The 57671-nt window shown below is 67.6% G+C and carries 44 protein-coding genes and 1 tRNA gene (2 of these 45 cut by a window edge); 26 read left to right on the top strand and 19 right to left on the bottom strand.

The window, feature by feature from the left end; translation table 11 throughout:
- A protein-coding gene (locus ACRY_RS13140; protein WP_081432887.1) for an EscU/YscU/HrcU family type III secretion system export apparatus switch protein crosses the window boundary here: on the top strand, positions 1-406 show its final stretch. 665 nt of this gene lie to the left of the window's left edge; 406 of the gene's 1071 nt are visible here — the last part of the coding sequence; the start codon falls outside the window, past its left edge; it ends in the stop codon at positions 404-406.
- A gap of 7 nt (positions 407-413) precedes the next feature.
- On the opposite strand, the gene ACRY_RS13135 is transcribed toward ACRY_RS13140, so the two are convergent.
- The 5 genes from ACRY_RS13135 to ACRY_RS13115 form a co-directional block, all read right to left on the bottom strand.
- Positions 414-1067 (bottom strand): LON peptidase substrate-binding domain-containing protein, encoded by a 654-nt coding sequence (locus ACRY_RS13135; protein ID WP_012039832.1) that lies wholly within the window; start codon positions 1065-1067, stop codon positions 414-416.
- A gap of 14 nt (positions 1068-1081) precedes the next feature.
- Positions 1082-2017, bottom strand: coding sequence for a tetratricopeptide repeat protein (locus ACRY_RS13130; protein ID WP_007423347.1), 936 nt, complete (start codon positions 2015-2017; stop codon positions 1082-1084).
- Between the two features lie 147 nt (positions 2018-2164).
- Positions 2165-2527 (bottom strand): gamma-butyrobetaine hydroxylase-like domain-containing protein, encoded by a 363-nt coding sequence (locus tag ACRY_RS13125; RefSeq protein ID WP_012039831.1) that lies wholly within the window; start codon positions 2525-2527, stop codon positions 2165-2167.
- Positions 2524-2709, bottom strand: coding sequence for a Trm112 family protein (locus ACRY_RS13120; RefSeq protein WP_007423349.1), 186 nt, complete (start codon positions 2707-2709; stop codon positions 2524-2526). The genes ACRY_RS13125 and ACRY_RS13120 overlap by 4 nt, the downstream gene beginning before the upstream one ends.
- A gap of 26 nt (positions 2710-2735) precedes the next feature.
- Positions 2736-2812: transfer RNA gene (locus tag ACRY_RS13115), tRNA-Arg, on the bottom strand.
- 149 nt (positions 2813-2961) lie between these two features.
- On the opposite strand from ACRY_RS13115, the gene rpiB reads away from it, so the two are divergent.
- Genes rpiB through thiL form a run of 9 tightly spaced genes read left to right on the top strand, consistent with a single transcriptional unit; the run spans position 2962 to position 9923 of the window.
- On the top strand, positions 2962-3414 hold the full coding sequence (gene rpiB, locus ACRY_RS13110) for a ribose 5-phosphate isomerase B (RefSeq protein ID WP_012039830.1): 453 nt from the start codon (positions 2962-2964) through the stop codon (positions 3412-3414).
- A complete protein-coding gene (gene glyA / locus ACRY_RS13105) occupies positions 3411-4709 on the top strand; it encodes a serine hydroxymethyltransferase (RefSeq protein ID WP_012039829.1) in 1299 nt (432 codons plus the stop codon). The genes rpiB and glyA overlap by 4 nt, the downstream gene beginning before the upstream one ends.
- 6 nt (positions 4710-4715) lie before the next feature.
- A complete protein-coding gene (gene nrdR / locus ACRY_RS13100) occupies positions 4716-5171 on the top strand; it encodes a transcriptional regulator NrdR (protein WP_007423352.1) in 456 nt (151 codons plus the stop codon).
- 2 nt (positions 5172-5173) lie between these two features.
- Entirely contained in the window at positions 5174-6265 is a 1092-nt protein-coding gene (gene ribD, locus ACRY_RS13095; protein ID WP_012039828.1) for a bifunctional diaminohydroxyphosphoribosylaminopyrimidine deaminase/5-amino-6-(5-phosphoribosylamino)uracil reductase RibD, read from the top strand.
- Positions 6266-6268: 3 nt separating this feature from the next.
- Complete coding sequence (locus ACRY_RS13090; protein ID WP_012039827.1) at positions 6269-6883, top strand: riboflavin synthase; 615 nt, start codon at positions 6269-6271, stop codon at positions 6881-6883.
- Entirely contained in the window at positions 6883-8010 is a 1128-nt protein-coding gene (gene ribB, locus ACRY_RS13085; RefSeq protein WP_012039826.1) for a 3,4-dihydroxy-2-butanone-4-phosphate synthase, read from the top strand. Before ACRY_RS13090 ends, ribB begins: the two co-directional genes overlap by 1 nt.
- A complete protein-coding gene (gene ribH, locus ACRY_RS13080; RefSeq protein WP_007423604.1) occupies positions 8007-8489 on the top strand; it encodes a 6,7-dimethyl-8-ribityllumazine synthase in 483 nt (160 codons plus the stop codon). The genes ribB and ribH overlap by 4 nt, the downstream gene beginning before the upstream one ends.
- On the top strand, positions 8486-8983 hold the full coding sequence (gene nusB, locus ACRY_RS13075) for a transcription antitermination factor NusB (protein ID WP_007423605.1): 498 nt from the start codon (positions 8486-8488) through the stop codon (positions 8981-8983). Before ribH ends, nusB begins: the two co-directional genes overlap by 4 nt.
- Before the next feature lies 1 nt (position 8984).
- Entirely contained in the window at positions 8985-9923 is a 939-nt protein-coding gene (thiL, locus tag ACRY_RS13070; protein ID WP_012039825.1) for a thiamine-phosphate kinase, read from the top strand.
- Positions 9924-9930: 7 nt separating this feature from the next.
- Here the strand turns inward: thiL and ACRY_RS13065 are convergent, their stop codons facing one another.
- Genes ACRY_RS13065 through ACRY_RS13055 form a run of 3 tightly spaced genes read right to left on the bottom strand, consistent with a single transcriptional unit; the run spans position 9931 to position 13060 of the window.
- The gene (locus ACRY_RS13065; RefSeq protein ID WP_012039824.1) at positions 9931-10809 is read right to left on the bottom strand and encodes an SDR family oxidoreductase; all 879 of its coding nucleotides are present in this window, start codon (positions 10807-10809) and stop codon (positions 9931-9933) included.
- Entirely contained in the window at positions 10806-11780 is a 975-nt protein-coding gene (locus tag ACRY_RS13060; RefSeq protein ID WP_012039823.1) for an NADPH:quinone oxidoreductase family protein, read from the bottom strand. Before ACRY_RS13060 ends, ACRY_RS13065 begins: the two co-directional genes overlap by 4 nt.
- Positions 11780-13060 (bottom strand): acyl-CoA dehydrogenase family protein, encoded by a 1281-nt coding sequence (locus ACRY_RS13055; RefSeq protein WP_007424433.1) that lies wholly within the window; start codon positions 13058-13060, stop codon positions 11780-11782. The genes ACRY_RS13060 and ACRY_RS13055 overlap by 1 nt, the downstream gene beginning before the upstream one ends.
- 178 nt (positions 13061-13238) lie before the next feature.
- Here ACRY_RS13055 and ACRY_RS13050 point away from each other — a divergent pair, with 178 nt between their 5' ends.
- Together ACRY_RS13050 and ACRY_RS13045 are read left to right on the top strand one after the other, a co-directional pair.
- Entirely contained in the window at positions 13239-14300 is a 1062-nt protein-coding gene (locus ACRY_RS13050; RefSeq protein WP_012039822.1) for a phosphotransferase, read from the top strand.
- A 120-nt stretch (positions 14301-14420) separates the two neighbouring features.
- Positions 14421-15020 carry a glutathione S-transferase N-terminal domain-containing protein gene (locus tag ACRY_RS13045; RefSeq protein WP_012039821.1) on the top strand — a complete coding sequence of 200 codons (600 nt, stop codon included), beginning with the start codon at positions 14421-14423 and terminating at the stop codon, positions 15018-15020.
- 9 nt (positions 15021-15029) lie between these two features.
- Here the strand turns inward: ACRY_RS13045 and ACRY_RS13040 are convergent, their stop codons facing one another.
- Both ACRY_RS13040 and ACRY_RS13035 read right to left on the bottom strand, forming a co-directional pair.
- Positions 15030-15647 (bottom strand): pyridoxamine 5'-phosphate oxidase family protein, encoded by a 618-nt coding sequence (locus ACRY_RS13040; RefSeq protein WP_012039820.1) that lies wholly within the window; start codon positions 15645-15647, stop codon positions 15030-15032.
- Between the two features lie 90 nt (positions 15648-15737).
- Positions 15738-17351: an APC family permease gene (locus ACRY_RS13035; protein WP_012039819.1), complete on the bottom strand. Its 1614-nt coding sequence runs from the start codon at positions 17349-17351 to the stop codon at positions 15738-15740.
- Between the two features lie 226 nt (positions 17352-17577).
- On the opposite strand from ACRY_RS13035, the gene ACRY_RS13030 reads away from it, so the two are divergent.
- A complete protein-coding gene (locus ACRY_RS13030; RefSeq protein WP_011930832.1) occupies positions 17578-18786 on the top strand; it encodes an IS256 family transposase in 1209 nt (402 codons plus the stop codon).
- A 211-nt stretch (positions 18787-18997) separates the two neighbouring features.
- A complete protein-coding gene (locus tag ACRY_RS13025; RefSeq protein WP_012039818.1) occupies positions 18998-19378 on the top strand; it encodes a CsbD family protein in 381 nt (126 codons plus the stop codon).
- On the opposite strand, the gene ACRY_RS13020 is transcribed toward ACRY_RS13025, so the two are convergent.
- On the bottom strand, positions 19339-20205 hold the full coding sequence (locus ACRY_RS13020; protein ID WP_012039817.1) for a DMT family transporter: 867 nt from the start codon (positions 20203-20205) through the stop codon (positions 19339-19341). The genes ACRY_RS13025 and ACRY_RS13020 overlap by 40 nt on opposite strands.
- The gene (locus ACRY_RS13015; protein ID WP_043509352.1) at positions 20202-21350 is read right to left on the bottom strand and encodes a GNAT family N-acetyltransferase; all 1149 of its coding nucleotides are present in this window, start codon (positions 21348-21350) and stop codon (positions 20202-20204) included. Before ACRY_RS13015 ends, ACRY_RS13020 begins: the two co-directional genes overlap by 4 nt.
- A gap of 193 nt (positions 21351-21543) precedes the next feature.
- Between ACRY_RS13015 and pepN the strand changes: the two genes are divergently transcribed.
- Positions 21544-24207, top strand: coding sequence for an aminopeptidase N (gene pepN / locus ACRY_RS13010; protein ID WP_012039815.1), 2664 nt, complete (start codon positions 21544-21546; stop codon positions 24205-24207).
- Between the two features lie 52 nt (positions 24208-24259).
- Here pepN and ACRY_RS13005 read toward each other — a convergent pair whose 3' ends face one another.
- From ACRY_RS13005 to recQ, 3 genes are all read right to left on the bottom strand, one after another.
- A complete protein-coding gene (locus ACRY_RS13005) occupies positions 24260-25555 on the bottom strand; it encodes an O-acetylhomoserine aminocarboxypropyltransferase/cysteine synthase family protein (RefSeq protein ID WP_007424426.1) in 1296 nt (431 codons plus the stop codon).
- A gap of 81 nt (positions 25556-25636) precedes the next feature.
- A complete protein-coding gene (locus ACRY_RS13000; RefSeq protein ID WP_007424425.1) occupies positions 25637-26320 on the bottom strand; it encodes a Crp/Fnr family transcriptional regulator in 684 nt (227 codons plus the stop codon).
- Positions 26317-28149 carry a DNA helicase RecQ gene (gene recQ, locus ACRY_RS12995; protein WP_013640549.1) on the bottom strand — a complete coding sequence of 611 codons (1833 nt, stop codon included), beginning with the start codon at positions 28147-28149 and terminating at the stop codon, positions 26317-26319. The genes ACRY_RS13000 and recQ overlap by 4 nt, the downstream gene beginning before the upstream one ends.
- A gap of 134 nt (positions 28150-28283) precedes the next feature.
- Here recQ and ACRY_RS12990 point away from each other — a divergent pair, with 134 nt between their 5' ends.
- The gene (locus ACRY_RS12990; RefSeq protein WP_231295258.1) at positions 28284-29657 is read left to right on the top strand and encodes a hypothetical protein; all 1374 of its coding nucleotides are present in this window, start codon (positions 28284-28286) and stop codon (positions 29655-29657) included.
- A gap of 51 nt (positions 29658-29708) precedes the next feature.
- Positions 29709-30080 carry a c-type cytochrome gene (locus ACRY_RS12985; RefSeq protein WP_007424422.1) on the top strand — a complete coding sequence of 124 codons (372 nt, stop codon included), beginning with the start codon at positions 29709-29711 and terminating at the stop codon, positions 30078-30080.
- Between the two features lie 4 nt (positions 30081-30084).
- Here the strand turns inward: ACRY_RS12985 and ACRY_RS12980 are convergent, their stop codons facing one another.
- Genes ACRY_RS12980 through ACRY_RS12965 form a run of 4 tightly spaced genes read right to left on the bottom strand, consistent with a single transcriptional unit; the run spans position 30085 to position 45609 of the window.
- On the bottom strand, positions 30085-31947 hold the full coding sequence (locus ACRY_RS12980; protein ID WP_012039813.1) for a serine/threonine-protein kinase: 1863 nt from the start codon (positions 31945-31947) through the stop codon (positions 30085-30087).
- A 35-nt stretch (positions 31948-31982) separates the two neighbouring features.
- Complete coding sequence (locus ACRY_RS12975) at positions 31983-35057, bottom strand: CHAT domain-containing protein (RefSeq protein ID WP_012039812.1); 3075 nt, start codon at positions 35055-35057, stop codon at positions 31983-31985.
- A gap of 2 nt (positions 35058-35059) precedes the next feature.
- Entirely contained in the window at positions 35060-43861 is an 8802-nt protein-coding gene (locus ACRY_RS20430; RefSeq protein ID WP_043509178.1) for a filamentous hemagglutinin N-terminal domain-containing protein, read from the bottom strand.
- Positions 43862-43881: 20 nt separating this feature from the next.
- On the bottom strand, positions 43882-45609 hold the full coding sequence (locus tag ACRY_RS12965) for a ShlB/FhaC/HecB family hemolysin secretion/activation protein (RefSeq protein WP_231295257.1): 1728 nt from the start codon (positions 45607-45609) through the stop codon (positions 43882-43884).
- A 403-nt stretch (positions 45610-46012) separates the two neighbouring features.
- Here ACRY_RS12965 and ACRY_RS12960 point away from each other — a divergent pair, with 403 nt between their 5' ends.
- The 9 genes in view from ACRY_RS12960 to ACRY_RS12920 are tightly spaced (at most 16 nt apart) and all read left to right on the top strand, a layout consistent with a single transcriptional unit that may run on beyond the window.
- Positions 46013-47953: a type VI secretion system Vgr family protein gene (locus tag ACRY_RS12960; protein ID WP_007421657.1), complete on the top strand. Its 1941-nt coding sequence runs from the start codon at positions 46013-46015 to the stop codon at positions 47951-47953.
- A 16-nt stretch (positions 47954-47969) separates the two neighbouring features.
- On the top strand, positions 47970-48551 hold the full coding sequence (locus ACRY_RS12955) for a DUF6931 family protein (RefSeq protein WP_007421658.1): 582 nt from the start codon (positions 47970-47972) through the stop codon (positions 48549-48551).
- On the top strand, positions 48548-49939 hold the full coding sequence (gene tagH / locus ACRY_RS12950) for a type VI secretion system-associated FHA domain protein TagH (protein ID WP_012039809.1): 1392 nt from the start codon (positions 48548-48550) through the stop codon (positions 49937-49939). Before ACRY_RS12955 ends, tagH begins: the two co-directional genes overlap by 4 nt.
- Positions 49936-50406, top strand: coding sequence for a type VI secretion system lipoprotein TssJ (gene tssJ / locus ACRY_RS12945; RefSeq protein WP_007421660.1), 471 nt, complete (start codon positions 49936-49938; stop codon positions 50404-50406). Before tagH ends, tssJ begins: the two co-directional genes overlap by 4 nt.
- A gap of 6 nt (positions 50407-50412) precedes the next feature.
- Positions 50413-51744 (top strand): type VI secretion system baseplate subunit TssK, encoded by a 1332-nt coding sequence (gene tssK / locus ACRY_RS12940; RefSeq protein ID WP_007421661.1) that lies wholly within the window; start codon positions 50413-50415, stop codon positions 51742-51744.
- A gap of 10 nt (positions 51745-51754) precedes the next feature.
- Positions 51755-53125 carry a type IVB secretion system protein IcmH/DotU gene (icmH, locus tag ACRY_RS12935; RefSeq protein WP_012039808.1) on the top strand — a complete coding sequence of 457 codons (1371 nt, stop codon included), beginning with the start codon at positions 51755-51757 and terminating at the stop codon, positions 53123-53125.
- Entirely contained in the window at positions 53122-56649 is a 3528-nt protein-coding gene (gene tssM / locus ACRY_RS12930; RefSeq protein WP_012039807.1) for a type VI secretion system membrane subunit TssM, read from the top strand. Before icmH ends, tssM begins: the two co-directional genes overlap by 4 nt.
- A gap of 4 nt (positions 56650-56653) precedes the next feature.
- Positions 56654-57184 (top strand): type VI secretion system-associated protein TagF, encoded by a 531-nt coding sequence (tagF, locus tag ACRY_RS12925; protein WP_012039806.1) that lies wholly within the window; start codon positions 56654-56656, stop codon positions 57182-57184.
- Positions 57181-57671, top strand: the 5' portion of a protein-coding gene (locus ACRY_RS12920) for a PP2C family protein-serine/threonine phosphatase (protein WP_012039805.1). 229 nt of this gene lie beyond the right edge of the window; the window shows 491 of its 720 coding nt (coding positions 1-491); the start codon lies at positions 57181-57183; the stop codon falls past the right edge of the window. The genes tagF and ACRY_RS12920 overlap by 4 nt, the downstream gene beginning before the upstream one ends.

Genomic DNA, 57671 nt, shown 5'->3' with positions numbered 1-57671 from the left:
ACGGCAGGAAGTCAAGGACGAACAGAAGGAAACGGATGGCGATCCGCACGTTCGCGCGCGGATCAAGGCGGCGCGGAGTGCCCTTGCCAAACGAAGCCTCAACGTGGCGATGGCCCGGGCGGCCGTCGTCATTACGAACCCGACACATTATGCGGTTGCGCTGGAATACCGTGCGGGCCAGGCGGAAGCGCCGAAGATCGTCGCCAAGGGCGCAGATGAGCGGGCGGCGCGGATCCGGGATCTTGCGCGCGAGGCCCGCATTCCGATCGTGGCAAATCCGCCGCTCGCCAGGGCGCTGTTCCAGCAGGATGTTGAAACCGAGATCCTGCCCGAGCATTACCGGGCGGTGGCCGAAATCATCGCCTATATCTGGAAGCTTGCGGAGCGGCAGATGTCGCGGATCTGAACGTCGATCAGGAACGACGGGAGTGGATCTCAAGGATCGCCAGCAACGATCGCACACGTTCTGCGTCGGTCCGGGCTTCGAGAAGTGTCTGCTTCTCGATCGGGCTGAACGGGCACGCCATGCACAGGGTGACAATCAGCGCATCGTCCGAGATTTCATTGATCGCATCCCAGTTCGCATCGACGCCGATCGCTTCGAAATAGCGTCGTAGCGCGCCGGTCAGCAGCTCTCGTGAAACGAGGGGAGGGGCTCCGATGGCGCCATTCGACTGTATCGCGAAATCATCGCGGAATGCGGACACATCGCCCTGCACCCGGCGGTAGCCGCGCCGCATTTCCGCTTCCTCGACGACCTCGAAGCGAACGAGACCCGTCAGGGTGATGAGATAGCGTCCGTCATCCGTCTCGCTGAAGGCCGTGATGCGGCCGAGGCAGCCGAGGCGATAGATGGCCGGCCCGTTCGCGGTTCGCGGTGTGTCGGGAAGCGGCTGGATCATGCCGAACATTCGCCCCGCGGCCATCGCGTCGTCGACCATGGCCAGATAGCGCGGCTCGAAAATGTTCAGCGGCAGACGCCCGCCCGGAAACAGCACGGCCCCGGTCAGTGGAAAGATCGGAAAGATCTCCGGGACGCCCTCGAACCGTGCGGACGTCCCCGACATGCCGAAGAGTGAACTCAACTGAACAGCAGGGCCGAGAGTTTGCGCCGGGCGGCCATCGTGTCGGCGTCATCGACGCCCCAGGCGTCGAAGAACTTGAGAAGCTGAAGTCGGGCCGCGTCATCCTTCCAGTTGCGCTGACGTCGCATGATGTCGAGCAGGGCCTCGGCGGCGCCGGTGCGGTCGCCGGTGGCGTTGAGGGCGGCAGCGAGAGCGAACCGGGTGTCGTGGTCGTTCGGATCCGCGGCAAGCCTGGCCTGGAGTTCGGCCAGTTGGCGGGCGGCCATGCGGCCTTCGCGGGCGACGGAAACCGCCGTCTTTGCCGCCTGGATCTCCGCGTGCTCGGCGAGGGATTGCGGGACCTCGGCCAGGATGGCCTCGGCCCTCTCATCCGCGCCGAGGGCGACAAGCGCCCGCACGAGGCCGGCCCAGGCCTCGGGGCGGTTCTGGTCCTCATCGAGCGCGGCGCTGAACAGGGCGGCGGCCTGCTCCGGCTGATCGTCCTCCATCGCCTTGCGGGCCTGAGCGATCAGGTCTGCCGAGGGTGCCGAGGAGCCGGCCAGCTTGAGCAGCGCGTCGACGAACCGGCGCACCTCGCTTTCCGGCAGGGCGCCCTGGAACAGATCGGCGATCTGTCCCTGCCAGAATGCGGCGACGGTCGGCACCGACTGCAACGGCAACCCGAGGCTCGAAAGCTGCTGAACGAGCGCGCGGTTCTCGTCGATGTCGATCTTGACCAGCCTGATCCTGCCGCCATAGGCGCGGACGACTTTCTCGAGCGTCGGCGTCAGCGTCTTGCAGGGACCGCACCAGGTAGCCCAGAAATCGACCAGAACCGGGACCTTTCTCGATGCCTCGACGACATCGGCCATGAACGTGGTCTGGCTGCCCTCGATGATTGCGGCGTCCGCGCCTGTTGGGCGCCGTGCGTCCGAGTCGGTGAAATGATCCATGGTCGCTGATCCGTTGCTATGACTCCCTAGATGATAGTCAACCGCGCCCGCGCAAGCCAGTCGGACGCATGGATGCCCCCGGACCGGCGATCAGCGGCCGCCTTGTGAGCCAAAGGGATGTGTGCAAGCCGTCCGCGCGGCGCGGGATCAGCCGGGATCGCGGGAGAGGCCCGCGGCGTCGAGCGCCTTCAGATAAGCGGTCCACCGCTGATCCTGCTCGCGCCCCAGCCTGTGAAGATAGTCCCAGGAATAGATGCCGGTGGAGTGCCCGTCGTCGAAGGTGATACGCACCGCGTAGTTGCCGTTCGGCTCGAGGCGGGAGATGCCCACCGCCTTCTTGCCGGCGACCAGTTGCCGCTCTGACGGGCTGTGGCCCTGCACTTCGGCACTCGGGCTCTCGACGCGGAGATATTCGGCCGAAAGCTCGAAGTGAGCGCCATCGGCGAAGGTGATCTCGAGCACCCGCTCGGCCCGGCGCAGGCGGATTTCGGTCGGTTCCGGCGCGGTCACGGGTCGATCTGGCGCGCTTCGTCGACCAGCATGATCGGGATGCCGTCCCGGATCGGGAAGGCGAGGCCGGCTTTCGTGCTGATCAGTTCCCCGGCCTCGCGATCATAGATCAGTGGCCCCTTGGTGAGCGGGCAGACCAGGATTTCCAGAAGGCGGGGGTCGATCGGCGCCGGATCGGCCATTGGCGGGCATCCTCTGCGGCGGGGACTGGCGGACCCGAAGAGACTCGAACTCCTAACCCCCAGATTCGTAGTCTGGTGCTCTATCCAGTTGAGCTACGGGTCCGCCGTGGAGGGCGAATTAGCGGATCGGCGGCGATCCCGCAACCCCATAACGCGGTTGTGCCCCATGCACGCCATTCGCGGCCAGCCAGTGCGACATCGCTTGGCGCAAATCCGGTTTCGCGCCAGGGCCGGGCGTGCTAAGGCCCCGCCATGAGCGAAAACATGACACTGGTGGTCGGCGCCGACCATGCGGGGTTCGAATTGAAGGACCGGCTGGCAGAGGCCGCGCGCGCCGCCGGCTGGGCGGTGATCGATTGCGGCACGAATTCGGCCGCGAGCGTGGATTATCCCGATATCGCGCATGAGGTGAGCATGCGGATCGAGGCCGGATCGGCCCGTTTCGGCCTCCTTGTGTGCGGTTCCGGCATCGGCATGGCGATCGCGGCGAACCGCCACACCGGCGTTCGTTGCGCGCAGGCCCATGATGCAACCGAGGCGCGCCTTTCGCGCATGCACAATAATGCCAATATCCTCGCCCTGGGTGCCCGGCTGACCGGCGAAATGGTCGCGCTGGACGCGCTCAATGCGTTTCTGACCACCGAATTCGAAGGCGGCCGGCACGAGAAGAGGCTCGCCAAACTGACCCCGGAGCCGAAAACATGAACCAGCAGAGCCCGATCGCGAACATCTCGCGCTTCTTCAATGCCCCTCTCGCCGAGACCGATCCTGATCTCGCGGCGGCGATCGGCCGCGAACTCGGCCGCCAGCAGGACGGCATCGAGCTGATCGCCTCCGAGAATATCGTCTCCCGCGCCGTGCTCGAGGCCCAGGGGTCGGTGCTGACCAACAAATACGCCGAAGGCTATCCCGGCAAGCGCTACTATGGCGGTTGTGCGGCGGTCGATATCGCCGAGGAACTGGCGATCGCGCGCGCGAAGGAGCTGTTCGGCTGCGCCTTCGCCAATGTCCAGCCGCATTCCGGCGCGCAGGCCAACCAGGCGGTGTTCCTCGCCCTGCTCAACGCGGGCGACACGATTCTGGGCATGAGCCTCGCCGCCGGCGGCCATCTGACCCATGGGGCGGCGCCGAACCTGTCCGGCAAGTGGTTCGACGCCGTGCAGTATGGCGTGAAGCGCGAGGATGGCACCCTCGATTACGAGGAGCTGGAGCGCCTCGCGCGCGAGCGCAAGCCGAAGCTGATCATCGCTGGGGGCTCGGCCTATCCGCGCTTCATCGACTTTGCCCGCATCCGCAAGGTGGCGGACGAGGTCGGCGCCTATTTCATGGTCGACATGGCGCATTTCGCCGGGCTCGTCGCGGCCGGGATCTTCCCCTCGCCGGTGCCTCACGCGCATGTCGTTACCACGACGACGCACAAGACCCTGCGCGGCCCGCGCGGCGGCATGATCCTCTCCAACGACCTCGACCTCGGCAAGAAGATCAACTCGGCGGTGTTCCCCGGCCTGCAGGGCGGCCCGCTGATGCATGTGATCGCGGCGAAGGCGGTCGCCTTCGGCGAGGCGCTCCGCCCCGAATTCCGCGCCTACCAGAAGGCGCTGGCCGAAAATGCCAAGGTGCTGGCGGAAACGCTGGTCGAGGGCGGTCTCGATATCGTGACCGGCGGGACCGACTGCCATCTCATGCTGGTGGATCTCCGCCCGAAGAACGTGACCGGCAAGGCGGCGGAAGCCTCGCTCGAGCGCGCCCACATGACCGCGAACAAGAACGCGATTCCGTTCGACCCGGCGAAGCCGGCGGTCACCTCCGGCATTCGCCTCGGCACGCCGGCGGCGACGACGCGCGGTTTCGGACCCGACGAGTTCCGTATGGTCGGCCGTTTCATCGTCGAGGTGCTGGACGGGCTCTCCGCATCGAACGACGGTGACAACGCCGCCGTCGAGGCGGCGGTGGGCGCCAAGGTGCTGGAGCTCTGCGCCCGGTTCCCGATCTACCGGTAAAAAAGCGTGCGCTGCCCGTTCTGCGGCGAGGCCGATACCCAGGTCAAGGACAGCCGGCCGACGGAGGATGGCGCCGCCATCCGTCGCCGGCGCTTCTGCCCGCAGTGCAGCCAGCGTTTCACCACGATCGAGCGCGTGCAGCTGCGCGAGCTGGTCGTGGTGAAGGCCGATCAGCGGCGGGTCGCGTTCGATCGTGACAAGCTGGCCCGCTCGATCCGCACCGCGCTGCGCAAGCGACCCGTCGATGACGAGCGGATCGAGCGGATCGTCAACGGCATCGTCCGCAAGCTGGAAGCCTCGGGCGAGGCGGAAATTCCGTCCAGCGAGATTGGCGAGCTGGTGATGGATACGTTGAAAGAGGTCGATGCGGTGGCCTATGTGCGCTTCGCCTCGGTCTATCGCGATTTCCGGGAAGCCAAGGATTTCAAGGCCTTCCTGGGTACGATGGACCCATCGAAATAGGCATGGACGATCTCGCGCATATGCGGACGGCCCTCGCGCTCGCACGGCGCGGCCTGGGCGAGACCGCGCCGAATCCGACCGTCGGCTGCGTGATCGTGCGCGGCGGGCGGGTGGTCGGGCGTGGCCGCACGGCGCAAGGCGGGCGGCCGCATGCCGAAACCGAAGCCCTTGCCGCGGCGGGCGACGCGGCAAGGGGCGCCACCGCCTATGTCACGCTCGAACCCTGCGCCCATCACGGCCGGACGCCGCCCTGCGCCGATGCGCTGGTCGCGGCCGGCATCGCGCGCGTCGTCGTCGCCATGACCGACCCGGACGAGCGGACCAACGGCGCGGGCCTCTCCCGCCTGCGCGAGGCGGGACTCGAGGTGGTCGAGGGAATTGGCGGTGCCGAGGCCGCGGAAATCAATGCGGGGTTCTGCAAGCGCATCCGTGAGGGGCGGCCGCTGGTGACGCTGAAGCTCGCGACCTCGCTCGACGGGCAGATCGCGACGCGCACCGGCGCCAGCCAGTGGATCACCGGTGCGGCGGCCCGCCAGGCGGCGCACGCGTTGCGCGGGACGCATGACGCCGTGATGGTCGGCGTCGGCACCGTGCTGGCCGATGATCCGGAACTGACCTGCCGCCTCGAGGGCTTCCGCAGCACGCCGGTCATCCGCCTGATCGTCGATTCGCATTTGCGGATCCCGCTCGACGGGCGGCTGGTGCGCGGGGCCGCGGACCACCCCCTCTGGATCGTGCATCGCGACGGCGCCGACCCGGCCCGGCGCGCGGCGCTGCTCGATCTCGGCGCCCGGCTGTTCGAGGTTCCCGCCGCCCCGGTGGGGATCGACCTTGCGGCGGCGCTCGCGGTGGTGGGCGCGGCGGGGCTGACCCGCGTGCTGGCCGAGGGCGGCGGCACTCTTGCGGCGGCGCTGATCCGTGCCGATCTGGTGGACCGTCTGGAGTGGTTCACCGCCCCGGTCGTGATCGGCGATGACGGGATCGGCGCGGTGGCCGGCTTCGGTGTGGAGGAGTTGGGCCGGGCGGCGCGTTTCACGCGCATCGACGCGTCGGTTTGCGGCGGCGACATCCGCACGCGCTATCGGAGGGATTGAACGATGTTCACCGGGATCATCACCGGGGTTGGCGATGTGCGCGACGTGCGCCCGGCGGACAGCGTCAGCGATACGCGTCTCGTCATCGGCGTGCCGGCGGGCAATCCCGACTGGGCCGGGATCGGCGAGGTCGCGCTCGGCGCCTCGATCGCCTGTTCGGGGTGCTGCCTCACGGTGGTCGAGCGCGGGCCGGACTGGTTCGCCGTCGAGGTTTCCGGCGAGACGCTGTCGAAGACCACGCTCGGCGCGTGGCGCACCGGCACCAGGATCAATCTCGAGCGCGCGCTGCGCATGGGCGACGAACTGGGCGGCCATGTCGTCTCCGGCCATGTCGACGGGCTGGGCGAGGTGGTGTCGATGCGGCCGGAGGGCGGCTCGACGCGCTGGCGCTTCCGGGTGTCGCGGGAACTGGCCCGCTTCATCGCGCCGAAGGGCAGCGTTGCGGTGAACGGTGTCTCGCTGACGGTGAACGAGGTTGACGGCACTGAATTCGGGGTGAACATCATCCCGCACACGGAAACGCACACCAATTTCGCCACGCTGGCGGTCGGCGATGCGGTGAATATCGAAATCGACATGCTGGCCCGCTATGTCGCGCGGCTGGCGGAGGTAGCCTGATGGATCAGCTCAAGACCGCATCGCTGCAGCAATACCTTGCCTCGGCCGAGGAGATCATCGAGGAAGCGCGCGCCGGGCGGATGTTCATCCTGGTGGATGACGAGGACCGGGAAAACGAGGGCGACCTCGTGATCCCCGCCCAGTTCGCGACGCCAGACGCCGTGAATTTCATGGCCCGGCACGCGAGGGGGCTGATCTGCCTCGCGCTGACCCGCGCGCGCTGCGAGACGCTCGGGCTCAAGCTCATGGCGCAGTCGAACGGGTCGCGCCACGAAACCGCCTTCACGGTCTCGATCGAGGCGCGCGAGGGGGTGACCACCGGGATTTCCGCGGCCGACCGGGCGCGGACCATCGCGGTCGCCATCAATCCCGAATGCGGCGCCGCGGACATCGTCTCGCCCGGCCACATCTTTCCGCTGATGGCGCGGGACGGCGGCACGCTGGTCCGCACCGGTCATACCGAGGCGGCGGTGGACATTGCCCGCCTCGCCGGCCTCACGCCGGCCGGGGTGATCTGCGAGATCATGAACGAGGACGGGACGATGGCGCGGCTGCCGGACCTCGTCTCGGTCGCGCAGTACCATAATCTCAAGCTCGGGACGATCGCCGATCTGATCGCCTATCGCCGGCGGATGGAGAAGCTGGTCCGCCGCGCGGGCGATGGAATGATCACGGATGGCGCGGGGCATCAGTGGCGCAGCGTCGTCTTCGAGAACACGATCGACCAGGTCGAGCACGTCGCTCTCATCAAGGGCGACATTGCCGCCGACGAGCCCGTGCTGGTGCGGATGCACGCGATCAGCACGATCGACGACATTCTGGGCGGCGACCATATCCGCGACCTGCGCCGGGCGATGGCGCAGATCGCCCAGTCCGGGCGCGGGGTCGTCGTGCTCATCCGCGAGGCGCGGCCCGATGCGGTCTCCTCGCGGTTGCGGCAGATCGTCGGCGGGGCGCGCACCGGCGCCGTGCTGCGCGACTATGGCGTGGGCGCGCAGATCCTCGCGGATCTGGGCGTGCGCGACATGGTGCTGCTCTCGAACCACAAGCGCGCCGTGGTCGGGCTGGAAGGCTACGGGCTCAACATTGTCGAGCAACTGCCGATCGAGGAGCCTTCGAAGCCATGAGCACGGCCGATGCCCCTGAAGCCGAGGTGCCGGATGTGCCTGGCCCGGCGCCGCGCATCCTGCTGATCCGCGCGCCCTATTACCGGCAGATCGTCGACGGCATGACGGATGCGGCGGTGCTGCTCCTCGGCCGGGCGAATGCGACGGTCGAGACGGTCGACGTCGCCGGCGCGTTCGAGCTGCCGCAGGCGCTCGCCATCGCGCTGCGCGGGCGGACGCGCTACGATGGCTATGTGGCGCTCGGCTGCGTCGTGCGCGGCGAGACGGACCATTACGATTTCATCTGCGATTCGGCGATGAACGGGCTGATGCAGGTGGCGATCGACTATGCGGCGCCGCTCGGGACGGCGCTGCTGACCGTCGATACCCTGGCTCAGGCGGAGGCGCGCTCGGCCGAGACCGGATCGAACAAGGGGGCCGAGGCGGCATCGGCCTGTCTGCGGCAGATCGCCCTCGCGCGTCGTCTGGGGGCGGCATGAAACCGGCGGGAAGCAAGGCGCGGCCGCGCACGCTCGCCCGCGCCGCGGCGGTGCAGGCGCTCTACCAGTGCGAGCATGCCGGCGAGACGGCCGAAACCGTGATCGACCAGTTCGTCCGCCACCGTTTCGGGCGGATGGCGGGGATGCTCGGCGTCGAGGAAGGCGAGGTTCCGCCGCCCGATGTGCCGCTGTTCTCGCGCATCGTCCGCACCGCGACGGCGCAGCAGGACGTGGTCGACCCGCTGATCGCCGGCGTGCTGCCCGAAGCCTGGCCGATGCCGCGGCTCGATCCGGTGCTGCGAGCCCTGCTGCGCGCCGCTGGCGCCGAGCTGTGGATGACCGACGGGCCGCCGGCGCGGGTCGTCATCAACGAATATCTCGACGTGGCGCACGGCTTCCTCGAAGGCGATGCGGTGCAGATGGGCAACGCCGTGCTCGACCGGATTGCCCGCACGCTGCGCGAAGGCGAGTTCACCGACCCCGTCAGGGCATGAAGTGAGCGGCGAGTTCGGCCGCATCGCCCGGTATTTCGCGCCGCTCGCCTCGGCGGAAGCGCTCGGCCTGGCCGACGATGCCGCGCTCTGGACGCCGCCGGCCGGGCGCCAGGCCGTGCTGACGGTGGATCAGATGATCGAGGGCGTGCACTTCCTGCCGGATGATCCCGCCGATCTGGTCGCCCGCAAGCTGATGCGCCGGAATCTTTCCGATCTCGCCGCCATGGGCGCGCGGGCGGAGGGATACCTGCTTACGACCGCCTTGCGCGCCGACACGCCCGAGACCTGGCTTTCGGCGTTTGCCGAAGGCCTTGCCGCCGACCAGGCACGGTTCGGCCTGCCGCTCTGGGGGGGCGACAGCTCGTCCACGCCCGGTCCGGTGATGACGTCGATCACCATGATCGGCAGTGTCGAGCCCGGGGCGGCGCTGCGGCGCGGTGGGGCGGTTGCGGGCGACGCGCTCTACGTCACCGGCACGATCGGCGATGCGGCGCTCGGGCTGCATGCCGCGCGCGGCGAGATCGCCGATCCGACCGGCCAGTTCCGCGCGCGCCGCCTGCTGCCCGAGCCCCGCATCGGCCTAGCGCTCGCGGGTCTCGTTCATGCCGCGATCGATGTCTCCGACGGGCTGGTGCAGGATCTCGGCCATGTGTGCCGAGCATCGGGCTGCGGCGCGGTGATCGAGGCGGACCGCGTTCCGCTCTCGCCGGCGGCGCGGGCGGCGGGACCCGCCTGGCGGGAGACGATCCTCACCGGCGGCGACGATTACGAATTGCTGATCGCCGCCCCGGCCGGATCGGACCACGAGTTGCGGCAGGCCTGCGCCGGCACGCCGCTCACGCGGATCGGCCATTTCGTGGCGGGGGCGCCCGCGGTGACGGCGGTGGACAAGGATGGCCGGCCGGTCACGCTGGCGCGAACCGGCTGGCAACATTTCTGACGAAGCGTCAGTTCTGCGGCGCCTTGAAGGCGACCTCCCGCTTGAGCGAGAACGGGTCGCTCGGGTCGCGCTGGTTCAGGAGATCCTGCATCCGCAGTTCGACCGCGCCGAGAATCTTCGGATGCGTCAGGCAGTAGAAGCGTCCCTCTTCGATGCATTCGAAGGTTCTGGCCGCAACCTCCGGCGCGCCGATCCGCCCCGAGGTGACCGCCTTGCGGGTCTGCTCCTCGGCCAGGCGCTGGCTGGCCGTCGGCGGCGCGTCGTTGGCGAGTTCGGCCGGGCGATTGCGCGCCGCATCCTTGATGCCGGTATCGACGAAGGCGGGGCAGAGCACGGTCACGCCGAGGATCGATCCGGAAATCCGCAGATCCTGGAACAGCGTTTCCGACAGCGTGACGACACCGTGTTTGGAGACGTTATAGACGCCCATGGTCTGTGCCGAGATCAGCCCGGCGACCGAGGCGGTGTTGACGATGTGGCCCTCGTCGCCGTTGGCGATCATGCGCGGGACGAAGCAGCGCACGCCGTGGATCACGCCCCAGAGGTTGACGCCGAGCACCCATTGCCAGTCGCGCACCGAGTGCTCCCAGAGCAGCCCGCCGCCGCCGACGCCGGCATTGTTGAAGAGCAGATGGGCGTTGCCGTACTGCGCGAACACCGCATCCGCGAACCGCTCCATCGCTTCGGCGTTGCTGACATCGACGCGTTCGGCCAGCACCTCGGCGCCGGCCGCGCGCAGTTCGGCGGCGATGGCCTCCAGCGCGTCGGGCTGGATGTCGGCGAGGGCAAGGCGCATGCCGCGGGCGGCGGCGATGCGGGCGAATTCGCGGCCGAAGCCGCTGCCCGCGCCGGTGATGACGGCAACCCGGTTGCTGAACTCTTTCATGGCAGGATCACGATCTTTCCGGTGACGCGGCGTGCCGCCATGTCCCGCAGCGCCTCGTCCGTCTGGTCGAGGCTGTAGGTTTTCGACACGAGCGGGCGGATTTCGCCGCGCGCCAGCATGGCGAACAGGTCTTCCATCATCCGGATCTGGTTCTTCGGCTCGCGGCGGGCGAACTCGCCCCAGAACACGCCGACCAGCGACGCGCCCTTGAGCAGCGGCAGGTTGAGCGGCAGGGACGGAATGGTGCCTTCGGCGAAGCCGATCACCAGATAGCGCCCGCGCCAGGCGATCGAGCGGAAGGCCGGCTCGGCCAGGTGCCCGCCCACGGGATCGAAGATGACGTCCGGTCCCTTGCCGCCGGTGTGTTCGCGGATCGCGGCCCGCAGGTCCCCGGTGCCGTAATTGATCGTGGCGTCGGCGCCATGCGCGCGGCAGATCTCGAGCTTTTCCTCTGACGAGGCGGCGGCGATCACCCTGGCACCCTTGGCCTTGGCGATATCCACCGCGGCAAGGCCGACGCCGCCGGCGGCACCCAGCACCAGGATCGTCTCGCCGGGCTTGAGTTCCCCGCGGTCGACGACGGCGTGGTGCGAGGTGCCGAAGGCGAGCATCAGCCCGGCGGCGACCTCGAACGAAACGCTGTCCGGTATGGGCACGCAGCGATGCGCGTCGAGCGCGATCTTTTCCGCAAATCCGCCGGTCGAGCAGAGGGCGAGCACGCGGCCACCAGGCTTGTAGCCGGTGACGCCCTCGCCGACCGCCTCGATCTCCCCGGCGATTTCGGCGCCGGGGGTGAAGGGCAGTTCGGGCTGCACCTGGTACTTTTTCTGGATGATCAGCACGTCGGGGAAATTCACCCCGGCGGCGTGAATCCGGATCAGCACCTCGCCTTTCTGCGGGACGGGATCGGGGATGTCGCGCAGGCGCAGCGTCTCCGGCCCGCCCCATTCCTCGCAGCGGATCGCGCGCATCAGGCCTGGCCCGGCTCGGACAGCCCGTCCGCGATCAGCACATTCGGATAGCCGCCCGTGCGTGCCGGATCGGTGTTGCGGTAGCGCCGGTGTTCAAGCCGGGCGAGCTGGTCGCGATGCACCTCGTCCGGCCCGTCGGCCAGACGCAGCGTGCGCTGGTGCGCATAGGCCGAGGAGAGCCAGGTATCGGCGACGCCGCCGCCGCCGAAGGCCTGGATCGCCCAGTCGACCACCTTGCAGGCGACGTTGGGGGCGACGACCTTGATCATCGCGATCTCGGCGCGGGCTTCCTTGTTGCCCACCGTGTCCATCATGTGCGCGGCCTTGAGGGTGAGCAGGCGGGCCTGGTCGATCATGATGCGGCTTTCGGCGATGCGCTCGCGCCAGACGCTCTGCTCGATGACCGGCTTGCCGAAGGCGGTGCGGCTTTCGAGCCGGCGGACCATGCGCTCCAGCGCCCGCTCGGCCACCCCGATCGAGCGCATGCAGTGATGGATGCGTCCCGGCCCGAGCCGGCCCTGGGCGATCTCGAAGCCGCGGCCCTCGCCGAGCAGCATGTTGGCGGCCGGCACCCGCACCTTGTCGAAGATCATCTCGGCATGGCCGTGCGGGGCATCCACATCGCCGAACACCGGCAGGGCGCGCTTCATCGTCACACCCGGATGCGGGAAGGGCACCAGGATCATCGACTGGCGCTTGTAGGGGTCGGGGTTCTCGGGGTCGGACTGGCCCATCACGATGAGGATGCGGCAGCGCGGGTCGGGCGCGCCGGAGGTCCACCACTTATGGCCGTCGATGACGTATTCGTCGCCCTCGCGGCGGATCGAGGTCTCGATGTTCTTCGCATCCGAGGATGCGACGCGCGGCTCGGTCATCGCGAAGGCGGAACGGATCTCGCCGGCGAGCAGCGGCTTCAGCCAGGCTTCCTTTTGCTCCGGTGTTCCGTAGCGGGTCAGCACTTCCATGTTGCCGGTATCGGGGGCGGAGCAGTTGAAGGCTTCCGGGCCGAAGGGCGAGCGGCCCATGATTTCGGCGAGCGGCGCGTATTCGACGTTGGTCAGCCCGGCGCCATGCTCGGATTCGGGGAGGAACAGGTTCCACAGCCCCGCCGCCTTCGCCTTCTGCTTGATCTCCTGCAGCAGCTCCAGCGGCTTCCACTGGTTGGCCTGGGTGTGGGCGGTGTGGAACAGCGCCTGTTCGTTCGGATAGATGTGCTCGGCCATGAAGTCGGCAACGCGCTGGCGCAGCGCCTCGGTCTTGGCGGAATAACGGAACTCCATGGTAGCATATTCCTCGCTGTTCTGATTCTGCTGAGCCGTCTGTTTGACCCAACTGTGCGAGGTGCGCGCGGGTTATGCAAGTCCCCCAAGCGGCAGGCTCGATACGGCTGGGGCAATGACGCTTGACAGCGCGCCGCCTGCCCCCGATTTTCCGGCGCGATCGGGAGGAGGGAACCGGATGAGCACGGAAAGCCAGCCGCGACTTGTCGAGATGCTGCCACAGCACAGGCTCGATGAGGCGAGGCTGTTCGCCTACCTGGCCGGCCATGTCGAGGGATTCGCGGAACCGGCGACGATCCGCCAGTTCCAGGGCGGGCAGTCGAACCCGACCTACCTGATCGAGACGGCGGCCCGGAACTATGTGCTGCGCAAGAAGCCGCCGGGAACCCTGCTGCCCTCGGCGCACCAGATCGACCGCGAATTCCGCATCCAGTGCGCGCTGGCCGCGACCGACGTGCCGGTGGCGCCGATGCTGCATTACTGCACCGATGCCGCGGTGATCGGCACCGAGTTCTACGTGATGGGTCACGTGGCGGGCCGGGTGTTTCACGACGTGATGATGCCCGGGCTTGCGCCGGAGGAGCGCGGCGCCATCCATCGGCAGATCTTCGAGACCATCGCGGCGCTGCACAAGGTCGACTACAACGCGGTGGGCCTGACCGGCTTCGGCCGGCCGGACCACTATGTCGCCCGCCAGATCGAGCGCTGGACGAAGCAGTACGAAGCCTCGAAGACCGAGGACTTCGCGCCGATGACCGACCTGATCGCCTGGCTGCGCGCCAACATTCCCGAGCGCGACGAGAGTGCGATCGTGCATGGCGACTTCCGGCTCGGCAACATGATGATCCACCCGACCGAGCCGCGGATCGTCGCCGTGCTGGACTGGGAGCTTTCGACCATCGGCCACCCGCTCGCGGATCTCGCGTATTGCTGCATGTCCTATCATCTGCCGCCCGGCTCCGGCCCGGCGATGGCGGGCTACCAGGGGGTGGATCTCGCGGAACTCGGCCTGATGAGCGAGGCCGAGGCGCTGGAGCTGTATTGCCGGCGGACGGGGCGCGAGCGGATCGACAACTGGCGGTTCTTCATGGGCTTCTCGCTGTTCCGCTCGGCGGCCATTGTCGAGGGCGTCTATGCCCGCGCGCTGGCCGGCAACGCGGCCGACCAGCGCGCGCATCGCATGCATGACGTGTTCCTGCAGGTCGCCAAGACCGGCTGGAACATCGTGCGCGGGGATTGAGGCGGGGCGTGCCCGTCTCCGGCGCTTGCCTCCCCGCGCACGGGGGCGCTATCCGCCTCGGTGGCAACGGCGCCAGCGCGCCGATTTCATGATGGCTCCGCCCAGGAAAGGTTCCGACGCATGAAGCTCTTCCACTCCCCGACCAGCCCGTATGTCCGCAAGGTGATGGCCTGCGCGATTGCCCGCGACATCGACCGGAGGATCGAACTGATCCCGACCAATCCGCACGAAAGCCCCGCGGCGCTGATCGCGAACAATCCGCTCTCCAAGGTGCCCTGTCTGGTCAATGACGAGGGCGTGGCCCTCTTCGACAGCAGGGTGATCTGCGAATACCTCGACCAGATCGGCGATGCGCTGCCGCTGTTTCCTGCCAGCGGGTCGGCCAGATGGGTGGCGCTGCGCTACCAGGCGATGGGCGACGGCATTCTCGATGCCGCGGTCGGCGCCCGGATGGAGAGCATGAAGCCGAGGGAAGCCGCGCGCGAGGCCTTCATCGAGCGGCAGATGCACGCCATCGACCGGACCCTTGCGATGCTCGAACAGGATCCGCCGGGCCGGATGCTCGATATCGGGTCGATCGCGGTGGCCTGCGCGCTTGGTTATCTTGATTTCCGTTGCGCGGCACGGGAGTGGCGGAAGTCCTGCCCTGGCCTCGCCGCCTGGTTCGCCGCCTTCGGCAAGGAACCGGCCATCGCCCGGACCGAGCCGCCGGCGGCCTGAGCGAACCGGTCAGGCGGCGACCCAGTGCGCCGCCAGCCCGCCCGCGCCGTCCGTCACGCCGATGGCGCGGCGATGGCCGGCGGCGCGCAGATACAGCACGTCGATCATCGATGCGGTGAGGCGGCAGACGGTGAAGTGCCGCTCGGCTTCGTCCTCGCCGATCGTTTCATCGAGCACGCGCGGTTCGGCCCGCATGCCCGGCGCTCGCGCGCCGCGGTAGATTTGACGGGCGCCATCCGGCAGGCCGCGCCAGACCGCAGCGCTGTCCGCATCGTCGCTGTGCAGGTCGACCTGCCCCTCGATCCGGATCTGCAGCTTCGCTCCGGCATCGTAGGCGAGGATGGCGGCGCGCCGGTCACGGGAGAGTTCGGCGAACTTCGCGGATCGCGAGTCGGTGTGGAAGGTGAGCCGGACGCTGTGTGGCTCGAAGCTGCGCAGCACGACGGAGCGCAGGCGCGGCGCGCCATCGGCACCCAGCGTCGCAATGCCGATGACATGGAAATCGCTGCGCCGGCCGCGCGCGCCGCTGGCAAGGCGGGCCAGCGCGGCAGAGATGAAATCCGCGGCCGGATGATGGGCGGGATCTTCGTCCTGAAATGGAAGGGGTGGGGTGTTCGATCCGGTCATGGGCGGAAATCTGGTCCGCTTCAGCCGGTTGAAAACCCCACCCCGGAACAGGAAGGCGGGCGGAGGTCATCCGCCCGCCGCCGATTGCCCTTACTCGGCCCCGAACATTTCCGGTTCGCCGGCGAGGATCGTGGCTTTCGCCTCTTCCGGGTCGGGAATGCCCGAATTCATGGCGATGACGAGGATGACAAGGCTGAAGACGATCAGGATGACCGAGGCCGCAACCTGTCCGAGCGCTCCGGTTCCGCCGGTGAGGCCCTTCGGCCCGAGATAGGTGATCAGCCACATGCCGAAGAAATACGGCGCAAGCCACCACGCGCCGCTCCAGTGGAGATTGCTCAACCCGACGCCGGCAATCGCCTCATAGCCGACATAGATCACCGTGAACGCCAGGATGAGCTCGAACAGGAAGGTGTCCGTCGAGGAGCCGCTCCAGAAGATGATGAAGTTCGAGATGATGAAGGCCACCGCGGAAATCAGCATGCCGCCGGAAAGCAGGTAGGGGCGCTTGTACTTGTCGACCGGCATGGTCTTGCGCAGCGTCATGAGCACGACGGGGCCCGTGCCATACGACAGCACGGTTGCCGAGGAGATGAACGTGACGATGCCCTGCCACGACGGGAACGGAACAAGAAACAGCAGGCCGACCAGGAAAGACACGATCACCCCGACAATCGGCACGCCGGCGACAGAGAGCCGCGCAAACGTGTTGCCGCCCAGCAATCCTTCCTTGCCGGTCGCATACAGCACGCGGGACGTGGTGGTGAAATAGATGATACCCGTCCCGGACGGCGAGATGAATGCGTCGATGTAGAGGAGAACCGCCAGCCAGCCCATGCCGATCAACGAGGCCAGGCCGGCGAACGGACCGAACGCCCCCTTGAAGGTGACCTTGGCCCAGCCATTCGCGATATCGCTGGGGTTGAGCGCGCCGATGAACGCGATTTGCAGGCCCATGTAGATGACGAGGCCGATGACGACCGACCCGACGATCGCGATCGGGAGGTTTCGGCGCGGATTGCTTGATTCGCCAGCGAGTTCGACGGCCTGGCGGAAGCCCAGATAGGAGAAGACGATACCCGACGTTGCGACCGCCGAGAATATGCCGGAGGCTCCGCCAGGAGCAAAGCGATGAGAGCTGAAATTCGCGCCGTGGAACCCCACGATGACGAAAACAAGGATCGTGAGCACCGGAATGGCGAGTTTCCACCAGGTCAGCGCGCTGTTGATGGCAAGCACAATGCGGATGGCCAGGGTGTTGATGATCGCGAAGATGGCGAGGAGCACGGCCGAGGCAATGAAGCCTTCGCTGGTCAGCACGCCAGCCTTGTCGATGAGACCCGAAACGTAGTTGCTGCCGTACGTGATCACGGCGGACGCTTCCGCCGGCGCGACAGAGGCGTATCCCAGGAACACCACGAAGCTGAGCACCGTGGCCATCAGATTGCCGTGGGACAGTTTCGGGAATGCGATCACCGCGCCGGCCCGTGGAAATGCGGTCGCCAGCTCGGCATAGACAAAAGACAGCAAGAGAACGGCAAAGCCGCCGATGGCCCATGCGATGATCGCCGACGGACCGGCAATCTTTGCCGCGTTCAACGGGCCCAGCAGCCAGCCCGATCCGATGATACCTCCCAGACTTGCGAACAGCAGGCCGATCACGCCTGCGTCGCGCTTGAGTTTAACTCCGGTTCCTTCAGCCATTATACGTGCCCCCATTAGAGTTTATGTCAAAACCCTAATCCGGTTTTTGAGCTAATGTCTGCGCTTGTGGTGGAAATTGTCTGACTGCCGTGCGTTGGATTGGCGCCGGAGGTCGGCGTAGCCGGCCGGAGGGGCCGATCCAACGCATGAGCCTGGGTTTAGGTGGCCATCGGATCGAGCGGCTACGGTGGAGTTGCGAAGCTTCACCCGAACCCGAGAGGACCCGATGACCGACGACAGACTACCCTTGGCTGAATTGCTGGCGAAAGCCGGCGATGGAGATTTCCTGCGCAGTGTGGCGGAGGCCGTAGTGCAACTGCTTATGGAGGCCGACGTGGAAGGCCTGATCGGCGCCGGGCGCCATGAGCGCACTGGTGAGCGGACGACCTACCGCAACGGTTACCGCGATCGCTCCCTCGACACCCGGCTCGGCAATCTGCAACTGCGCATTCCCAAGCTGCGGCAGGGCTCTTACTTTCCGCCCTTCCTCGAGCCTAGGAAGACGTCCGAGAAGGCCCTGGTCGCGGTGATCCAGGAAGCCTGGGTTGGCGGCGTCTCCACCCGACGCGTCGACGACCTGGTGCAGGCCATGGGGCTGAGTGGCATAGGCAAGAGCACGGTGAGCAAGCTGTGCAAGGATATCGACGAGCGGGTGAACGCCTTCCTCGAGCGCCCGCTGACCGGTGACTGGCCGTATCTTTGGCTCGACGCCACCTACCTCAAGCAGCGCGAGGGAGGGCGCATCGTCTCGGTGGCTGCGATAATCGCCGTGGCCGCTAACACCGAAGGCAAGCGCGAGATCGTCGGGCTGCACATCGGCCCCAGCGAGGCCGAGACCTTCTGGGCTGCCTTCCTCAAGAGCTTGGTGCGCCGCGGTCTGCGTCAGGTAAAGCTGGTCATCTCCGACGCGCACGAGGGCCTCAAGTCCGCAATCCGCCGCGTCATGGGCGCGTCCTGGCAACGATGCCGCGTTCACTGGATGCGCAATGCCCTGGCCTATGTCGGCAAGGGCCAGCAGAGCATGGTCTCGGCGGCGCTCCGCCAAGCCTTCATTCAGCCTGACCGTGCCGGCGCTAGCCAGACGCTACGCCACACCGCCGACCAGTTCCGCGCCAAATGGCCCAAGCTCGCCGCATTTATCGATGATAGCGAGGTCGATGTCCTCGCCCACATGGACTTCCCCGTGCAACACAGGGTCAAGATCCACTCTACCAACCCGATCGAACGCCTGAACAAGGAGGTCAAGCGGCGCGCTGATGTCGTCGGCATCTTTCCAAACGAAGCCGCCATCATCAGGCTCGTGGGCGCCGTGCTCCTCGAGCAGAATGACGAGTGGCAAACACAAAATCGCTACATGCAGACCGAGCCAATGGCCGAACTTACACCGCCCGCAATCGACGTATTTCCACCCCAGATCGCCACCGCAGCCGAATGATCCTTGGTCACCTTAAACCATCTATAATTTCCACCACGTTGACGGACGTGACCGTTTTTGATCTGAGGAAACCTTTCCGTGAAGCTGCCATGACAAAATCAGGCTTTACAACCTAGGCGATCAGGAAAGGCGAGATACACCGGCTTGTCCGGGATGGCTTCGGCCCCCATCTCCCGAGTTCTGATCCGACATGCCGAAGGAGGAAAACCCGATGGACAAGGATGAGATCGAAGGTGGAGCCCGCGCTTTTGCAGGCAAGGCCGAGGAAGCTCTTGGCGAGGCGACCGGCGACGAGGATTTGCAGCGGGAAGGAATGCGCCACCAGGCCGCGGGCGAAGCGCAGAAGCTCTTTGGCGCGGCCAAGGATGCCGCGCGCTCGGCAAGCCATACGGCAGGGGCCGCTTTCGAGTCCGTGCGTGACTCGGTGGCGGGAGGTGCCGGCCGGGCGCCGGAGGATCGGGCGGCGGCGCCGGCGAGTGACGGCGCGGCATGGGTGGCGGACTTCGTGCGCGAACAGCCCGTTCTCGCCCTGTTCGGCGCCGCGACGCTCGGCTACGCGCTGGCCTTCCTCTTCCACGGGGGGCGGCGCTGAGGCCGCAGGATCAGCACCATCGAGACGAACAGGGCGGCAAAGCCCATTGCATCGCCCCGGGTGAACGGTTCTGCCAGAACGAGCACGCCCATCAAGGTGGCCGTCGCGGGGAGCAGCGCGGTGAACGTGCCGGCAATGCCGGCCTGAACACGCCGCATTCCGTGATACCACAGGATCACGGCCAGCACGCTTGAGGTCAGGCTGTTCACCAGCAACAGCCCGGCGATCAGCCAGGTGAAGTGGACCTGTCCGAAACTGGCGATGGCGAGCGGGGCCGTCATCGCGGCGCCGCAGGCTTGCATCCAGAATGTCGCCTGCATCACCGGCAGCAGGCCGGCGGCGCGGCGGGCGAACAGGGCATATCCGGCCTCGCCGCACACCGCGCCGAAGATGAGTGCATCACCCACCAGGCTGAAACCGCCGCCGCCGCGCGCGAGGGCGGCGATGCCGACGCCCGCCAGCACCACCGCCGCCCATTGCAGCGGCCGCAGGTGCTCGCGCAGGAACAGCGCCGCGCCGAGCGCGATCACCGCCGGAAGACTCGCGAGGACCAGTCCCGCCTGCACCGCGCCGGTGAGCTTCAATCCGGCGACCATCATGCCGTTGTACAGCAGGGTGCCACAGGCGGCTTGCATGAACAGGATGGCCAGCGTGCGCGGCGCCGGCAGGCGCGGTGCCACCAGCGGGGCAAGGCACAGCGTGGCGAAACTGGTGCGCATGAACAGCAACGGGAAGGTCGGCAGGTGCGCGGCCAGCAGCTTGAGCAGGACGACATTGCCGCCGACGATCACCATCGAGGCGGCCAGCGCCGCATAGGCCGCGATCACGGCGAAATATCGCTGCGATAGGGGGATTGCTCGCCGAGCATCGCCATTTCCTCGTCCACCGCCGGGCGCTCGGCCTCGAGGAAGCGGGCGACGGCATCGCTCAGGCCGGGATGGCCGATCCAGTGCGCGGAGAAGGTGCGGCTCGGCAGGTAGCCGCGCTGGATCTTGTGCTGGCCCTGCGCACCGGCCTCGACGCGGGCGAGGCCGGCGCCGATCGCGTAGTCGATCGCCTGATAGTAGCAGAGCTCGAAATGCAGGAAGGGGACGTCTTCCAGCGCCCCCCAGTTGCGGCCGTAGAGCGCGTCCGGGCCGCGCAGGTTGAGCGCGCCGGCGATCGGGCGGCCGGCGCGGAAGGCCATCATCATCACCACGGCATCGCCGAGGCGCTCGCCGAGCAGGGGGAAGAAGCGCTCGGTGAGGTAGGCGCCGCCCCATTTGCGGTCGACGGTGGAGAGATAGAAGTTGTAGAAGGCGGCCCATTCGCGCCGCCCCATCTCGCTGCCGCGCAGGGCGCGGATCTCGAGCCCGGCCTGCGCGTCGCGCCGTTCGCGGCGGATCGCCTTGCGCTTGCGCGAGGACAGGGCGGCGAGGAAATCCTCGAACCCTTCATAGCCGCGATTGTGCCAGTGATATTGCACGCCCATGCGCCGCAGCCAGCCGGCCTCGCCGAGCGCGTGCCACTCGGCCTCGGTGCAGAAGGTGGCATGGACCGAGGAGCAGCCGAGCCGCTCGGCGGCGATCTCCAGGCCGCGGGCGAGCAGCGACAGGGGCAGGCCTTCGGCCATCAGCAGGCGCGGGCCGGGCACCGGGCTGAACGGGGCGGCGACTTGCAGCTTCGGGTAGTAGCGCCCGCCGGCGCGTTCGAAGGCGTTGGCCCAGCCGTGATCGAACACGTATTCGCCGTAGGAATGGGCCTTGACGTAGGTGGGGGCGGCGCCGAGCAGGCGGCCGGCGCCGTCGCGCAGCACCGCGTGCTGGGGATACCAGCCGCTGTCGCCGCCGACGGAGGCGCTGTCTTCCAGGGCCGAGAGGAAGGCGTGGCTGACGAAGGGGTTGCCGCCGGCCAGCGCATCCCAGTCCGGCGCCGGGACCTCGTGGATGCTCTGGTGCAGCGAGAGGGAGAGGTCGTCTGCGGTGCCGTTCATGAATCCCGTGCGCGATGCGGGAGGGAGCGTGGCGTCCCGCGTAACTTCGACGAAATCATAGGTGGTGATGCTGCGGATGCAACCATCCGCCGGGCAGGGCGGAGTCCCGTTCGCGGCATTCCGGGGGGCGGTGAGGCGATTTGCGCGCCGGCAGCCGGCGAGGCACATAAAACGGCGCTGCAAGGAGAGTCCGATGACCGAACGCCCCGTCCCGCTGCCCGACGCCGCCCCGCGCCGCCTCGACGAATACCGGCCGCCGGCCTTTCTGGTCGATACGGTCGATCTCATCTTCGATCTCGATCCGGCGGCAACACGGGTGCGCGCCAGCCTGACGCTGCGGCGCAGCGCGGCGCACGGGATCGCGGATGCGCCGCTGGAACTCGATGGCGAGGGGCTCGACCTGCGATCGGTGCTGCTCGATGGCGAGGCGCTCGGCGCCAACCGCTACGCGCTCGGCGCGCATGGCCTCGTCATTCGCGACGTGCCGGACGAATTCACCCTCGATACCGAGGTGATCATCGCGCCGGAGCGCAATTCCGAGCTTTCGGGACTGTATGTCTCGGGCGGGGATTTCTTCACCCAGTGCGAGGCCGAGGGGTTTCGCCGCATCACCTTCTTCCCCGACCGGCCGGATGTGATGGCCCGCTACACGGCGACGCTGATCGCCGATCCGGCGCGCTGTCCGCTGCTGCTGTCCAACGGCAATCCGGTCGATCGCGGCACCCTGCCGGACGGGCGGCACTGGGCGAAATGGGAGGATCCGCACCCCAAGCCGTCCTATCTGTTCGCGCTGGTCGCGGGCGACCTGGTTTCGGTGCATGACGCGTTCGTCACCCGCTCGGGGCGGCAGGTGCAGCTCGGCATCCATGTCCGCCGCGGCGACGAGGACAAGGTCGACCACGCGATGGCCTGCCTCAAGCGGGCGATGCGCTGGGACGAGGAGGCGTTCGGCCTCGAATACGACCTCGACATCTTCAACATCGCCGCCGTGTCCGACTTCAACATGGGGGCGATGGAGAACAAGGGGCTCAACATCTTCAACACCGCCCTCGTCCTCGCCCGGCCGGATACCGCGACGGATGCCGACTACCAGCGGATCGACCGGGTGATCGCGCATGAATATTTCCACAACTGGACCGGCGACCGGGTGACCTGCCGGGACTGGTTCCAGCTCTCGCTCAAGGAGGGACTGACCGTCTTTCGCGACCAGGAATACGGGGCTGCGACGACCGATGCGGCGCTGTCGCGGATCGACGACGTCAAGATGCTGCGCGCCCGGCAATTCGCCGAGGATGCCGGGCCGCTGGCGCACCCCGTCCGCCCCGCCGCCTATCGCAAGATCGACAATTTCTACACCGCGACCGTCTATGAGAAGGGGGCGGAGGTGGTGCGGATGATCCGCACCATCATCGGGCATGAGGCGTTCCGCCGCGGCTTCGATCGCTACATCGCGCGCAACGACAATTCGGCGGCGACGATCGAGGATTTCGTGGCCGCGATGCGCGAGGAATCGGGGTTCGATTTTTCCCAGTTCATGCGCTGGTACGAGCAGGCGGGCACGCCGCAGCTGCGATTCGAGGGCGAATACGACGCGGCGGCGCGGTGCTACACGCTCACGCTGCGGCAGGTGACGGCGCCGACGCCGGGGCAGGCGCATAAGGAGCCGTTCCTGATCCCGGTGGCGATGGGGCTGATCGGGCCGGATGGGGCGGAGCTTGAAGCTCGGCTGGAGGGCGAGGCGGACGCGCATCGCGGCACTCGGGTGCTGCTGCTGCGCGCGGCCGAGCAGCGTTTCGTGTTCGAGGAGGTCGCGGCTCCGCCGGTGCCCTCGCTGTTGCGCGGGTTCTCGGCGCCGGTGAAGCTCTCGGGGCACGATGCGGCCGGGCTCGCGCACCTTGCCGCGCACGATACCGACGGGTTCAGCCGCTGGGAGGCCGGGCAGGAATATGCGACGCGCGCGCTGCTCGACGCGATCGCCGCATTGCAGCGCGGCGAGGCGGTGGCGACCGATCCGGCGCTGGTGGCGGCGATGGCGGCGGCGCTCGACCTCGCGCAGGAGGCGCCGGCGCTCGCCGCGCGGATATTGTCGCTGCCGGGCAAGGACGTGTTGGCGGACCGGATGGCGGTGATCGACCCGGATGCGATTCACGAGGCGCTGGAGACGACGCGGGCGGCGATCGGCCGGCAGTTGCGCGACCGCTTCGCCGCGCTGTGCGGGGCGGAGGACCCGTCGGCGCCGTTCAGCCTCGACCCGGCGAGCATGGGGCGGCGGGTGCTCGGCAATGTCGCGCTGGCCTATCTGATGGCGGCGGACCCGGCGGCGGGGCTGGACGCGGCACAGCGCCGCTTCGAGACCGCGCCGACGATGACCGGGCGGCTCGGCGCGCTGGCGCTGCTCGCCGATACCGCGACGCCGGCGCGCGATGCGGCACTCGCGGCGTTTCACGCGCGCTGGCGCGGCGATGCGCTGGTGGGCGACAAGTGGTTCCGCATCCAGGCGATGGCGGCCGCCCCGGACACGCTGGACCGCGTCGAGGCGCTGACCCGGCACGCCGATTTCGACCTGCGCAACCCCAACCGCTTCCGCGCCCTGGTGCAGGCGTTCGGCGCGGGGAACCAGCGCTGGTTCCACGATGCGTCGGGGCGGGGCTATGCGCTGGTGGCGCGGATGATCGGCGAGGTCGACCGGGTGAACCGGCAGATCGCGGCGCGCTGCATCGACGTGTTCGCGAGCTGGCAGCGCTTCGATCCGGCGCGGCAGGCGCTGATGCGCGGCGCGCTGGACGCGCTGCTCGCCGATCCCGCTTTGTCGGCCAATGCGCGGGAGATGGCCGAGCGGGCGCGGGCGGGGTCGTGAAAAATCACGGGCCGGATCGGGGATCCGGCCCGCGACATCGGGATACTGAAGCTCAGCGCGCGGCCGCCAGCGCCTGATCCAGATCGGCGATGATGTCCTCGATGTGTTCGAGGCCGATCGACAGCCGGACATAGCCCGGCGTGACGCCGGTGGCCGCCTGTTCCTCGGCCGAGAGCTGCGAGTGGGTGGTGCTGGCGGGGTGGATGGCGAGGCTGCGGGCGTCGCCGATATTGGCGACGTGGTAGAACATCCGCAGCGCCTCGATGAATTTCCGCCCCGATGCGGCGCCGCCGGCCAGTTCGAAGCCGACCAGCGCGCCCCTGCCGCCGGTGAGGTAGGTTTCCGTGCGCCGCCGCGCCTCGCCGGTGGCGACGCCGGGGTGGATCACCCGCACCACGTCGGGATGGCTGGAGAGGAAATCGACCACCTTCTCGGCGTTCTCGCAATGCCGCGCCATGCGCAGCGGCAGCGTCTCCAGCCCCTGGATGAGCTGGAAGGCGTTGAACGGCGAGAGCGCCGCCCCCTCGTCGCGCAGGATCACGGTGCGGGCGCGGATGATGTAGGCGATCGGGCCGAGCGGCTTGACCGCCTCGACCCAGACCGCGCCGTGATAGGAGGGGTCGGGCGCGTTCAGCAGCGGCTGGCGCGCGGGGTGGGCGGCCCAGTCGAAATTGCCGGAATCGATGATCATCCCGCCGATCGAGGTGCCGTGGCCGCCGATATATTTCGTGGTGGAATAGATCACGATGGCCGCGCCGTGGTCGAAGGGCCGGCAGAGCAGCGGCGCGGCCGTGTTGTCCATGATCAGCGGGATGCCGAGCGGGCGGCCGATCGCCGCGACCTCGGCGATGGGGAAGACCGCGAGCTTCGGGTTGGGCAGGGTTTCGGCGTAATACGCGCGGGTCTTGTCATCGGTCGCGCGGCGGAAATTCTCGGGGTCGGTCGGGTCGACGAAGCGGATCTCGATGCCTTGGTCGCGCAGCGTGTTGGCGAAGAGGTTCCAGGTGCCGCCGTAGAGATCGGTGGAGGCGACGACGTTCTCGCCCGCGCGCGTCAGCGTGCGGATCGCGCTCGCCGAGGCGGCCTGGCCGGAGGCGAGGGCAAGCGCGGCGACCCCGCCCTCGACGGCGGCGAGGCGCTGCTCGAGCACGTCCGTCGTCGGGTTCATGATGCGGGTGTAGATGTTGCCGAGCTCGGACAGCGCGAACAGGTTGGCCGCGTGTTCGGTGCTGTTGAACTGGTAGGAGGTGGTCTGGTGGATCGGCACCGCGACCGAGCCGGTGGTGGGATCGGCGCGCCAGCCGGCGTGCAGGGCGAGCGTTTCCGGGTGTCGGCTCTTGACCGTCATGGGGCTGTCTCCATCGGGCATCTGTTCTCGTGGGAGCGAAAGCTAACGCCCGCGCGCCCGCCGTGGCAAGGGCGTGGCCCGTCAGGCCATGCGTGAACGGCCCTGCAGGAGCGCGGACAGGCCGTTCCGGTCCCGCACCGTGATTCGGCCCGGGGTGAGTTCGATGAGGCCGCGGGCCTCGAGATCCCTGAGTCGCCGGTTCACCGTTTCGCGCGTCGATCCGACGGCGCGGCCAAGCGCGCTCTGGGTGGTGTCGATCCGCGCGCGTTCCAGCCCCTCGGAACGCTGCAGCAGGAAGGTGACGACTCTCTGGCTCACATCCTGGAACAGGATGGAGTCAAGCTGCGCGAGTGTGGTGCGCAGCCGCATGCAGATGATTTCGATCACCCGCATGGCGAATTGCGGATCACGCTCGATCAGCCGCACCACCGAGGCGCGTTCCAGCACCAGAAGCCGGCCATTGGTCGCGGCGACCACGTCCGCGCTGCGGGGCTTGCCGTCGAACAGCGCGATTTCGCCGAAAACCGCGCCCTCGCGCAGCGTGTTGAGATCCTGGTCGTTGCCATCGATTCCGGGGAGCACGACCCGCACCTCGCCGGCAAGGATCAGCATCATCGACGTGCCCGGATCGCCGCGCTGGATCAGCATTTCGCCGGTCGTCATGTTGCGCTCGTAGGTGCAGGCATAGAGCGCATCCAGCTCTTCCGGGCTGAAGGGGGCGAAGAGCGGGATGCGGGCCATGTAGTTTCGTGCGTTCCGGGTCATGCCGTTGTCCTCGCGAGCACGGCGAGCACGGCGTCGCCGTAGCGTTCGATCTTGCTGGTTCCCATGCCGGGCACGGCCGCCAGATCGCGCCGGCTGCTTGGCCTCGCGGCAGCGAGGGCGGCCAGCGTCGCATCGTGAAAAATGACATAGGCAGGCACTTGCTGCGAGCGGGCGACCTCGCGCCGCCATTCCCGGAGCGCCTCGAAACCGGGGGCTTCGATCGCCGGTGATGGCCCCGCCGTGCTGCGCTGCCCGCCCCTCCTGCCGGTGGCGGGGTCGCGGCGCAGGCGGAGCGCCTCCTCGCCGCGAAGCACCGGCCGGGCCCGCTCCGTGATGCGCAGCGCGCCATAGGCCTCGTGGTCGATCTCGACCAGCCCGGCCACCGCGAGCTGACGGAAGACCGAGCCCCACTGGCGGCGGTCGAGATCCGCGCCGACCCCGAACGTCGGCAGCCTGTCGTGACCAAGATGCCTGATCCGGTCGGTCGCGGTGCCGCGGAGAATATCGGTCAGGTGGCCCACACCGAAGCGCTGCCCCGTGCGCAGTATCGCCGAAAGCGCCTTGCGCGCGGCTTCGGTACCGTCCCAGGTCTGCACCGGTGTGCGGCAATTGTCGCAGCGGCCGCAGTCTCCGGGATAGGTTTCGCCGAAATGCGCGAGCACCGCGCGCCGCCTGCACCCGGCCGTCTCGCAGACGCCGAGCAGCGCGCCGAGCTTGGCCCGGGCAATGCGCTTGACCTCGTCCGGCGCGTCGCTCTGGTCGATCAGGCGTCCACGCAATGCCACATCCTGCATACCATAGAGCATCAGGGTCTCGGCCGGCGCGCCGTCGCGGCCGGCGCGGCCGGTCTCCTGATAATAGGCCTCCAGGCTCGATGGCAGGTCCAGATGGGCGACGAAGCGGATGTCCGGCTTGTCGATCCCCATGCCGAAGGCGATGGTGGCAACCAGTATCAGGCCGTCCTCGCCGAGGAAGGCGTCCTGGTTCCGGTTCCGCGTCGCCGCATCCAGCCCGGCATGATAGGGCAGGGCCCGCAGGCCCTGGCCGGCAAGCCAGCTCGCCGTTTCCTCGACGGCGGCGCGGCTCAGGCAGTAGACGATGCCGCACTCGCCCTCATGGCCGCGCAGGAAGGCGAGAAGCTGCCGCCGTGGCTCGATCTTGGGCGCGATCGCGTAGGTCAGGTTCGGCCGGTCGAAACTCGAGATGAACAGGCGCGCCCCGTCGAGCCCGAGGCGGCGCGCGATGTCATCGCGCGTCTGCGGATCGGCCGTGGCGGTGAGTGCGATGCGGGGCACGCCCGGAAATCTCTCGCCGATCGTTGCGAGTTGGAGATATTCGGGCCGGAAATCATGGCCCCATTGGCTGACGCAGTGGGCTTCGTCGATCGCGAAGAGTGCGATCCGCACCGACCCTAACAGGGCGAGGAAATCCTCGGTGACCAGCCGCTCCGGCGCCACGTAGAGCAGGTCGAGCTCCCCTGCCCGAAGTGCCCGGAGAACCGTCGCGCGTTCGGCGGCCTCGAGGCTCGAGTTGAAGGCCGCGGCGCGCACACCCAGCTGGCGCAGCGCCTCGACCTGATTGCGCATCAGGGCAATCAGCGGCGAGACCACGATTCCGACGCCCCGCCGGCAGATTGCGGGAAGTTGATAGCAGATCGACTTCCCGCCGCCGGTGGGCATCAGCACGAGGGCGTCATGCCCGGCGATGACATGGGTGACGATGTCGCGCTGCGGCCCCCGGAAACCGTCATGGCCGAAAACCCGCCTTAGAACCGCTTCGGGTTCTATGGCGATATCTTCCGTAGGCCGTCGGGGCGGGTCGATTCGCACGGGACAAGGTGTAGGGCTTTCGCCGGGCCGGCGGCAATGGTGCACACCTGCAACATGCGGTCACAAGCCGTCACAAATTGATCTCGATCAACGACCACGATTTTGGGCCCTGTTAATCGGATGCTCGTCACTGAATGAAAGTCAACGGGAGACTGCAAATGAAAACCCGGTCACATCCCTATTCCTGGCGGCTTGCGGCCGCTGGCATGGTTGCCGCAGCCTGGCTTGCGGCGCCTCGCGCTGCCTACGCGATCCCCGCCTTTGCAGCGCAGACCGGCGAACCGTGCTCGGCCTGTCATATCGGCTTTCCCCAGCTCACGCCGTATGGGCGGGATTTCAAGCTCGAGGGCTACATCGCCGGCGGCACCTTCCCGACCTGGAAGAATTTCGCCGTGATGTCCCAGATCGGATGGACCCAGCAGCACGACAAGGTCCCGGGCGGCCTGCAGCCCGGCTTCAAGTCGAACGATGCCTGGGCCGCGCAGCAGACCAGCCTGTTCTATGGCGGCGCGCTCGATTCGGCGATCGGCCTCGGCGCGTTTGTGCAGGTGACGTATGACGGCGTCGCCAGGCAGTGGAGTTGGGACAACACCGATATCCGTCTTGCCCGGCCCGGCAGCCTGTTCGGTCACCCGCTGTTCTGGGGCATTACCCTCAACAACAACCCGGCCGTGACAGACCTCTGGAACACGCCGCCGAGCTGGGGCTATCCCTATATCCCCTCGGGTCTCGCGAACGCCCCCGCGGCCTCGCAGCAGATCGCGTCGCTGGCGCAGACCGTGTATGGCGCGGGCGTCTACGGCGCGCTCAACGTCACGCCGTCCGACATGATCTATGCCGAGGCGGACCTCTACAAGTCGTTGCCGCAACGCATGGGCTACGCGCTCGGCGCGGGCGGCGGCCCCAAGATCGATGGTGTGGCGCCCTATCTGCGGCTCGCCTTCCAGCATCAGTGGGGTAACTCCTCGATCGAGGTCGGCAGCTATGCGCTGATGGATCGGGTCTATCCGACGGGTGTGGCGAGCGGCCCGACGGATCAATTCTTCGACATCGCGGCCGACACGCAGTTCCAGTACATCACGCACAATCAGGCGTTTTCGGTTCAGGCGAACATCATCCACGAGTCGCAGGACTGGGCGGCAAGCTATCCGCTCGGCAGTGTCAGCAACCGTGCCGACAGTCTGAACGTCGCCACGATCACGCTGTCCGAACTGCTCTACCAGAAGTTCGGGATCACAGAGTCGTTCAACACGATTTACGGGAATTCCGATCCGGTTTATTACGGAAACGCGAACGGCAAGCCGAACAGCAACAGCTGGACGACGGAGCTCGATTACTACCCGTTCAACGATGGGGGACCGAAATGGCTGCCCTGGCTGAATGCCAAGTTCTTCGTCGAGGATACCGTCTATCCGATCTTCAATGGCCTTGCGCACAATTATGACGGCCAGGGAACCAACGCACAGGCGAACGATACGCTGTTTGCCGGTGTATGGCTGGCTTTCTGAGGACAACACGCACCCGCCCGGACGGGCGGGTGCCCGACAGGAGAGACCAAAATGAAATCCACTCTTCTCATCGCCGTTGCCGCGGGTGCATTCTGCATCGCGAGCGCGCAGGCGGCGAACGTGGCACATGGCAAGGCACTGTTTCAGGCCCAGTGCGCAGCCTGCCATAGCGTGAGCCCGGGGCAGAACGGGATCGGCCCGTCATTGGCGGGCGTCTACGGCGCGAAGGCCGCTGCGACCCCGGGATTCCAGTTCTCCCCGGCGCTCAAGAAGTCCGGTATCGTGTGGAACGCCTCGACGCTCGACAAGTTCCTGGCCAATCCGCAGGCGGATGTGCCGGGCACCAAGATGCCCTATATGGGCATGGCCAATGCCACCGATCGGGCCGACGTGGTCGCCTATCTGCAGACGCTCGGCAAATAATCGATCATTTTGGTCTCGTATCAAGCAATATGGCGGCCGTGGCGACGCGGCCGCCTTTTTGCGTGATCGTCGAAAGCGCGGACTGAAGCTGTCCTGGCCATGCTTTCGTCGATGTTAGCTGATCGCCCGTGGCCAGCGGCAGCGGGGCGGTCGAGGCGATGGCAACGATCATGTCCCTCCCGAACGGCGCGCCAACCTGACCCAGCGTGTCGCTGATGATCCCGTCCTTCCGGTCCGCGGCGGGGTGGAGACGATAGATCTGCCCATTGCTCGAGACATAGTCGATCTCGAGATCATGGGCCCATGCGGGCGGCTTCACGCGCACAGTGATCGGCTGCCCCTTGGCAAGGCGGTTGACGCCGCCCGCAAGCCTGAAGCCGAGTCGCTGGGCGGCATCCGCGAAGACGGGTGCATAGGGCTCGATCGTCGAAACCATGCCGCAATACGGGCCGGTGAAATCGTCGAGCGTGACGGCAACATGCGCCGAGGGAATCGCGCGGGCGACATCGTCGATCGCTGCCGCCAGCGCGGGCTTGTTCGCAGCGCGAACGAGAGCCGAGACCTGGAAGTCTCCGTTCCGGGCGCTTCCGGTTGCCATCGCGCAGGAGGTCTGACGCACGGCGGCGGTCAGTCGCGCCTCGATCGTGGCGGCCGAGGGCGGCGGCACGGGTGTGGGCGCCGATGCGGGCGCGGGCGTCGCTTGAGCGGCAACCGGTGGCGCGGGCGCCGGCGCCGGCGTCTTGACGCTTCTGGCTGAGGCCGGCTTCGTCGCGGAGGGGTGGGACGGCGCGGCTTGCTGCGCGGCATGGTGCCCGCCGCCCAGCAGGAAATAAGTGCCGCCGCCGGCGACGATCAACGCGGCCGCGGCAATTCCGCCGATGAGGAGGCCACGCCGGCCGCCGGTCTCGCCCGCGGGTGCGGGAGGGGTGGGCAAGCGGACGGAGGCTTCCGGTGCGGCGGCGGCATGACGGCCGGAAGAGGCGATCATCGTCGCATCTCCATCAACTCCCTCGCCAGCGAGCGAGAGGCCGCCGGAACCGGTGTCGGACTCCGCGGTTGCCAGGGCTTGCGCGAATTCCCTTGCGTCGGCGAAACGGTCGTCCGGCCGCTTCGCCATCGCCTTGCGGACGATTGCATCGAGCCTCGGCGGCACCGAGATCGACAGGGCCGAGGGCGCTGGCGGCTCGACGTTCAGCACCTTGTGCATGATCGCGGTGATCGAGCCTTCGAACGGCTTCTCGCCAGTGAGTAGCTGATAAAGCATGACGCCTGCGGAATAGATGTCGGTCCGCATGTCGATCGTCTGCCCCATGAACTGCTCGGGAGACATGTACGAAGGCGTGCCGATCATCGTCCCGGCCTGGGTGAGGCTCGAACTTTCGATTCTGGCGACGCCGAAATCGGCGAGCTTCACCTGGTCATCTCTCGTGATCATCACATTGGCAGGCTTGATGTCACGATGGATAACGCCGTTGTCGTGGCTGTAGGCCAGTCCTGCGAGCAGCGACCGCATCATTCGCAGCGCGTCGACCGTGGCAAAGCGTTCGCCTCTGTCGAGCACCGATTTCAGTGTTTCGCCTTCGACATATTCCATGACGATATAGGCAAGCCCGTCGGTCTCGCCGTAATCGTAGATGCCCACGATGTTCGGATGCGTCAGCCGTCCGGCGGCCTGCGCTTCCCGCCGGAACCGGAGCAGCCCCTCGGCGGCCTCGGCGTCGTCGGTATCATCGAGATTGACCGTCTTGATGGCGACGCGACGCGCAATGATCGGATCGAAGCCTTCGTAGACGGTGCCCATGGCGCCCCGGCCGAGAATACGGACGATGTCATATTTTCCGAGCTTCGTCAGATCTGGCGCTGCCATGAGGGGATGTCTCGCTTTCTGATGCGTGATGATCGCTACTTGGCCAGATTGCGCGTGCCCTGTCCACCGTCGCCGATGACCACGAAAGGCGCCCAGAAGAACGGATCGGCGAGCTTGGCCGGCAGGGTGCCGGACGCGGCGCCCCTGATCAGGTCGAGCTGGGCGCTCCGCAGGCTCGCGGCCGCCCCCTCGCCCGTCGATGAGGCCAGATGGGTGAGCGTGGTTGCGACCAGATAGGAGCTGACCTGGTCGTTCACCGACCATTGCGTGACCATCAGCGCGCGGGCGCCGGCGAAGAAGAACGCGCGGGCAAGGCCGGAAAGCGCTTCACCGCCGGCCTTTCCGTCGCCCCCGCCCGTATTGCATGCCGACAGGATCACGAGGTCGGCGTTCAGTTTGAGATTGGTGATGTCGGAGGTCGTCAGCATCGAGTTCGCCGCGGACCTGGCGCCGGGCGGCGGCGAGGTGACGATCGCCGGTTCATGAGCGCAGGGCAGTTCGGAGGGCAGCAGCGCGTGGGTCGCGAAATGCAGGATCCGGTATTGCTTCAGGTCGGCGTGCTCGACATTCGGGACCGTGAAGGCCGCCCCCAGCAGCTCGTCCGATGCGGGTGCCTTGAAGATCGCGCGGGCGGCGTCAAGTTCGAGCTTCGCATACGGCAGGTGGGGCAGGCCGGCGAAGAGCCGGGCGCTGTCGCCGCAACTGGGGCCACTGAACGTGGCCTCGGCCTGGGCCAGGCTCGTGTTCTTGAAGTCCCCGAAGCCAAACCATGGCTGCTTGGCGGGCGACGTGCCGGCGATGGCGCGCAGCGAGACGAAATTCGCGGCCGCGGGAACGTAGACCAGCGTCATCTTCCTGATCAGCCAGGGCACCTTGGCCAGCGGCGTGCCGGGGGCGACCGGCTCGGTGGGCAGCAGCGCGAATGGCAGCGACAGCAGCGCCCCGGCCGGTGAAACCACCATCGCCGTGGTCTTCGCGAGGTCGGTCGCGAAGGGGGCCAGGGTCGCGCGATAGATCGCTTCGGCAGAGGTCATCGCGAAGGTCGGCAATCCCGCCTGCGTCGGCACGACGCTTTGGCGCACTTTGCGGACCAGTGCGGTCATGCGCGTCTCGTCGACCTTCGTGTGCGCGACGGCGATCCGCCCGTCGTGCAACAGGAACGTCCACGTGCCGTCCGGCGCCGGCATGATATCGAGAAAGGCTTCGCCAGGCCTCAGCCGGTCGAGCACGGTGCCGGCGGGCACGACCTGCTGGACCAGCTGGCCGAAATTCGGTGCCGCCGCCTCGACGGACTCGTCCGCTTCGGCGAGCCGCCGGGTTGCCGCCGCGATCTTCATGTCGATTGCGTTGATGGCGGCCGGCGTTGCCTGCCGTTCATGGGCGATGCCGTCACGCTCCCGGTAGAGGCGCGACAGGGCGATGACGGCATCCTGATGGGCGCGGATCGCGGCGGCGACTTTGGGGCTCTTTGAATCCGCGGCCAGCCGCGCGGCGGACTCGGCGATTTCACGGCTGGTCGTGCTGCCTTGCGCGAGTTCCGCCATCGCGAACATCTCGGCGCGAAGCACCCCGGCCCGGGCAGGATTCTTCTCCGCTTCCCGATTGGCCGCGTCGAGGCACGGAGCAACCAGGGCCGCAGAGGTGCCGAGGCGCAGGCGGGCGAGAAGCTTTATGCCGGCCCGGCAAGCCTCCAGGGCCTTTCCGGGTTGACCGGCGAGGTCGAGCACGCCGCCGCGCAGCAGGTGCGTGTCGGCGACCGGGCGCGAACCGGGCAGGGCATGTTCGAAATCATACGAGGCTTGCGCCAGCCTGGCGGCAGCCGAGGCGGTCCTGTCAAACGCCGTGTCGACGGCGGCCGTGCTCCGGTCAAGCCTGGCGCGAAGCACGGGAGGAGCAATCCCGTTCGCCGAAGCGATCGCCGATGCACGGTCAATTTTCACGGCGGCCTGCTTGTGATGCCCGGCCGCATCGAGCACCACGCCCTCATACCGCAGTGTTTCGATCACGCCGAGCAGGGCCTGCTGCCCGATCGGGCTCAACAGGGTCGACTGCGCGGCGAGGAGCGATCCCCCCCGGCTTCCGGCCGAAAGGCCGAAGCCATCGTCGGACCCGGTCGCGGCAGGGTGGGGGCGCAACACGGAGCGGGGCAGAAGCGATGCATAATCCCGGTTTGCGGCCGAGAGCAGCCGCAGCGCACGGCGATCATGACCCTGATTGAGTTGATCGAGACCCCGATAATGGTCGAGTCGCGCGACCGCCGTGGGATCCACGGCCAGGGGAGCCAGCTTCGCCGCCTGCGCAAGCAGGGCGTCAGCCTGGCTATAATCGCCCTGATCCGAGAGATTCAGGGCAAGATCCAGCATCGGCGTCACCGTATTCGGATTTTCCGGCCCAAGCGCCTTTTGCTGCAGCGCGAGCGCGGCCCGGTAGGCGGTGATGGCGGCAGGGTAATCCTCGGCCTGGTTGGAGCGGTTGCCGAGCGTCATCAACTTGCCGTACTCGTGGATATCACCCGAGGTGAAGGCGGCGGCGGCGAGGCGGTCGGCAAGCTGGCTGTCGGAAACCGAAGTGGTCATCGCGCCGGCATCGGCGGCTGGCACTGCGCCGCTGATCACGCCGACGGCGCGTTCCATGGCTGGAAAAGCCGGTTGCACGCCATCGGCAAACCACACATGGCCGCGGATCAAGGCTGCCAGGGCGACATGCGGCCAGCCGCCGATCCGCTGCGTGCAGAGCAGAACCTCTCCAGGGTAGTGCCCGAGCACCGTTGTCGGCTTTGGATTGCCGCACGCGTAGCGCTGTTCGAGACCGGCCCGCCAGTTTCCTCGCGTAACGATTGCATTCAGGTTCGCCCGGTTCGCCTCCGGACCCGCATGCACTTCGGCGCTGGGCTGGTGCCAACTGCCGCAGTAGATCAATGCGCCGCCGGAGGTCGTGCGGCTGGCGGTGCAGGTTTCGCCGCTGGTATTTTTGCCCAGCGCGAGTTGCCGGCCGCTAGCCGATTGCGGGGAATCCGTGTCATGCGCATAGGCGCCCGGCGGCGGCCGCGTGCACGCGCTCAACAGCGCCAGGCCGGCAAGGGCGGCCAGAACCAGGACCGTTCGGCGCATGGTCAATAGTCCTTTGCCGCCACACCTGGCAGCCGGACATTCGCATCCAGCTTGCGTCGCCGCCGTGGACTGATGTCGAAATCATCCAGCGGGTTGCGCTCCGGCACGATCGCCACAGGCAACACGGTGCAACTCACCGATCCGATAATGCACGAGTTGAAGCGATAGCTGGATCCCGGCACAGGAACGACCTTGCCGTTATGCGCCGCGGCCGAGCCGGCAAGACCGGCGATCTGGCCGACGAAAGCCGTTTGTCCATTAAGGCCGCCCGCCACCAGCAGATAGTGCAAATACAATGTTCCCTGTGCATATCCGTTGATCAGCGAAATCGCCAGATCCGTGCTGCGCGCATTGAGATCGTTGAACTTCGCGTCGGCACCGTCCGGCAGAAGCATAAACAGCGTGTTTGGCTGACCTTGAAGGGGACCGGTGTCGATGTTGAACTGGCCGGTCTGTACGATGCCGTTAGCCGGCGCTCCATTCGCGATCACCTGCAGAACCGAATCGATGCCGTTACGTGGCGACAGGCCATTGTAGACGTATGTCGGGAGAAATTGGCCGCCGATCGCGAAGGAACCGCCATCCGCCCCGTCCAGAGTGATCTGGCCGGTTGCCGTTATGGTCAGCGCCTTCGCCGAAACAGGTCCGGCCACGGTTAACGCCGTGGCATCGGTCAACGCGAAGAGATGGCCGGCGGCATCGAATCCGCCGAGAGTGCCTATGACGTTCTCCGTTCCAGTCAGCGCCACGTCGCCGATGACGGCACTGTTGCTCGTAAGCGTCGCGGCGGTGATGGGACCGTTTCCGGAAATCGGGCCATAGCCCAGACCGAGCGTGCCGGGCGTGTTGATCGCGCCGGGAATATACATGGCGGGTGAATCAAGTGAGATATTGAGGGCGTATACGGGGCCGTTCACCGTGAGAGGCACCTGATCCACCAGCGCCAGGTTTCCCAGAGGCACGCTGACCGACCCAAGAGCGTCGATCGTATTGCTGCCGGTCAGCAGCACGTCCCGCGCCCCTGCGATCTGGAGCAGGGTGGGGTCGATCGTCCCGGTCTCGGAGATCGTTCCGGACGTCGCCAGGCTTAACGCGCCATCGACAAGAATGACGCCTGGAATGGTGAGATCGGCGGCCGAGATTGCTGCGCGCTGCGCAACGAGACTTCCGGCGATGGTGAGGGCGGCGGCTTCGTCGTCGAGGGTGAGGGTGCCGACGTTGATGCTGCCGAGAGTGGTGATGGAGTTGCTGCCGGTGAGGGCGACGAGGCTTGCGGCGGCATCGAGGGTCGGTGCGGAGATGGAACCGGTGCCCGAGCTGGTGATGGATCCGCTTGTTGCGGAGAGGGCGAGGAGTGAGGCGAGGCTGACCTGTGCGGCGATGTCGAAGCCGCCGGCGCTGGTGTCGGTAAGGCTTGCATTGGTGGCGGTGAAGGGGCCGGCGATGGTGAGGGGTGCGTTGTCGTCGAGGGTGAAGCTGCCGACGTTGATGCTGCCGAGAGTGGTGATGGAGTTGCTGCCGGTCAGGGCGACGAGGCTGGCGGTGGCATCGAGGGTCGGCGCGGAGATGGAACCGGTGCCCGAGCTGGTGATGGATCCGCCTGTTGCGGAGAGGGCGAGGAGTGAGGCGAGGCTGACCTGCCCGGCGATGTCGAAGCCACCGGCGCTGGTGTCGGTGAGGCTTGCGCTGGTGGCGTTGAAGGGACCGGCGATGGTGAGGGGCGCGTTGTCGTCGAGGGTGAAGTTGCCGACGTTGATGCTGCCGAGAGTGGTGATGGCATTGCTGCCGGTGAGGGCGACGAGGCTTGCGGCGGCATCGAGTGTTGTGGCGTTGACGTAGCCGGAGCCCGCATTGGCGATGGTGCCCGAGCCGGCGTCGAGGCTGAGGATCGTGGCGTCGAGACTGGCGTTGATGCCGATGTTCGAGGCGGCGAGGCCGAGACTGCCTATGGCGGAGACGGCACTGGCGATGTCGAGGGAACCGGTGTCGGTGAGGCGTGCGTCGGTAACATTGAAGGGACCGGCGATGGTGAGGGCGGCGGCTTCGTCGTCGAGGGTGAGGGTGCCGACATTGATGCTGCCGAGAGTGGTGACGGCGTTGCTGCCGGTGAGGGCGACGAGGCTTGCGGCGGCATCGAGAGTGGGTGCGGAGATGGAACCGGTACCCGAGCTGGTGATGGATCCGCTTGTTGCGGAGAGGGCGAGGAAGGAGGCGAGGCTGACCTGTCCGGCGATGTCGAAGCCACCGGCGCTGGTGTCGGTGAGGCTTGCGCTGGTGGCGGTGAAGGGGCCGGCGACGGTGAGGGGTACGTTGTCGTCGAGGGTGAAGCTGCCGGCGCTGACGTTGCCGAGAGTGGTGATGGCGTTGCTGCCGGTCAGGGCGACGAGGCTTGCGACGGCATCGAGTGTTGTGGCGTTGACGTAGCCGGAGCCGGCATTGGCGATGGTGCCTGCGTTGGCATCGAGGCTGAGGGTCGTTGCGTCGAGATTGGCGTTGATGCCGATGTCCGAGGCGGAGAGGCTTGCGTCGGTGGCGTTGAAGGAACCGGTGATGGTGAGGGGTGCGTTGTCGTCGAGGGTGAAGCTGCCGGCGCTGATGCTGCCGAGAGTGGTGATGGCATTGCTGCCGGTGAGGGCGACGAGGCTTGCGGTGGCATCGAGGTTCGAGGCGGTGACGTAGCCGGAGACGGAGCCGGCATTGGTGATGGTGCCTCCGTTGGCATCGAGGCTGAGGGTCGTGGCGTCGAGATTGGCGTTGATGCGGATGTCCGAGGCGGCGAGGCTTGCGCTGGTGGCGTTGAAGGAACCCGCGATGGTGAGGGGTGCGTTGTCGTCGAGGGTGAAGCTGCCGGCGCTGATGCTGCCGAGAGTGGTGATGGCATTGCTGCCGGTGAGGGCGACGAGGCTTGCGGTGGCATCGAGGACCGAGGCGGTGACGTAGCCGGAGACGGAGCCGGAGGCGGCATTGGTGATGGTGCCTCCCTTGGCATCGAGGCTGAGGGTCGTTGCGTCGAGACTGGCGTTGATGCCGATGTCCGAGGCGGAGAGGCCGAGACTGCCTATGGCGGAGACGGCACTGGCGATGTCGAGGGAACCGGTGTCGGTGATGCTTGCGTCGGTGGCGTTGAAGGAGCCGGCGATGGTGAGGGGCGCGTTGTCGTCGAGGGTGAGGTTGCCGACGTTGACGCTGCCGAGAGTGGTGATGGAGTTGCTGCCGGTGAGGGCGACGAGGCTTGCGGTGGCATCGAGGTTCGAGGCGGTGACGTAGCCGGAGACGGAGCCGGCATTGGTGATGGTGCCTCCGTTGGCGTCGAGGCTGAGGGTCGTGGCGTCGAGATTGGCGTTGATGCGGATGTCCGAGGCGGAGAGGCTTGCGTCGGTGGCGTTGAAGGAGCCGGCGATGGTGAGGGGCGCGTTGTCGTCGAGGGTGAAGCTGCCGGCGCTGATGCTGCCGAGAGTGGTGATGGAGTTGCTGCCGGTCAGGGCGACGAGGCTTGCGGTGGCATCGAGGTTCGAGGCGTTGACGTAGCCGGAGACGGAGCCGGAGCCGGCATTGGTGATGGTGCCTCCGTTGGCATCGAGGCTGAGGGTCGTGGCGTCGAGATTGGCGTTGATGCGGATGTCCGAGGCGGCGAGGCTTGCGTCGGTGGCGTTGAAGGAACCGGTGATGTCGAGAGAACCAGTGTTGGTGATGCTTGCGTTGGTGGCGGTGAAGGGTCCGGCGATGGTGAGGGGCGCGTTGTCGTCGAGGGTGAAGCTGCCGGCGCTGATGCTGCCGAGAGTGGTGATGGCATTGCTGCCGGTAAGGGCGACGAGGCTTGCGGCGGCACCGAGGGCAGCTACCGTAATGCCACCATTACCGGTGAATTCGCCACCTGCCTGCACGATCAACGAGCTATGTTGCGCAAGGAACGGCTGGTTGATGTTGATAGTGCCCGCATCCATCAGGATGTTTGGGATTGAAAGACTGATCGAGCCATCGTTTTCGATCAGCCCGGTCTGGACAGTGCCGATCTGAAGGGAATTCGCACTGATGGCGTTCAAGAGCTGATTTGAAAGATCGAGCGCCGTAGTCGAGGTCCCACCGAGGGCGATGGTATCGAAGCCAAGTGGAGCAAGCGTCACCGCGCCCGAATTCGCCAGGATCGTTCCACCGGCCAGATCCATTCCATTGGCGCTGAGAACGATATTTCCGCCAGACGCTACACTCAGCGTGCCGGCAATAGTGAGCGGCTGACTGTCAGCAACATCAATCGACGAGCCAGCGCTGAGACTCGTGATGACCTTTATGGAGTTGCCACGATTCTGCAGGCTGGCGAAACCTGAGACACTACCTGCCAAGCTATCCGCCGTAACGGCACCAGAGCCGGAAAAGTCGCTGCCCATGACGGTGATATTGCCGACAGAGAGTAGGCCGTCATTGACGATGCTGCCGCTGGCTTCAACCATCAGGGTGGGTGTGAAGGATGGCAAATTGCCATCGAAGATGACGCCTCCGGCCAGAGTGCCCGGGCCGGCATTGGCCGTGCCTAGATCGAGAAGTGCCGCACCGGAGTCTGCGAGCAGGGTAACGAAATTCGTCGAGACGTTGACGTTGCCCGCGCTGGTACCGCCAAGATCGAGTATCCCCGCAATCGTGCTCGATCCCAGTGGAGCGATCTCGATCGTGCCGTCCGGTGCCAGGAAGGTGGCGCCGGACGTATCATCCAGTCCCCGCGTGATGAAAGCGACCTGCCCATGGGTCGCAACCGAAACCGTGCCGGCGATGGTGAGGGCGGTTTCGTCGTCGAGGGCGAGGGAGCCGACGTTGATGCTGCCGAGGGTATCGATGGCATTGTTCAGGGAACTGCTGCCGGTTCCCGCGAGGGTGAGGACCGAGGCTGTGGCATCGAGGGTCGAGGCGGTGACGTAGCCGGAGACGGAGCCGGCATTGGAGATGGTGCCTCCGCTGGCATCGAGGCTGAGGGTCGGGGCGTCGATGTTGGCGTTGATGCGGATGTCCGGGGCGGCGAGGCTTGCGACGGTGGCGTTGAAGGGGGCGGCGATGGTGAGGGCGGTTTCATCGTCGAGGGCGAGGGAGCCGACGTTGATGCTGCCGAGGGTGGCGATGGCATTGTTCAGGGAACTGCTGCCGGTTCCCGCGAGGGTGAGGACCGAGGCTGTGGCATCGAGGACCGAGGCGGTGACGTAGCCGGAGACGGAGCCGGCATTGGAGATGGTGCCTCCGCTGGCATCGAGGCTGAGGGTTTGGGCGTCGATGTTGGCGTTGATGCGGATGTCCGGGGCGGCGAGGCTTGCGACGGTGGCGTTGAAGGGGGCGGCGATGGTGAGGGCGGTTTCGTCGTCGAGGGCGAGGGAGCCGACGTTGATGCTGCCGAGGGTGGTGATGGCATTGTTCAGGGAACTGTTGCCGGTTCCTACGAGGGTGAGGACCGAGGCTGTGGCATCGAGGGTCGAGGCGGTGACGTAGCCGGAGACGGAGCCGGCATTGGAGATGGTGCCTCCGCTGGCATCGAGGCTGAGGGTTTGGGCATCGATGTTGGCGTTGATGCGGATGTCCGGGGCGGCGAGGCTTGCGACGGTGACGTTGAAGGGGGCGGCGATGGTGAGGGCGGTTTCGTCGTCGAGGGCGAGGGAGCCGACGTTGATGCTGCCGAGGGTGTCGATGGAGTTGTTCAGGGAACTGCTGCCGGTTCCCGCGAGGGTGAGGACCGAGGCTGTGGCATCGAGGGTCGAGGCGGTGACGTAGCCGGAGACGGAACCGGAGCCGGCATTGGAGATGGTGCCTCCGCTGGCATCGAGGCTGAGGGTTTGGGCATCGAGGCTGGCGTTGATGCGGATGTCCGGGGCGGCGAGGCTTGCGACGGTGGCGTTGAAGGGGGCGGCGATGGTGAGGGCGGCTTCGTCGTTGAGGGCGAGGGAGCCGACGTTGATGCTGCCGAGGGTGTCGATGGAGTTGTTCAGGGAACTGCTGCCGGTTCCCGCGAGGGTGAGGACCGAGGCTGTGGCATCGAGGACCGAGGCGGTGACGTAGCCGGAGACGGAACCGGCATTGGAGATGGTGCCTCCGCTGGCATCGAGGCTGAGGGTTTGGGCATCGATGTTGGCGTTGATGCGGATGTCCGGGGCGGCGAGGCTTGCGGCGGTGGCGTTGAAGGAGCCGGTGATGTCGAGAGAACCAGTGTCTGTGAGGCTTGCGCTGGTGGCGGTGAAGGAGCCGGCGATGGTGAGGGGTGCGTTATCGTCGAGGGTGAGGGTGCCGACGTTGACGCTGCCGAGAGTGGTGATGGAGTTGCTGCCGGTGAGGGCGACGAGGCTTGCGGTGGCATCGAGGGTCGAGGCGGTGACGTAGCCGGAGACGGAGCCGGAGCCGGAGCCGGCATTGGTGATGGTGCCTCCCTTGGCATCGAGGCTGAGGGTCGTTGCGTCGAGACTGGCGTTGATGCCGATGTCCGAGGCGGAGAGGCCGAGACTGCCTATGGCGGAGACGGCACTGGCGATGTCGAGGGAACCGGTGTCGGTGATGCTTGCGTCGGTGGCGTTGAAGGAGCCGGCGATGGTGAGGGGCGCGTTGTCGTCGAGGGTGAGGTTGCCGACGTTGACGCTGCCGAGAGTGGTGATGGAGTTGCTGCCGGTGAGGGCGACGAGGCTTGCGGCGGCATCGAGGGTCGAGGCGGTGACGTAGCCGGAGCCGGCATTGGCGATGGTGCCCGAGCCGGCGTCGAGGCTGAGGGTCGTTGCGTCGAGACTGGCGTTGATGCCGATGTCCGAGGCGGAGAGGCCGAGACTGCCTATGGCGGAGACGGCACTGGCGATGTCGAGGGAACCGGTGTCGGTGATGCTTGCGTCGGTGGCGTTGAAGGAGCCGGCGATGGTGAGGGGCGCGTTGTCGTCGAGGGTGAGGTTGCCGACGTTGACGCTGCCGAGAGTGGTGATGGAGTTGCTGCCGGTGAGGGCGACGAGGCTTGCGGCGGCATCGAGGGTCGAGGCGGTGACGTAGCCGGAGCCGGCATTGGCGATGGTGCCCGAGCCGGCGTCGAGGCTGAGCGTCGGGGCATCGATGTTGGCGTTGATGTCAATTTTGTTGGTTGGGCTGCTGGCAGTGTCGAGCAGCGAGATGCTGCTCGCGCCAAGAGCGCCGCTGACCTCGATGGTCCCGTTGGCTGTTGCCTCGATTGATCCGGCGGTAAGCGTCACCGGCGCTGCAATACGAATATCGCCGCCGGAATTCATCGCCAGTGTGGAGATCGACGAACTCGAGATGGCGGAGACGATCGAAATCAGGGACGATGCGCTGAGTTCGACCGCGCCGGTCTGCGAATCCAGTATCGATGCATCGATATAGGAAGACGTGCTACTGTCCGTGCCGACCGTGAGAGTACCGGACGTGGTGGTCGTGCCCGCACTCGGGGTGCCGCTCGACGACGTGACGATGAGGGTCTGCGGATCGAGCAGGATGGTGCCGTTGCGCCCGCTGGGTGCGAAGGTGGTGTCGGTTCCCGAGAGGGAGATCACGCCGTCGCTGGAGATTTCGATCAGGCCACCGTCGCCATTCCCCGCGCCCTGGGCGGAAATCGTGCCGGCCGCCGTCGTTCTGTCGCGCGAAAGAACGGTGATTCGGCCGCCATTGCCATTCCGTGTTGCATCGGCGGAAATTGTCGCCCCCTGGGCGATCGCGACCCGCGCGGCCTTCGGCGCCGTTGTGTCGGATGGTCCCTGCAACGCGCGCGCCGCATCGGTGCCGAGCGCCACGACACCGCCGCCCGCCGGGCCCGAGGCATCGATCCGCGCGGTGCTGGCCACGCTCACATTGCCTGTCGCATCGACGGCGATCGTTCCGCCGGAACTGCCAGGCGTCTCTCCCCGTGCCAGTAGCTGGCCGGCAACCTGGAGGTCGCCGCCGACTCCCTGAATGGTGATCGCGCCGGGCTGCCGGCCAACGCTGTCGGCCCTGAGTGTGCCGCCGACATCGAGAAGCTGCTGGATCAACCCGTCCACCGCCCGCGCCGTGAGGGTGATGCGCCCGCCATTGGCAATGATCGTTCCCTCGTTGGTCACCAGTGCGGTGACCTTCCGGCCGCCGAGGTCGATCTGCCGAACCGCCTGCGTCACGTTGATCGAGATCAGCCCATCGCCCGAAAGGTTCAGCGTGAAGGCCGATGCCCCGGCGAGCACGACATGGCCAAGCTGCGCGGTGATCGTCCCCCGGTTGATCACCTCCGGCGCCACGAAAGCGGCGAGGCCCGCCTGCTTCATCGTGATCCGCCCGTCGTTGACGATGCGGGCGCCGGGCTTTGGCTGCTGGTCGAAGATCAGCTTGCCCGCCATGAAGTTTTTCGGCGATATCCCCGAGGTGCTGACGACCAGGCTCTCGGCGTTGACCTCCGAGCCGGGCGTGAACACGACGCCATCCTGGTTGACCAGCACGATGCGCCCGTTGGCGTCGATCCGCCCGGCGATGATCGAGGGATTGTTGGCGATCACCCGGTTGAGCGCGATGGCCTGGGCGTTCGGCTGGTTGAAGGTGACGCGCGCCTTCGACCCGAGATTGAAGCTCTGCCAGTCGATTGCGGCGCGCTGGCTGGTCTGGGTGATCGTCGTCGTGCCGGGTGCCTGGGAAATCGTCGCCGAGCCGCCGACGACGGTGCCGCCCTGCGGCGTCGCCATCGGCGCCGGTTGCCCCGCGCGGCCCTGGGACGGGGCGAGCAGGGCCGCGGTCAGCGCTGTCGAGGCGAGCAGCAACCGCCGGCGGCCGGCACGGCGGCCCGGACGGGAGACGGCGATCCGATGCTGGCTATTCGTCATTCCCGCGCATCCTTGCCCCATCAATAGCGTGCGAGCACGCCCCAGTAGACAGCCGTTTCCCGAAGCGGCGGCACGCCGCTCGCCGGCGGCTGCAACTGCGTGACAAAACGGTGCACGGCGGCGATATCGAATTCGATCCGGCGCGTCAGGCGTAACCGGACCCCACCGCCAAACGAGGCGAGCCGCTTGTCGTTCGGCTTCTGTCCCAGCGTTCTCGGCTCATTCTGCCAGACCTGGCCCCAGTCGTAGAAGGTGTAGAATTGTGACCCGATGAAAAAATGCCGGCCCAGCAACCGCAGATTGAGCGGTGTGTTGAGTTGAAGCTCGGCACTTGCATAAAGAGCGTCGTCGCCAGTTACCTGCCCGGAATAATAGCCTTGGGCGATATGGTTTCCGCCGAGATAGAAGGTTTCGGAGGAGGGCAGGATGTCGGGCGAATACTGGCCGCCAAACGTCCCTTCGAGGGCGACGCTCGCATTCCGCCAGGGGTTGAACAGCGTCTGGGTGCGGTCGAGCGAGAGATCGATCTTCCAGAAATCGAACCGTTCCCCGAGGCGTCCCGCGTTCGACCTGCCGTTCGCGGACGCCCCGAAAAGCCGCAATCCACGTGACGCCTCGAGCGTGGCGGTGGTCAGGGCGGGCCGCGCGGCGCCGAGCACATCATCGCTGAACGCCTCGTCGAGTTCGATGCGCAGGGCTCGCACCGAGTCGGTCGAAGCGGGCGTCTCCGCGCCACTGAAGCCGGAGGCCGTGTAGACGATGTTGTCCGTGCCGTCGAAACGGGCCTTCAGTTCAAGCGACTGACCACGTTCGAGCCAGAGCGGGTAGCTGGCATAGAGACCGAACACGTCGAGATGCGCCCGATATCCCACCTCGCGCAAGGTTCCGGAGGGAATGGCCCGGCCGGCGCCGAAGTAGATCCCGATGCGAAGGCCGCTCGTCCCGGCGAAGAAACTCTCTGAAAACTGGCCGAAATTGTTGGTTCCGCCGGATGTGTGAAAGAACGACGTCTGGCTCTGCTCGCCGAGCGAGGTGAAGCTGTTCATGTCGCCGACGACGAGCCCTTCGGCGGGGCCGGTCTCGTCGAAGCCGCGGTTGTCGGCGGTCACAAGGGCCGAGAACGGTCGGCGGACGACGTCGGCCACCAGGGTGAGCGCACCGGGCGCCGCGGCATTGGGCTGCAGAACGGCGCCGACCGCGACACCCGGTATCTGCTGCGCGAGCAGCAGCCAGTGTTCAAGCGAGGCCTGCCGGACCGGCCGCTCGTGGGTGAGGTGGTCCAGAAAGCCAAGGACGAGCGTGCCGACCGGACCGATATTCCGCGACAGCTTGACGCTGACGATGTGGCCCTCGGTGACGATGAAGCGGAGGTCGCCTGATCTGTTGATTTCCGCGGATACCGCGGTGAGCACGTAACCATGCCCGCGGTAGAGCGCGAGCAACCGCAGCCGCGCGGCCTCGATCGCCGGTAGCGGCGTTGCCGCGCCAATCAGCTTGCCGACGGTTGCGCGGAGTTGCGCCGGGGAAAAGGCGGTTGCCCCCAGCACGGCGACGGAGTGCACCGGCACGGACTGGTCCGGCACGGCGCCCTCCCGCCCGACCGGGCGGAAATCCGGCAATGATTGGCCGAGATTCGGCGCGGCATGCGGCATGATATGTTGCAGGGGCGACACTTGCGGCACGGTCGGCAAGGCGGTCGGGGCCGCGTGCGCGCCCGCCGCGCCGAAGACCGCCAATCCGAATGCCATGATCCCGGCACGGCATCCCTGCCGGCCCGCTACGCCCCGTCCGATCCGCATCGCCGTTCCCTAAGTCGTTAAGGATGTATAACCGAACGACGAATTCATATGAAGCCACGTAAAAGATTTAACGCACGCTGCCTCAAAATTTGAGAAATTGAGAAATTTGAATTCAAGGCGCGATATTTAGTGTGGAGTGCGGATTTTCGCTCCTCGCCATTGCAGTTTGCGTAGCTTCTGCGGCTTTGTTAACTATCAGGAAGAATGGGATGTCCGGCGGCTGGATGGAAAATACCTGTGCGGCGGGTCACGCGGCGCGCCGGCTTGCGGTGCTATGATGTATCGGGCTGGCGTTGCTGCGCGGGCGCGGAACGGCGCCGCCCGGGGCAAATCGTGATCGGGGGTTGGCGGAATGACGACTAATATCGATCTGCTTGACCTCCAGACATCGCTTGGTAGCGGCGTCCTGACGCTGGTCGGGGTCAATGGCCAGGCGGCGCTCAGCCAGTGCTTCCGGTATACGCTGTCGGTGCGCGCGGGTGCCGGCGGGCTCGATCCGAACGATCTTCTATACACGTCGGTCACCGTCGCGATCGGGTCCGACGGGACGAACCAGACCTACATCAATGGCCTCGTCTCGTCCGTGGTCCAGAAGCCCGGCAACGCGGCCGGTACCGCGATCGCCGCCGGCCTCGAACTCTGGGATCATGAACTGACGGTCGTTCCCGCCCTCTGGTTCCTCGGGCAGACACTCGATTGCCGGATATTCCAGAACAAGACCGCCGTTGCCATCGTCAAGGAAGTTCTGGACGAATTCGAGATTACTTCATACGAGCTGCCGAGTGGCGGGACGAGCTATGACTATACAGTCATGTTCAATGAGACCTATCTGGACTTCATAAATCGCATCCTCGCGCGCGATGGGCTTTTCTATTATTTCGTCCACGAAAAGTCCGGACACAAGTTCGTCGTCGCCAGCAGCTCGCAATCTCTCCCCAAGTTGGGAGCCGTCAAATTCGCCGGGCAGACCGCGACCGAAGTCGGGGTTCATACGCTCAGCCGCGCCGACAGCACGACCATCGGCAAGTTCATCGGGAACGACTACAACTATGAAACGGCATCCACCGGCCTCGTCTCCGATGCGGATACCGTGCTCAAGGCGAAGGGGGCGGCAACCCGCAAATTCTATCGCTACCCGTCGGAAAATCCCGTCAAGGAGGCGATCGGACAGCAGGTGCGCCATCAGAACGAGGCGGCCGAGGTTCGTGCCGGGTTGTTCGCCGGTGGCGGCAACACCCCGTCGATGCTCGCTCCCGGCAACGCCGTCACCATCACCGGCGATCCCTTCGGCATCGGCGATTACGTCATTGCGGCGGCCGCGCTCAGCGTGACCGATCACGCCGGCATCGGCGGAGGGACGGCCACCGTCGATGTCGCATTCACCCTGTTCGACGCATCCGTTCCCTGGCGGCCGGAACTCCTGCCGAAGCCGCAGATCGCCGGCTTGCAGTCCGCCCTCGTCGTCGGGCCCTCGGGCGATGAAATTTACACGAACAAGTACGGCCGGGTGAAGGTTCAGTTCAACTGGGACACGCGCGGCAAGAAGGACGAGAACTCGAGTTGCTGGGTTCGCGTGATCCAGCCCTGGGCCGGCGCCGGCTGGGGGTTCCAGTTCCTTCCGCGCATCGGCCAGGAGGTCGCCATCAGCTTCCTCGAGAGCGACATCGACCGGCCGGTCGTGATCGGTTCCTTCTACAACTCCGGCCAGGTCAGCCTGTTCAATCTCCCCGCCGAGCAGAACAAGGCGGGATTCCGCTCCCGCTCAACCAAGAGTGGCGGGACGTCGAACTACAGCGAATTCAGTATCGACGATACCAAGGGTTCGGAGGTTGTCCTGCTGCATGCGGAGCGGGATTATACGGTCGAGGTCGAGCATGATGAAACCCGCACGATCGGCAACAACCGCACGGTGACCGTCAAGAAGGACGAGGCGATCACCGTGGACGGCAACCAGACCGAGACGGTGAAAGGAAATCGTACCTTCGAGGTCAAGCAGGACCATTCCGAGACGGTCGATGGCAACCAGTCCGTCACGGTCAAGGGCAAGCAGAGCGTGTCGGTGCAGGGGCAGCAATCCGTATCCGTGACCGGGGCCGTCACCTATGAGTCGATGGAGTCGATCACGCTGAAAGTGGGCGGAAACAGCATCAAGATCGACATGACGGGCATCACGCTCTCCGGCACCCTCATCAAGATCAATGCCCAGGCCGAGCTGTCGACGAGCGGCGCGATTGCGCAGCATTCCGGCTCGGGGATGCTGAAACTCCAGGGCGGGATCATCATGGTGAACTGAGGTGGATGCACGGAAGATGGACAAGATACAGGCAGCCGTGCGTGAGACCGTACTCGCCCATGCAGCCCTTGGCGAGGAAGCGCTGGCGGCTGCCGGCGGCGCGGCCACCGTGCCCGCCCTGATCGACGCGCTGGAGGGAGCCGGCTTCCTGGTGGAGGCGACGCGGTGCTTCGCCCATGCCCTGCCGCGGCGCGAGGCGGTCTGGTGGGCGGCGATGTGCGCGCGGCACACCGCTCCCGCGGACCTCGCGGAGACCGGGCGCGCGACCCTCGATGCGGTCGAGCTTTGGGTTCGCCAGCAGAACGAGGAGGGGCGCCGCGCCGCGATGAGCAGGGCGGAAGCGATCGGGTTCCAGACGCCGGAGGCCTGGGCGGCGGTCGCCGCCTTCTGGTCCGGCCCGAGCATTTCCCCGCCCGACCAGCCGCCGGTGCCGCCGCCTGCGCATCTGACCGGCGTGGCCGTGGCCGGTGCCGTTGCCCTTGCCGCCGTGCGCGGGGACGCGCAGCGCGGCCCGGCCCGTCTCGCGCTCTTCCTTCGTTCGGCCCGTGAGATCGCCGCCGGCGGCGTCGGCCGACTGCCGCCGGAGGCCGAACAATGACCCTCACCCTCAGCGTGCTCCGCTGCCCGGATGCCGCCCCGCCGGAAACCCGCAGCATCGAGGGCGGGGAATTCCGCATCGGCCGCGGTCCGGACAATGACTGGGTGCTCACCGATCCCGATCGCGTGCTGTCCAAGCGGCATTGCGTGATCGCCTGGCGTGCCGGCGCCTGGCAGATCGCCGACACCAGCACCAACGGCACATTCGTCAATCAGGACATCGAGCCGCTTGGCGCCGGCCGCGTTCACGCGCTGAGCGACGGCGACCGGATCCGGCTGGGCAGCTACGAAATCGAAGCCCGTCTCGTCGAGCGCGGCTTCGGGGATGCGGGATATGGCGGTGGTTTCGGCGCCGCGCCCGCGACCCGGCCGGACCCCTTCGCCGATCCGTTCGGCGAGGACCCGTTCGCCAAACCCGCGGCACCCGTCTCCTCTCCCGTATCCGACGAGTGGTTCGGCGGCGGCAATTCGATTTCGATGCCCGACGACTTTGCCGGCCTGCCGGATGACGATGCCCTGTTCGGCCCGACGCCGGTGCCCGACCACTCGCCGGCGCAGAACGACGTCTTCCGCCCCGCGCCGATGGCGCCGAAACTTCTGCCCGATGACTGGGATCTGGGCCTCGAACCCGGCGCCAACACGGCGTCGGCCGGCCCGGCATGGACGGCGCCTTCGCCGCTGCCGCCGCCCGCCGAGATCCAGCCGCCTCCACCGGCCGCTCCGGCGCCGCCCGCTCCCCTGCCGCCCGCTCCCCTGCCGCCCGCCCCCGTGCCGGCCGCTCCCGTGCCGGCCGGCGCGCCCGGCGGCGATCTGCTCAGGATCTTTCTCGAGGCCGCGGGCATGGACGGGCTGCCGCCGCCGGCGGATCCGGAACTGCTGATGCGTCGCCTCGCCGGTCTGTTCCGCGCCATGGTGGGCGGGCTGCGCCAGGTGATGATCGCCCGCGCCGCGATCAAGGGCGAATTCCGGATCGAACAGACGATGATCCGCGCGCGCGGCAACAACCCGCTCAAATTCTCGGCGGATGACGACGATGCGATGGCCGCGCTGATCGGCCTCGGCCGCCGCACCAGCGACCTGCAGGCCGAGGAGGCGGTGCGGGACGCGCTGCGCGATATCCGCCTGCACGAGATCGCGGTGATGAGCGGCATGCAGGCCGCGGTGCGCGCCCTGTTCGCCCGGCTCGATCCCGCGCCGCTGCGGGCGGAGGCCGAATCGGCGCGCGCGCTGCTGCCGGCCCAGCGCAAGGCGCGCGCCTTCGAGGCCTATGAAACATTGTATGGCCAGCTCAGCGCGGCCCTTGCCGACGATTTCGACAACGTCTTCGGCAAGACCTTTGCCCGCGCCTACGAGCGCGCCCTGTCGGATGCGGAGGCCAGTGAAACGTGAAGCGCCGTTCGATCATCCTCGCACTTCCTGTCCTCCTTGCCGGCTGCGGCACGCCGCCGCCGAAGCCGCCGGCGGTGCTGTCGCTGACCATCACGGGCGGGGCCAACCAGAACCCCGATGCCTCGGGCACTGCCGAGCCGGTGGCCGTGCGGGTCTACCCGCTGGTCACCGCCGGCAAGTTCAATGCCGCCGACCCGTATTCGTTGCTCGGCAAGGCCACGTCCCTGCTCGGCAGCGACCTCGCCGGTCCGTCGGAGCAGACGATCGTCGCGCCCGGCGCCACGGTGAAGCTGACGCACAAATTGCCGGATCAGGCGCAGTCGATCGGCATCGCCGTGTTCTTCCGGGCGATCGACCGGGCGACATGGCGCCTCGTCGCGCCGGTGAAGGCGCATGAAACGAACGCGCTGACCTTGCGGATCGACGGATTGGACGCCAAGCTCGTCCCAACCAAACCGAAGGGCTGAACGTCGATGAGCTGGACCAACAGGGTCGTCTGGCAGGAAGGCATGTTCCTGCGCTCGCAGCATTTCCAGCAACAGGACCGTTGGCTCGAAGCCCAGGTGCGCGGCCGGGTGGCGGCGCTGCGGCCCTATCCGTGGGGAATCTCCCGTCTCGCGGTCAACCGGGAACTGCTCGGCACCGGCCGTTTCGCCCTGGCCGAGGCTGAAGGCGTGTTCGAGGACGGAACCTGCTTCTCCCTGCCGGGCGAGGCCGATCATCCGCCGCCGTTCGAGGTGCCCGAGAACACGCGCAACATGCTGCTTCACCTCGCGCTGCCGGTGCGCCAGCCCGGCGCCGCCGAGATCGCCGCGGAAGACGGCAGCACCGAGGGACGCTACGGCGCCGCCCGCTTCGAGGCCTACGACACGCATTCCGCCTCGCCCGAGCCGGCGGAGCTGCTGATCGCCCGGCTGCGCCTGCGCTATCTCCTCGACAGCGAGGACCGCGCCGGCTTCCTCTGCCTGCCGGTCGCGCGGATCGTCGAGGTTTCGGCCGACCGGCGCGTGACGCTGGATGACCGCTGGATCCCGCCGGCGCTGGTCTGTCACGCGGCGCCGCCGCTCGCCGGGCTGATCGCCGAATTCTCCGGCATGATCCACCAGCGTGGCGAGGCGCTCGCCGCCCGGCTCAATGCGCCGGGCACGCGCGGCGTCGCCGAGGTGCAGGATTTCATGCTGCTCCAGGCGATCAACCGCTGGCAGGCGATGCTCCAGCACTGGGCCGACGCCGCCGTGATCCATCCGGAGACCCTCTATTCCGCCTTCGTCTCGATGGCCGGCGAGTTTGCCACCTTCATCGAGGGCAGCCGCCGGCCCACCGCCTATCCCGGTTACCGGCACGACGATCTGCAACGCAGCTTCGCGCCGGTCGTCGCCGATCTGCGGCGGGCGCTCTCGGCGGTCATCGAACAGAACGCCGTGCCGATCCCGCTGCAGGAGCGGCGCCACGGCGTTCATGTCGGCCCGATCGTCGACCGCAGCATCCTGCGCGCCGCGAATTTCGTCCTGACCGTGCAGGCCGACGTGCCGGCCGAGACCCTGCGCCGGCTGTTCCCCGCGCAGGTGAAGATCGGCGCCGTCGAGCATATCCGCGAACTGGTCAACGTCGCGTTGCCCGGCATCTCGGTGCGGCCGCTCCCGGTGGCGCCCCGGCAGATCCCTTTCTATGCCGGCGCCACCTATTTCGAGCTCGATCGCGGCAGTCCGCACTGGCAGCAGATGCAGAATTCAGGCGCGTTCGCACTGCACGTATCGGGCGAATTTCCGGGGCTGAAACTCGAACTCTGGGCGATCCGCGGCTGAAGAGGGTGGCATGAGCGACAATCCGTTTGCCGAACCAGACGATTCCGACCGCACGATCATCAGGCCGGCGCCGGGCGGCCGGCGTCCCCCGCCCGCGCCGCCGCCGCCGCCGCCAACCGGCGGTGGCGACCCTTGGAGCGAGCCGCCGCGGCCGGCATCCCCGCCGCCCGCGGGCGGCGCGGAGACGCTGAATATCGGCTCGACGCCGCTGATGGCGGCCGCGGCCCCCCTGCTGCAGTTGCTCGCTCGCTTGCGCAACACCCTGGCCCAGCCCGATTCGGGCGATCTGCGCGAACGCACCGCCCGCGCGTTGCGCGACTTCGAGCAGGCGGGCCGCAATGCGGGCATTCCGAACGACCAGCTGCGCCCCGCGCATTACGCCCTGTGCGCCAGCCTCGATGACGTGGTGCTCGCCACCCCCTGGGGCAGCAGCGGCGCCTGGGCCGCGCGCTCGATGGTGTCCACCTTCCATCAGGAGGTCCGCTCCGGCGAGCGCTTCTTCGACATCCTCAAGCAGATCATGCAGAACCCGGGCCGGTTCCTGCCGGTTCTCGAGCTGATGTATATCTGCCTCTCGCTCGGCTACATGGGGCGCTACCGGCTCAGTCCGCGCGGCCCCGCCGAGATCGACCGGCTGCGCGAGGATGTCTATGCCGTCCTCCGCCGCGCCCGCCCGGCCGCCAGCCCCGAACTGGCGCCCCACTGGCAGGGCGTTGCGGCGCCCTACCGCCCGCGCCGCCCGTCCCTGCCGGTCTGGGTCGCCGCGGTGGCGGCCGCCGGGGTGCTGGCCCTTGTCTACGCGGCCTTCGACTACGGGCTCGGCGGCCAGTCCGCCACGCTCTACGCGCAGTCGGTCGCCGCCCACCCGGCGCGGATGCCGAAGATCGTCCGCGCCGCCGCCGTCGTGCCGCCGCCGCCGCCGGTCACCACCGGCCCGAACGTGCTCGACCGGCTGCGCGGCTTCCTGCAACCCGAAATCACCAAGGGCGAGGTCGCCGTGCTCGGCACCGTCAACGCGCCGGTCATCCGCATCAACAACACCGGCCTGTTCGCCTCCGGCAGCGCGACGGTCGAGAGCACCGCGCTGCCGCTGATTTCCAAGATCGGCCAGGCGCTGGCGCGCGAGAAGGGCAAGGTGCAGGTGATCGGCTATACCGACAGCCAGCCGATCCACACGCTGCGCTTCCCCAACAACCTGGTCCTCTCGGAGGACCGCGCGAAGGCGGCGGCCGCCGTGCTCGACCGCGCGATCGGCGATCAGAGCCGCATCACCGCGGAGGGGCGCGGCGCCGCCGACCCGATCGCGACCAACGCGACGCCGCAGGGGCGCGCCCTGAACCGGCGGATCGAAATCGTGCTGATCCGGAGTGAAACCCAATGAGCGCACGGCTGGTCCGCTGGCTGCTGAGCGGCGTCGGCGCCGCGATCATCGCGGCCCTGGTCTGGTTCTTCGGCCCCTTCCTCGCCGTGCTCGCCGGCATCCTGCCGCGCGCGGCGATCGCTGTCCTGGTGTTCGTGATCTGGCTTGCGGCCAATCTCTGGCTCGATCGCCGCGCCCGCAAGAAGGCGGCCGCCGTCGAAGAGGCGATCACCGAGACCCAGGCCGACCCCGAGGCCGGCATGCGGGCGGAGGAAGTCGCCGCGCTGGCGGACAAGATGAAGAAGGCGCTCGGCATCCTCGCCCGGGCGCGCGGCCGGCGCGGCTTTCTCTACGAACAGCCCTGGTACGTCATCATCGGCCCGCCCGGCGCCGGCAAGACCACCGCGCTGCTCAATGCCGGGCTGAACTTTCCGCTCGCCGCCGAGCTCGGCCAAGGGGCGGTCGCCGGTGTCGGCGGCACCCGCTATTGCGACTGGTGGTTCACCGACCAGGCGGTGATGATCGACACCGCCGGCCGCTACACGACGCAGGATTCCTCGGCGTCGGTCGACCAGGCCGGCTGGCACGGCTTCCTCGACCTGCTGCGCCGCACCCGGCCGCGCCAGCCGCTGAACGGCGTGATCGTCGCCATCGCCCTGTCCGACATCGCCCAGGCCGACGCCGCGGCCCGCGCCGCCCATGCGCGCGCCATCCGCGCGCGGATCAAGGAGATCAACACCCGCCTCGGCGTCACCGTGCCGGTCTACGCGCTGTTCACCAAGGCCGACCTGATCGCCGGCTTCACCGAGTTCCATGACGATCTCGACACCGCCGGCCGCGCGCAGGTCTGGGGCATGACCTTTCCGCCCGATCGCACGCCGGCGGGCATGGCGGGCCGGTTCGCCGCCGAGTTCCGCGAGCTGGTCGGCCGCGTGGAAGAGCGCATGCTCGACCGCCTCGCCGCCGAACGCAGCCCGGATCGCCGCTCGCTCATCGCCGGCTTCCCGATGCAGGTCGCGAGCCTGCAGGCGCCGCTGGAGGCCTTCCTGAACGAGGCGTTCGCCGGCTCCCAGCTCGATCCCGCGCCGTGGCTACGCGGGGTCTATCTCTGCTCGGGCACGCAGGAAGGCACGCCGATCGACCGTCTGACCGGCGCGCTGGCCCGCAGCTTCGGCATCGACCAGCGGCGCGCGCCCAGCCTGCGGCCGCAATCCGGCCGCTCCTATTTCCTTGGCCGGCTGATCGGCGAGGTGATCTTCGGCGAGGCCATGCTGGGCTCGGCGGACCGGTCCGGCGCCCGGCGCCGCCTCGCGCTGCGCGGCGCGGGGTTCGGCGCGGTCGGCCTCGTGTTCGTCGTGCTGCTCGCGGCGCTGTTCCGCAGCCATGCCGACAATGCCGCCGCCATCGCCCGCGCGCGCGCCGGGCTTGCCGCCGAACAGAAGGTCGCGGCGCAGATCCGGCTCGATCCGGTCGCCAGCGCCGATCTGTCGCGGATCGCGCCGCTGCTGCGCGAGGCCCGCGACCTTGCCGGCGCGCCCCCCGAGCGCGGCTATCACGGTATCGGCCTCGACCAGGGCGCCTCGATCAGGGCTGCGACCGCCGCCGTCTACCGCAACGTGCTCGACCATGCGCTGCTGCCGCGCCTCGTGCTTCAGCTCGAGGCGGAAATGCGCGGCGGGCTCGACCGGCCGGATTTCCTGTATCAGGCGACCCGCGTCTATCTCATGCTCGGCAATCAGGGACCGCTCGACGCCTCGCTGGTCGAGGCCTGGATGAAGCTCGACTGGCGGCGCCTCTATCCGGGCTTCGGCCAGACCGCGTTGCGCCATTCGCTGATGCGGGACCTGACCGCGCTGCTCGCCCGCCCGCTGCCGGACGTTCCGCTGGACGGCCAGCTGATCGCCACCGCGCGCGCGACCTTCTCGCGCGTGCCGATCGCCGAGCGGGTCTATTCCCGCATCCGCGATTCCGAGGCGGCGTCCCGCGTGCCGGCCTGGACGCCGGCGGCGGCGCTGGGGGCTGCCGGAACGCCCTATTTCGTCAACGCCACCGGCAAGCCGCTGACCGATGGCGTGCCCGGCTTCTTCACCAAGCGCGGCTTCTACACCGTGCTGCTGCCGGCCCTCACCCATGCGACACAGGATGTCGCCAGGGAAAGCTGGGTGCTCGGCGCACAGGACCGGATCAAGCCGGATTCGCCGCAGATGCAGTCGCTCGAGCAGGATGTGATCCGGCTCTATGACACCGCCTATGCCCGGCACTGGCAGTCGATGATCGACGACCTCAATATCGCGCCCCTCGGCTCCGCGGGCCAGGCCGTGCAGGCGCTCTACGTGCTTGGCTCGCCCCAATCGCCGATGGTGCGGCTGCTGTCGTCGATGGCGGACGAGCTTACGCTCACCAAACCCCCGAAAGACCTTGCGAAGGCCGCCAAGGGGGCGACGGGCGCCGAGGCGAAGCTGCGGGCACCGGCCAAGCTGAACGAAGCGGCGACGCGGCTGAAGCAGTTGCTGGGCCCGCAGGCGTCAGGCGCCCCGGCCCCGAAGCCCGGGGCGGCAATCAACGCCGAGTTCGCGCCGCTGCGCAATTATGTGGGCAACGGCGCGGCAGGCTCTCCGCTCTCGCTGACATTGCAACTGATCGACCAGGTGCAGAAGCAGCTGGCAACCCTCGCCGCCACGGCGCCCGGCGCGGCGGGCCCCGCGTCCCCCGCCGCCGGCGGCGATGCGGCCCAGCTCCTTGCCGGCGAGGCGCAGCACGATCCGCAGCCGGTCAGCCGCTGGCTCGGCGCGATCGTCGCGACATCGAACAGCCTGCGCGGCGGCAGCGCCGCGGCGGCGGCGGCGGCGGCGTTCAAGGCGCCGGGCGGTGCCGCGGCACTCTGCGAGAAGGCGGTGACCGGCCATTACCCGTTCGATGCAAGTGCCGCCTCGGGCATTCCGCTTGCCGATTTCGCCCGTCTCTTCGCGCCGGGCGGCGTGATGGACAATTTCTTCAACACGCAGGTGCGGCCCTTCGTGAACATGACCGGGCAGGTATGGACGGTGCAGCCGGTGAACGGCGTGGCGCCGCCGGTCAGCCAGGGGGCCGTCGCGGAATTCCAGCGCGCGCAGGAAATCCAGCAGATGTTCTTCCTGGGCGGCACGCAGCCCAGCGTGCAGTTCACGGTCACGCCCGCCGGCCTCTCGGCGGGCGCGGCACAGGTCGTGCTGCAGCTTGGCGGCGTCGATGTCAGCTACGCCCACGGCCCGACGGTGCCGACCTCGGTGAACTGGCCGGGTGCCACCGGCATGCAGACGGCCCGGCTGATCATCACGCCGGCCGCCGGCGGCACGCCGGTCACGCTTCAGGCCAGCGGTCCCTGGGCGGTGTTTCGCCTGTTCGGCATGGGGCGGCTCACGCGTGACGGCAGCTCCGCCCGCTACACCCTCACCTTCGATCAGGGGGGCATGCAGGCGCGCTTCACGCTCGAGGCGGGGTCGATCTTCAACCCGTTCGCGCCGGGCGTGCTGAACGACTTCCGCTGCCCGAGCCTCAAAGGATGAAGATGTGGCGCGGGTGAGCGGCTTTTACGGCAAGATTCCGGCGCGCGGCGACTTCGTCGGCGCCGGCCTGCCGCGGGCTGTGGTCGACGCGTTCGATGGCTGGATGCGCGCGAGCCTCGAGGCCAGCCGCAACGCGCTGGGCGATGACTGGCAGGCCTGCTGGATGGAAGCGCCGGTCTGGCGATTTGCCGCGCCGGTCGCGGGCGTGCCGCTCGGTGGCGTGTGGCTGCCCAGCATCGACCGTGTCGGGCGCGCCTTTCCGCTGGTGCTCGCGACCGATGCGGCCTGCGCCGGCTCCGCCTGGCTCGACGCGGTCGAGGAGATCGGCATCGCCGCCGTCACCGCGGATGTGCCGCCGGATACCTTCGCCGCCCGTCTGGCAGATCTCCCGCCCGATCCGTGCGAGCCGGCATATGGCTGGTGGTCGGCCGGGGGGCCGCATCGCGGTCCTGGCCGCATCGAGGTCGCCGGCTTGCCCGACCCCGCCGGTTTCGCGGCGTTCCTGCGCGATGAGGCCGGGGAGACGGTGCGATGATCCCGCGCGCCGTGACCTGGGCGGAAACCCATGTCGGCGCGGTGCGCAGGCACAACGAGGATGCCTATCTCTGCCGCCCCGATCTCGGCCTCTGGGCGGTGGCGGACGGTGCCGGGGGGCATCAGGCGGGCGAGGTGGCCTCGGGGATGATCGTCGCCGGGCTGGACCGCCTCGAGCCGGGGCTGACCGCGGCCGAATTGCTGCCGCAGGTGCGGGGCGTGGTGAACGAGACCCATCACGCCCTGCTGCACGAGGCGTCCCAGCGCGGCCCGCGCGCGGTCATCGCCTCCACGATCGCGATCCTGATCCTGCGCGATGACCATTTCGCCTGCCTCTGGGCGGGGGATTCGCGCGTCTATCTGCTGCGCGGCGGCGAGTTGACCCAGCTGACCCGCGACCACTCGCTGGTGCAGGCGCTGGTGGACGAGGGCCGGCTCACGCCCGAGGCCGCCGAGCACCATCCCCAGGCGAACGTGATTACCCGCGC

The sequence above is a fragment of the Acidiphilium cryptum JF-5 genome, from assembly GCF_000016725.1.
Taxonomy (GTDB): domain Bacteria; phylum Pseudomonadota; class Alphaproteobacteria; order Acetobacterales; family Acetobacteraceae; genus Acidiphilium; species Acidiphilium multivorum.
Note: the sequence above shows the minus strand (reverse complement) of the source record. Positions and strands in the feature narration are given on the sequence as shown.

Bases quoted from the DNA above. Each gene is read 5' to 3' on its own strand.
- ACRY_RS13135 (WP_012039832.1), bottom strand. From the start codon at position 1,067: ATGTCGGGGACGTCCGCACGGTTCGAGGGCGTCCCGGAGATCTTTCCG.
- ACRY_RS13130 (WP_007423347.1), bottom strand. From the start codon at position 2,017: ATGGATCATTTCACCGACTCGGACGCACGGCGCCCAACAGGCGCGGAC.
- ACRY_RS13120 (WP_007423349.1), bottom strand. From the start codon at position 2,709: ATGGCCGATCCGGCGCCGATCGACCCCCGCCTTCTGGAAATCCTGGTC.
- rpiB (WP_012039830.1), top strand. From the start codon at position 2,962: ATGAGCGAAAACATGACACTGGTGGTCGGCGCCGACCATGCGGGGTTC.
- glyA (WP_012039829.1), top strand. From the start codon at position 3,411: ATGAACCAGCAGAGCCCGATCGCGAACATCTCGCGCTTCTTCAATGCC.
- ribD (WP_012039828.1), top strand. From the start codon at position 5,174: ATGGACGATCTCGCGCATATGCGGACGGCCCTCGCGCTCGCACGGCGC.
- ACRY_RS13090 (WP_012039827.1), top strand. From the start codon at position 6,269: ATGTTCACCGGGATCATCACCGGGGTTGGCGATGTGCGCGACGTGCGC.
- ribB (WP_012039826.1), top strand. From the start codon at position 6,883: ATGGATCAGCTCAAGACCGCATCGCTGCAGCAATACCTTGCCTCGGCC.
- ribH (WP_007423604.1), top strand. From the start codon at position 8,007: ATGAGCACGGCCGATGCCCCTGAAGCCGAGGTGCCGGATGTGCCTGGC.
- nusB (WP_007423605.1), top strand. From the start codon at position 8,486: ATGAAACCGGCGGGAAGCAAGGCGCGGCCGCGCACGCTCGCCCGCGCC.
- ACRY_RS13065 (WP_012039824.1), bottom strand. From the start codon at position 10,809: ATGAAAGAGTTCAGCAACCGGGTTGCCGTCATCACCGGCGCGGGCAGC.
- ACRY_RS13060 (WP_012039823.1), bottom strand. From the start codon at position 11,780: ATGCGCGCGATCCGCTGCGAGGAATGGGGCGGGCCGGAGACGCTGCGC.
- ACRY_RS13055 (WP_007424433.1), bottom strand. From the start codon at position 13,060: ATGGAGTTCCGTTATTCCGCCAAGACCGAGGCGCTGCGCCAGCGCGTT.
- ACRY_RS13050 (WP_012039822.1), top strand. From the start codon at position 13,239: ATGAGCACGGAAAGCCAGCCGCGACTTGTCGAGATGCTGCCACAGCAC.
- ACRY_RS13045 (WP_012039821.1), top strand. From the start codon at position 14,421: ATGAAGCTCTTCCACTCCCCGACCAGCCCGTATGTCCGCAAGGTGATG.
- ACRY_RS13040 (WP_012039820.1), bottom strand. From the start codon at position 15,647: ATGACCGGATCGAACACCCCACCCCTTCCATTTCAGGACGAAGATCCC.
- ACRY_RS13035 (WP_012039819.1), bottom strand. From the start codon at position 17,351: ATGGCTGAAGGAACCGGAGTTAAACTCAAGCGCGACGCAGGCGTGATC.
- ACRY_RS13030 (WP_011930832.1), top strand. From the start codon at position 17,578: ATGACCGACGACAGACTACCCTTGGCTGAATTGCTGGCGAAAGCCGGC.
- ACRY_RS13025 (WP_012039818.1), top strand. From the start codon at position 18,998: ATGGACAAGGATGAGATCGAAGGTGGAGCCCGCGCTTTTGCAGGCAAG.
- ACRY_RS13015 (WP_043509352.1), bottom strand. From the start codon at position 21,350: ATGAACGGCACCGCAGACGACCTCTCCCTCTCGCTGCACCAGAGCATC.
- pepN (WP_012039815.1), top strand. From the start codon at position 21,544: ATGACCGAACGCCCCGTCCCGCTGCCCGACGCCGCCCCGCGCCGCCTC.
- ACRY_RS13005 (WP_007424426.1), bottom strand. From the start codon at position 25,555: ATGACGGTCAAGAGCCGACACCCGGAAACGCTCGCCCTGCACGCCGGC.
- ACRY_RS13000 (WP_007424425.1), bottom strand. From the start codon at position 26,320: ATGACCCGGAACGCACGAAACTACATGGCCCGCATCCCGCTCTTCGCC.
- ACRY_RS12990 (WP_231295258.1), top strand. From the start codon at position 28,284: ATGAAAGTCAACGGGAGACTGCAAATGAAAACCCGGTCACATCCCTAT.
- ACRY_RS12985 (WP_007424422.1), top strand. From the start codon at position 29,709: ATGAAATCCACTCTTCTCATCGCCGTTGCCGCGGGTGCATTCTGCATC.
- ACRY_RS12980 (WP_012039813.1), bottom strand. From the start codon at position 31,947: ATGGCAGCGCCAGATCTGACGAAGCTCGGAAAATATGACATCGTCCGT.
- ACRY_RS12975 (WP_012039812.1), bottom strand. From the start codon at position 35,057: ATGCGCCGAACGGTCCTGGTTCTGGCCGCCCTTGCCGGCCTGGCGCTG.
- ACRY_RS20430 (WP_043509178.1), bottom strand. From the start codon at position 43,861: ATGACGAATAGCCAGCATCGGATCGCCGTCTCCCGTCCGGGCCGCCGT.
- ACRY_RS12965 (WP_231295257.1), bottom strand. From the start codon at position 45,609: ATGGCATTCGGATTGGCGGTCTTCGGCGCGGCGGGCGCGCACGCGGCC.
- ACRY_RS12960 (WP_007421657.1), top strand. From the start codon at position 46,013: ATGACGACTAATATCGATCTGCTTGACCTCCAGACATCGCTTGGTAGC.
- ACRY_RS12955 (WP_007421658.1), top strand. From the start codon at position 47,970: ATGGACAAGATACAGGCAGCCGTGCGTGAGACCGTACTCGCCCATGCA.
- tagH (WP_012039809.1), top strand. From the start codon at position 48,548: ATGACCCTCACCCTCAGCGTGCTCCGCTGCCCGGATGCCGCCCCGCCG.
- tssK (WP_007421661.1), top strand. From the start codon at position 50,413: ATGAGCTGGACCAACAGGGTCGTCTGGCAGGAAGGCATGTTCCTGCGC.
- icmH (WP_012039808.1), top strand. From the start codon at position 51,755: ATGAGCGACAATCCGTTTGCCGAACCAGACGATTCCGACCGCACGATC.
- tssM (WP_012039807.1), top strand. From the start codon at position 53,122: ATGAGCGCACGGCTGGTCCGCTGGCTGCTGAGCGGCGTCGGCGCCGCG.